We start from the raw sequence: 57,154 nt of genomic DNA on the forward strand, positions 1-57,154 counted from the left end.
GAACCGTCGGCGGCGCCCCGCTCACCGTGGTCAGGCAGTACATCGAGCAGCAGAACCGGCCGGTGTGAGCACAGCCCAGCTCCGCCGGGACCAGCCGTACCTCACCATGACGTACCTCGTGCGGCTGCTGAAGCTGGTGCACGAGGCACACCCTGACGCCTTCGGAGCCGCCTTTCACGCACGCCTGGGCTTCACGTCGGCGTCGGCCCACCGGGCGTCCAAACCCCTCGACGCGTATCCGTTCCCGGTACTCGACGCGTTGGAGACCGCCGCCCGGGACGACGTCGCCCGCGTCCGCGACCGGATCCTGGAGGGCGAGAAGCTGGCGGCTACGGGCCGAGACCCGCACCAACACGGCTGGGACCGGCTGGAGAACGTCCTCTGGTACGTCGCGCACCACGGCCCGCTGACCGCCGACGACGCCTCGTACAAGATCCTTCGCCCCTGGGGCGGCAGAGAGGAGCTCAACGGTCGTCTCCACCTCACCGCAAGGGACCTGGTGCCCTTCCTGCTTCTGCTCGCCTGCCAGACCGGCATGGAACCCGAGTGCATCCGGCAGCTGCGCTCCGACTGCCTGGCGAGTCCGGCACGTGGCTACGTCAGCATCGCCTACGCCAAGAAGCGCGCCCCGGGTTCTACACACAAGACGGTCAGGGTCACCGACGGCGGCTCGCTGCGCTTCCCCGGTGGCGTGATCCGGCTGGCCCTGCGTCTGACGAAACGGACGCGTGCGCTGATCGGCAGCGACGCGCTGTGGTGCGACGTCGGTGGTCACGGGCAGGCCCGGGCATCCTTCGACGGTCCGCAGGGCCGGTCGGCGGTGACGCGGCAGTGGATGTCCGAGCATGGGCTCGACCGCCTCACCGACCGCGACGGTACTCCGGTCGCCCTCGACCTGCGGCGGGTGCGCAAGACCGTCAAGTCCCGTCAGTACCTGCGGGCCGGCGGAGTTCTTGAGGACTTCGCCTCCGGCCACACCCGGCCGGTCGCCGCGCAGCACTACGCGGACATCGGCGCCCACGAAGAGACCCACGACCAGGCGGTGGAGGCGGGCCTTGCACAGGCGCTGGGCGTTGCGCTGGCCCCACCTGTGGTGCTGTCGGACGACGGCGACCGACTCGACGACGGCCAGGCCGCACTGACCGCGCGGGAAATCAAGTCGGCGCTCTCCGGCGAGCAGGACACACCTGCGTGAGCTGCGGAAAGACCGCGGCCGCCGCCCTCGTTGACGACGACGGCGCACTCTGCCACCTCTGCTACAACCGCCATCGCCGGCCACGAAGGCTCTGCGGCAGGTGCGGGCAGCTCAAGCGCATCGCCCGCAACGCGCGAGACGGGCAGCCGGACCTCTGCGACGGCTGCTACCAGGGCCCCGACGCGACCTGTTCGATCTGCAGCAGGGTCCGCCCCTGCGCCAGCCGCGACGAACAGGGCCAGCCGATCTGCGCCACCTGCTATCAGCGTCATCGCACCGGCGAGCCGTGCGCCCGCTGTGGCCGAACCAAGCCGGTCAACACCCGTTGGCCGATCGGGCCGGTCTGCATGACGTGCTACACCGCCGTGCTCCGCTCACCGGCCGAGTGCCCGCGCTGCGGCATGGTCCAGCCGCTGATCGCGCGGGATGACGACGGCGCCGAGATCTGCGGACCATGTGTCGGATTCGCCGACTACATCTGCAAGCGGTGCGGCCGGGCAGGCAATCCTCACAGCCGCGGCCGATGCGCTCACTGCGTCCTCGCCGAGCGGGTCAACGCCCTGCTGGCCGGGCCCGACGGCACGATCAACCCACAGCTGGAACCGCTCGCGGCCGCACTGGCGGACGCTCCCTCACCATTCCCTGCTATCCAGTGGCTCAAGGAGAGCCCGAACACCAAGCTCCTCGCCCGGCTGGCGTCCGAAGGGCACGAGCTCAGCCACGAGCTGCTGGATGAGTTCCCGCCCAGCCGGAACCAGCGATACATCCGTCAACTCCTCGTCCATACTGGTGTGTTGGAGGAACGCAACGAGGACATCGAACGCATCCCGGGCTGGCTGGAGCACGAACTCGCGGACAAGCCGGCCGCGCACGCCAGCCTCGCCCGCCCGTTCCTGCACTGGTTCCTGCTTCGGCGAGCACGCCAGCGGGCCGCCATGCGCCGCCATCCCGCCTCCGCCGACCGTGACCTGCGGCGCCGCGTCAGCGTCGCCCTGGACTTCCTGGCCTGGATGGACCAACGCGACCTGGCCCTCGCCGACCTCGCTCAGGAGCATGTCGACGACTGGATCGCCGGGGCCACCAGCCAGCGGCGCTACCTGATCCGCTACTTCCTGAAATGGACCACGAGCCGCCGGCTCACCTGCGAACTGACCGTCCCCTCCATCCCGAGCCAGGAGCCCCAGAACCTACTCGACGACGAGGCTCGCTGGCGGCTCCTCCAACGCTGCCTGACCGACGATGCCCTGCCGACGGACGTCCGGGCCGGCGGCGCGATCACCCTGCTGTTCGGCCTGTCCACCAAACGTCTTTGCCACCTGACGCCTGAACACCTCAAGTTCGGTGACAAGCACGCCCACCTGGTCCTGGGCCGCCACCCCGTCCTGCTGCCTCCACGGCTCGCCGAGCTCCTTCGACAACTTGCCGAACAGCCCCAACTGCGACCGCAGCTCTCGCGAGCCCACCCAGGCCCTCGCTGGCTCTTCCCTGGCATGGTCCCGGGCAAGCCGATCTCGACGCACGGCATGACCCAGAAACTCAAACGGCACGGCATCCTGGTTCGCACCGCGCGCAACGGGGCACTGGCCGCCCTCGCGGCTGATCTTCCCAGCCCGATCCTCGCCGACGTGACCGGGATGCACCGCCACACCGCGCTCCGCTGGGTCGCCTACGCAAGACGTGACTGGGCCGAATACCTCGCCGCCCGCGCCGAGGAGGTCACCAGCAGCAGATCGCAGCGATCATGAGATCGGCTTCGTGGGGATCTGAGGTGGAGGCATTGGCACCGGATCGGCGCTTGAGAATATGAACTGAATGAGCACGTCAACAGGGAGCCAGGAGGCCGTCTACCAGGGCTCGGAGCCCGTCCAGGTAGGTGTCCTCGGCGGTCAGCGGTGCCCAGTGGTCCGCGACCTGTGCCAAACGGGGTAGCTCGCCCGGGTCGAGATCGGCGAAGACTTGCTCCCGGTAGGTGGGACGGTCATCGTCTGTGCGCCGCCGGGCCGCTGTCACGCGGACCACGATCTCTCCGGCGGTGTAGTACCAGATCGCGCGGTAGCCGTGTACTGCCCGCTCGGGGGACAGGCCGCATTCGACCAGGCCGTCAACGATCTGCTCGACAAACCACAGAGCGGATGTGGCCATCAGGTCGTCGGCGGTCAGCACCTCCACGATCCACGGGCAGGCGGCGAGCGCCTCGTGGATCGTGGCAGCGGCGACGACGATCCGCTCGCGGGGCTGAGCGGGCAGTTCGGGTCGGTGCAGCGTCCGCGTTGCGTAGTCGTCCAGCAACAGGACGAGCAGTTCTTCCTTGTTGCGGACGTGGTGGTAGAGCGCCATCGGCGTACTGCCGATCTCCGTGGCCAGCCGCCGCATGGTCAGCCGGTCCACGCCTTCCGCGTCCACGATCCGACGGGCCGCTGTGACGACCTCCTCGCGGGAGATACGGGGAGGTCGGCCGAGGGTTTTGCGCGGTGCTGGCGGTTGCGGCATGCCCTCATCATCCCCCAGGTGTCGACAACGTCGATCCTCTGACGCTATTTTCCTTACATGTATAAAAACTCGCGAGGGCGACCCGGAATGGTGCTGGCAGCCGTGGCCGTCGCCCAGTTCGCCGTCGCCCTGGACCTGTCTGTGGTCAACGTCGCCCTGCCCGCGATCCGCACCGCGCTGGGGTTCGCACCGCTCGACCTGTCGTGGGTCGTGCACGTCTACGCGCTCACGCTCGGCGGCTTTCTGCTGCTGGGAGGCCGCGCATGCGACCTCTACGGCCGACGACGGCTGTTCGTGCTCGGCTTGGCCGTCTTCGGGCTGTGCTCACTGGCGGGCGGGCTCGCCCAGGCACCCTGGCAACTGATCGCCGCCCGCGCCGGCCAGGGCCTGGGAGCCGCCGCGGCCACGCCGGCCACGCTGGCGATGCTCACCACCACCTTCCCCGAGGGCCCGCAGCGCGTGCGCGCGCTCGGGGTGTGGAGCGGGGTGAACGCCGCAGGCGGAGCGCTGGGCGTGCTGGCGGGTGGGCTGCTGACCCAGTACGCGGGCTGGCGCTGGGTGATGCTGATCAATCTGCCCATCGTCGCGGTGGCTCTCGCGCTGGTCCGCGCAGGCGTGCCCGCCGAAGCACGCCCCGCCCGGCGCGAGAGGCTGGATGTGCTCGGTGCCGTCCTGGCCACCGGTGGAGTCGGACTGCTGGTGACCGGTGTTGTGCGCACCGACGCCCAAGGGTGGGACTCCCCGGCCACATGGACGATGCTCGTCGCCGCAGCCATGCTCCTGGCCGCCTTCGTCGTCACCGAATCCCGGACTTCCGCACCGCTGTTGCGCCTGGGCCTGCTGCGCAGCCGCTGGGTCGCCGGCGCCAACGTGCTGGTGTTCTTCTCCACAGCCGGGCAGTTCGCGGCGTTCTACTTCGTGTCCCTGTACCTGCAGCAGGTTCTGGGCATGGGTGCCGCGGCGACCGGTGCCGCGTTCCTGCCCTTCTCCGCGAGCCTGATCGCGGGCACCCTCATCGCGACCCGCGTCACCGCGGCACGCACCCCCCGTGCGTCCCTGGTGCCCGGCGCCCTGCTGGCCGCCGCAGGCCTGGCCTGGTTCGCCTTCATCAGCCCCGACGGCGGATTCCTCACCGACGTGCTCGGCCCCTGCATCATCACCGGCACCGGCGTCGGACTGGTCATCGCCCCGATCGTCGCCGCCGCAACCACCGGCGTCGCCCCCCACGAGGCCGGCATGGCCTCCGGCCTCATGAACAGCTCCCGCCAACTCGGCGGCTGCATCGGCCTGGCCGCCCTGGCCACCATCGCCGCACACCGCACCGGCACGACAACCGACCCCGCCGCAATCAACGACGGCTACGCCCTGGGTCTTGCCATCGCCGCCGTCCTCTTCGTGATCGCGGCCGTCGTGGCGATCAACGTGCTGCCCCGCCGCCAGGCCGAAACACCCGCCCTGCAACCCGCCACCGCAGAGAACCGACTGGAAGGAACGCCGTCATGACGACAACACCCCTCTCACCCATCGACCTGTTCGCCTCGGCGCTGCACATCCACCCCGACGGCGATGTCCAAGCCGCCGAACGGCAGATGACGAACAGCGACTCCGGCGCCTGGCAGCTCGCGACATTCCACGTGGAGACCGACGCCGACGTACACGCCGACCACTGGGAGATGCACCCGCAGGCCGAGGAGGCGGTGTGCTGCCTGACCGGCGGTGTCCGCCTCTACTTCCGTCCCGCCAGGCCCGACGACACCGAGGACATGGTGCAGTTGCAGCCAGGCACCGCCGTGATCATCCCCCGTGGCCGCTGGCACCGCCTGGAGCTGGACGCCCCCAGCGACCTGATGTCGATCACCCTTCGCCACGGCACGCGCCTCGAAAAACGTACCGACACTCGCTGACAGCGGGGCGACCCGGCCGAGCCTGCCGCCGGGCCACCCAGCGGCAACTGGTCTGGGGAAGGCGGCCGCCGCAGGATGCCTCCTCGTTGATTCGTCCCCTGGGATCCGTCCACCCCTGGTAGAGCCCAGAGCCCCGGGCGTCACATACTCAGTGTCATCAGTCGGGGCGAGCGATATCGGGGAATAGTGCACGGTCGGAATAACCCCCTCCCGCCAGTAGTTCGTGAGCTGGACCGCGACTGCGCCACCACCGAGACCGGAGCCGACGGGCGTCCCCAGTACAAACTCCGTGGCCGGGTCTACAAGGGGAAGGACCGCAAGCTCAGCGGGGACGAAGCCGAGTGAGTCGTCCTGGATGTCGTGCACCGCGCCGTCGCCGTTCTCAAGGAGATCAACGACGACCCCGGCCACCTCTTCGGCTACGACGGCGGCGGCCGCAACGGGTACGTACTCCTCACCAACGTGCCCCGGCGTATCCGAGCCTTCCGCAACCACCTCAACGCGCTCTTCAGCACGGCGGATGAGCTCTACATCCCGCTGACGACGACGTCCCCGAACGGGGACTCCCCGGACGAGGCAGACGAAGCCGAGGAAGACGAAGCCGAGGAAGACGCGCCAGCGCCCACGGCGCTTCCCTGGGCCTTCGACACCAGGCAGTTCCGGCGTACCCTCGCCTGGCACATCGCCCACCAGCCCTTCGGGGTGGTCGCGGGCGCCCGCCAGTACAAGCACACCGCGATCACCATGTTCGAGGGGTACGCGGGGACCTCCGCCTCCGGCTTCGCCGATGAGGTCGCCGCCGAGGAAGCCGTGGCCAAGCTCGACTACGTCGAAGACCTCTACCACGACTGGAACGAGGGCGGACGCTCCGCGGGCGGCGCCGCCCAGCGCATCGAGGCCGAGTTCGACCGCATTCGCAGCGAACTCGGCGACCTGGCGGGCGTGGTGGCCAGCCCCTCCCGCCTGAGGACGCTGCTGCACCACCTGACGAAGACCCTGCACCCCGGCGTGCTGAACGACTGCTTCTATCAGGCTGAGACAGCCGTGTGCCGCAAGCGGGCCAAGCCTCTGGGACGCCCCGTCCCCATGCTCGACATGTGCATGCGCTGCCCCAACTCACGGCGCTCCGCCGTCCACCTGCCCCGCCTGGAACGGGCGCACGACATGGCGCAAGCCGAACTGGGCGAGGCAACCGACCTCCCGCGACTCCAGCAGCTCGCCATCACCGAGCACCTGGCCACGCTCACCCACCTGATCGCCGAGATCGACCACGAGGACACCCGACGATGACCGATGCCATGGACGACACCCTCCGAGTCGTCCGCACCGCCTTCGACCGTCTCGCCCGGGAGAACCCAGGCCTGACTGACATCGACCACAAGATCATGCGCGCCTTCGAGCAGCTCATGCTCGGCCACCCCGAGATCACCGACGGCCGGACTTCGGCGGTGAACATCTGCGCCGAGTCCGGCGTCTCCCGAGCCTCGTACTACCGCTCTCCCGTCGCGGCAGTAATCAAGGGGATTCTCAGCTCTCCCAAGGCCAGGCGTCCGGAGTCCGACGAACTCCGGCAGGAGATCGCGCGCCTGAAGCAGTCCGAGCGGGATCTCCGCCGGGAGAAGGCGGAGGAGATCCGGGAGTTGCGTGCCACCGTCGGGGCGTACGCGAACCAGATCCAGGTGCTCGCACTCAGGAACGCCGAGTTGGAGGCGGACGCTCGCCGACTACAGGCTCAGGTCGCGGGAGGACCAGAGCGGGTTGTCAGGCAACTGAAAGGAACCAGGACGTCTTCCGAGGCGGCTTCGGAACAGACATAACTTCGCAGACCACCTCTACGACCTCCACCCTTGTGCCAGCCACTCATGAGTTCGCCGCGCGCAGCCCATCCAGCTCGTCCCCGATCACCGCGCGCAGCGGCTCATGCTGGGGACCGAGTGCGAATTGCTCGTCCGTCCACCTGTTACGTGCGTAGAGCCAGACCGGCCGTCCCACCACGTCGGCGGGCTCCCAGTTGAATCGTGGCCATATGTGCGCATGCAGGAAGCCATCGGTATTGCCCAGAATCTCCAGATTGACCCGGCGAAACTCCGTGTCCAGACGCCTACAGGCTCGCTCGACCGCCTCTCCGAGCTGGTCCATGTCGGACAAGAACGACAGCCTCTTGGCCCTGGGCAGGTCCGACAGTCTCTCGACCTCCGGATCATCCACGAGAAGCACCGAGTAGCCCGGCAGGAACTGCACATCGCCGATCACTGCGAACCCCGCGGTCAAGCGCCTGAGCACAGTGGGGTTTTGACCGCGCAGAGCGCTCCCGATCCGGTCCATCCGCCAGTCAACAGCCACGGGCCCGAAGTTATCCTGTCGCGATGCCCCAGGTTCGTTCGGCGTACCGGCGACACTCAGCCTCCGCATTGGCGAAGCATCATGCTCTTGTCCGCCACCGTCACAGGAAGGCCATACTTCTCCGCCACCTGCGCGAACCGCACCGAGTACGAGCAGCGAATCGTCTTGTTGGGCGGCAGCCAAGACGCGGGCCCAGAGTCCCTTTTGGCCGAGTTCGTGGAGCCCGAGACGGGCAGGAGGTTCAGCACGTCGTTCGCCAACCGCTGCCGCTTCTGCTTGTCCCAGTGTGCGGCGCCCATCTGCCAGGCGTACGACAACGGCACCACGTGATCTATCTGTACCTCCGCGGCCTTCGTCTTCTTCCAGGCGATGTCCTTGCCCGTGTACGGGTCGTACAGGTTCATCGACACGACCACGCAGTCCGAACCGGCCCGGAACCTGACGTCCTGGCCATCACGTTTCAGCAAATCGTTCCGCGTGTCACAACCATTCCGCGCCAGGGGCACGCCGTCCGCTGTGTCCATCCACGCGTAGCCGAACTTGTCACGGTCGTACCCGGTCTTCGGCCCGCGCCCCTTGGTGGACAGTTTGGAGATGAGTTCACGCGCTGTCGCCCTGTCCTTCTCCGAGGAGATCGCCGCCAGGCCAGGCTTCGTCCCATCCGGATCGGCCAGAGGACTGGCTCCCTGTCCGTTCGAGGCCGACGCTCCGCCCTCGGGTGAACTACTCCCGCCGGAAAGGCCGCTTCCCGTGCAGCCTGTCAGCGCCGCCCCGAGCATCAGCACGGCACAACTGGCGGCCCTGCCCCGAGCAGCAGCCCGGACCGTCGGTCCTGTCACTTCCCCGCCATTCCCCGCACTACTACCGAGTCCGAACACGAGCCGCGTGAGACACGGCCTCGCAGCACGGATGCCCCGATCCTGAGACACATCACTGTGAGACATCTACACAGCCAACACAAGGTCGTTGGCGAGGGCTATCCGCTTACTGGCGTCCCAGTACTTGGCGCCCTTCTGCCAGGCGTCGGACAGGGCGACGACATGGTCGATGTCGACCTTGCTGCTGCCCCGCCGGTACGTCACGTCCTTCCCGGAGTACGGGTCCGACTCCAGGACGCCGTAGGACACCTTGCAGGTACCGCCGGTGTACTTCACCTCCGCCAGGTCCCGCTTGAGTATGTCGTCACGGGTGTCGCAGGAGTTGGAGTCGGTGTCCGCCCAGGCGGAGCCGAACTTGTCCCGCCCGTAGCCGGTCTTGGGGGCCCGCCCCTTCACGGTCAGCGACTCGGCCGCCGCGAGAGCCGCCCCGCCGCTCGCCGACGGCTGCGCCCCGGCCGAACCGGAGCCGGTGGTCTGCTCGGTGCAGCCGGCCGCCGTCGCTGCGCACATCAGTACGACGGCAGCCGCCGCCCCACCCCTCAGACGCTTCACGCGCCCCTCCTCTTTTTTGCCCGCCCGCCGCCACCCCGCCCAGGGCGGATTCCCCCGACGGCGTCTCGCACACACGGTAGCGAGGGGGCGCGCGGAGGCAGCCGGGAGGTCCAGACCACATCTCACTCAAGTGGGCATCTCTCGCATCTCGGGAATATCGTCAGTGGAGAGTCACCCCCGGAAGGAGTTCTGGATGGGCATCTTCGACAGGTTCAAGAGCAACAAGGCGGCACACGGCAAGACCAGGAACATGTCCGACGCCGCGGAGAAGCAGGTCAACGAGAAGACGGGCAACAAGCACGAGTCCCAGGTCGACTCCGCACAGCAGAAGCTGCACGAGCGGCTCGGCATGGACGAGGACCGGCCCGAGAAGCCTTAGGGCCTGTCTGAACTCTCGACTCCACCCGAGGCCACCGGCGGACGGATCGTCCGGCCGGTGGCCTGAGTGCTGTGAGTGCCCTGAGCAGCCTGAACAACCTGAGGAGACGGCCAGAGACGGGCAGGGCCGGTCACGACCCCAGCACCGTCGCCAGGAACTCGCCGACCCAGCCCAGGAGTTCGCGTCCGACCAGCGGCTTGCCGCCGACCCTGGTGGGCTTCGGACGGGGCACGAGGATCTGGTGCGCGGCCGGCTTGATGACCGAACCGGGGTACACCCGCTTGAGGCGCAGCTCCTGCGACTCGCGCAACTCCACCGGCGCGAAGCGGATGTTGGCGCCCTGGAGCACGATCTCGCCGACGCCACACGCGCGTGCCAGCATCCGCAGCCCCGCCACCAGCAGCAGGTTCTCCACCGGTTCCGGCAGCTTGCCGTAGCGGTCGACGAGTTCCTCGCGGACGGCCTTGACGTCGTCCTCCGAGTTGGCGGAGGCGATGGAGCGGTAGGCCTGGAGCCTGAGCCGCTCGCCGGGCGCGTAGTCGTGCGGGACGTGCGCGTCGACCGGCAGCTCGATCTTGACCTCGAGCGGCGGTTCCTCCTCGACCCCGCCGGTCTCCAGCTGACGCCGGTAGTCCGCGACGGCCTCGCCGACCATCCGGACGTACAGGTCGAAGCCGACGCCCGCGATATGGCCGGACTGCTCGCCGCCCAGGAGGTTGCCCGCGCCGCGGATCTCCAGGTCCTTCATCGCCACGTACATGCCCGCGCCCATCTCCGTGTGCTGGGCGATGGTCGCGAGCCGCTCGTGGGCGGTCTCCGTCAGGGGCTTCTCCGGCGGGTAGAGGAAGTACGCGTAACCGCGTTCGCGGCCTCGGCCCACCCGGCCGCGCAGCTGGTGCAGCTGGGACAGGCCGAAGGTGTCTCCGCGCTCCACGATCAGCGTGTTGGCGTTGGAGATGTCGATGCCGGACTCGACGATCGTCGTCGAGACGAGCACGTCGAACTTCTTCTCCCAGAAGTCGACGACGACCTGCTCCAGCGCGGTCTCCGACATCTGGCCGTGGGCGGTGGCGATGCGCGCCTCGGGCACGATCTCGCGCAGTCGCGCGGCCGCGCGGTCGATGGACTCGACCCGGTTGTGGATGTAGAAGACCTGGCCCTCGCGCAGCAGTTCGCGGCGGATGGCGGCGCCGATCTGCTTCTGCTCGTAGGGGCCGACGAAGGTGAGCACCGGGTGGCGCTCCTCCGGGGGCGTGGTGATCGTCGACATCTCGCGGATGCCCGTCACCGCCATCTCCAGGGTGCGCGGGATGGGGGTCGCGGACATCGTCAGGACGTCGACGTTCGCGCGGAGCTTCTTCAGCTGCTCCTTGTGCTCGACGCCGAAGCGCTGCTCCTCGTCGACGATGACCAGGCCGAGGTCCTTGAACTTGGTCTCGGAGGAGAACAGGCGGTGGGTGCCGATGACGACGTCCACGGAGCCCTCGCGCAGGCCCTCCAGGGTCGCCTTCGCCTCCGTGTCGGTCTGGAAGCGGGAGAGGGCCTTCACGTTCACCGGGAACTGCGCGTACCGCTCGCCGAAGGTGCCGAAGTGCTGCTGCACGAGGAGGGTCGTCGGCACGAGGACGGCGACCTGCTTGCCGTCCTGGACGGCCTTGAAGGCGGCGCGGACCGCGATCTCCGTCTTGCCGTAACCGACGTCGCCGCAGATCAGACGGTCCATCGGGACCGTCTTCTCCATGTCGTCCTTGACCTCGGCGATGGTGGTGAGCTGGTCGGGCGTCTCCGCGTAGGGGAAGGCGTCCTCCAGCTCGCGCTGCCAGGGGGTGTCCGTGCCGAAGGCGTGCCCGGGGGCGGCCATCCGGGCCGAGTACAGCTTGATCAGGTCGGCGGCGATCTCCTTGACGGCCTTCTTGGCGCGCGCCTTGGTCTTCGTCCAGTCCGCGCCGCCGAGCCGGTGCAGGGTGGGGGCCTCGCCGCCGACGTACTTGGTGATCTGCTCCAGTTGGTCGGTGGGGATGTAGAGCCGGTCGCCGGGCTGGCCGCGCTTGGCGGGGGCGTACTCCACGACCAGGTACTCGCGCGTGGCGCCCTGGACGGTGCGCTGCACCATCTCGATGTAGCGGCCCACGCCGTGCTGCTCGTGGACGATGTAGTCGCCCGCCTCCAGGGTGAGCGGGTCGATGGTCTTGCGGCGGCGCGCGGGCATGCGCGCGCCGTCCTTGCCGGCCGCCTTCTGGCCGGACAGGTCGGTCTCGGTGAGGACGGCGAGACGCAGCGCCTGGTCGACGAAGCCGTAGTCGATCGAGCCGCAGGAGACGTGCACGAGGGAGGGGCCGAGGTCGGTCAGGTCGGCGTCCAGCCGGGCCGCGACGCCCTCGCCGCCGAGCACCTCGACCGTGCGGGCCGCCGGGCCGTGCGCCTCGGTGACGAAGACGACGCGCCAGCCTTCGGCCAGCCAGCCCTTGGTGTCCGCGAGGGCCTTCGCGGTGTCGCCGCGGTAGGTCTCGGGGGCGTGCATGCCGAGCTTCAGGGTGTCCGCGTCGAGCTCTTCGTCCGCCGCGAACGGCGACACCGACCACCACATCATGTTCAGCTCGCGCGCGTGGTCGCGGACGGCCGCGATGGACCACAGGGAGGCCGCGCCGACGTCGATGGGGGCCTCGCCGCCGCCGGCCGTGGCCGCCCAGGACGCCTGGAGGAACTCCTGCGAGGTCGCGACGAGGTCGGCGGCACGCGTGCGTACCCGCTCGGGGTCGCAGACGACGGCCATCGCGCCCTTGGGCAGGACGTCGATCAGCAGCTCCATGTCGTCGACGAGCACCGGGGCCAGGGACTCCATGCCCTCGACGGCGATGCCCTCGGCGATCTTGCCGAGCAGCTCGCCCAGCTCGGGGTGCTGTTCGGCGAGGGCACGCGCACGCGTGCGCACCTCTTGCGTCAACAGAAGTTCACGGCAGGGCGGGGCCCACAGGCCGTGGTCGGCGACCTCCAGGGAGCGCTGGTCGGCGACCTTGAAGTAGCGGATCTCCTCGACGTCGTCGCCCCAGAACTCGACGCGCAGGGGGTGTTCCTCGGTGGGCGGGAACACGTCCAGGATGCCGCCGCGGACGGCGAACTCGCCGCGCTTCTCGACGAGCTCCACGCGCGCGTAGGCGGCCGCGGCGAGGGCTTCGACGATCGTGTTCAGGTCGGCCGTCTGGCCGGTGCGCAGGGCCACCGGTTCCAGGTCGCCGAGGCCCTTGACCTGCGGCTGGAGCACCGAGCGGACCGGCGCGACGACCACCGAGACCGGGCCGGTCTCCGGGTCGTCGGGGCGCGGGTGGGCGAGGCGGCGCAGGATGGCGAGGCGGCGGCCGACGGTGTCGCTGCGGGGGCTGAGGCGCTCGTGCGGGAGCGTCTCCCAGGAGGGGTACTCCACGACGCCGTCCGGCGGGAGCAGTGAGCGCAGGGCGGCGGCCAGGTCCTCGGCCTCACGGCCGGTGGCGGTGACGGCGAGGACCGTGCGGGCGCTCTCCCGGGCGAGGGCGGCGATTGCGAAGGGGCGGGCCGCCGGGGGGCCGACCAGGTCGACGTGCATGCGGTTGCCGTCTGCGGCCGCGGGGATCGCTTCCGCGAGGGCGGTGTCCTTGACGACGGCGTCGAGCAGACCGTGCAGGCTCATGGAGGGCTGTTCCGTCCGAGGGGTCGGGGGTTTGTGGCTCGCAACGCGAAGGGCCCGACGCGTGTCACGGGCCGGGGGTGTCCAGGGTACGACGGGGCGCTGCGGTTCGCCGGGGGCTGTGGACAACCCTGGGAACGGTGAGGGGTGCGGACCCCCAGAAGACAGACAACAAAGACAGACAACAAAGACAGACGACGAAGACGGACCCGACGAAGACGGACGAAGACAGACGAAAGACTGTCGACGAGAGCGGACAACGAAACCCGGCACCGAGAAGACCCCCGTCCGTCTCGATGCCGGGTCGTTGCCCTGTGGGTTGTGGTCAGTCCGTGGCGATCGCGTTCAGTACGTTCATGCGTCCCGCGCGGAACGCCGGGATCAGTGCCGCGAAGAGGCCCACGAACGCGGAGCCGATGAACACGCCGATGATCGTCGGCCACGGGATGTCGAGGACGTCCAGGCCCTGCAGGGCGAGGAGTTGCTGGGCGGTGGCCCCCCAGCCCATGCCCAGACCGAGGCCCAGCAGGGCGCCGAAGAGAGCGATGACGACCGACTCCATGCGGATCATGCGGCGCAGCTGACGGCGGGACAGGCCGATCGCCCGCATCAGACCGATCTCCCTGGTGCGCTCCACCACCGACAGCGCCAGGGTGTTCACCACACCCAGGACCGCGACGATGATCGCGAGGGCGAGCAGGCCGTAGATCAGGTTCAGCAGCTGGCCGATCTGGTCCTTGAGCTCCTGCTTGTAGTCGGTCTGGTCGCGGACCGTGTACTGCGGGTAGTCGTGCAGCGCGGCCTTGACCGACTTGTACGCGGCGTCCTGCTGCCCCTCCTTCGCGGTCGCGAAGACCAGCTGGTCCAGCGGCAGCTTGTCGGCCGGGACGTACTTCTTGAGGGTGTCGATGGATGTGTACATCGCGCCCTGGTCGATGACGACGTCACTGCTGGTGATCGCGCGGACCGTCAGCCGTGCGGTGGAGCCGTCCCGGAAGGCCACGGAGATCTTGGAGCCGAGGCTGATCTTGTGGTCCTTGGCGAACTTCTCGTGGACGGACATCGAGTCGAGCCGGTAGGCGTCGGCGAGGTTGCCGGCGACCGTCTCGGTGCGCAGGTCGGTCGCGTACGTCGGGTCGGCGGCGGTGATCGCCGTCTTGCCGAGGGTCTTGCCGTCGGGGGTGGTGAAGTCGGCCTGGGTCCACTTGTACTCGGTGACCTGCGCCAGCTCCGGTGTCGCCTTGATGGCCTGCACCGCCTGCGGGGTCATGAGCTGGCCGCTGTCGCTCTGGATGATGAAGTCCGTGCCGACGCTCTTGTCGAGCTCTTCCGTCGCCGAGGCGACCATGGAGGAGCCGACCACCGACAGACACGCGACCAGCGCGAGGCCGATCATCAGGGCCGCGCCCGTGGCGCCGGTCCGGCGCGGGTTGCGCAGCGCGTTGCGCTCCGCCATCCGTCCGACGGGTCCGAAGGCCCGCAGAACGACCGCGCCCAGCACCCGGACCACCGCGCCCGCCAGCAGCGGGCCGATGACGACGAAGCCGATCAGGCTGAGCACCACGCCCAGGCCGAGCCAGAGGGAGCCCTCGGCGGCCTTGTCGGCCGTGGAGGCCAGGTAGAGGCCGAAGCCGCCGCCGGCGGTCAGGAGCAGCCCGATGACGGCCCGTACGGCGCCGGCCTTGGCGTCGGCCGGGGCGCCCGCGTCGCGCAGCGCGGCCATCGGGGAGACCTTGCCGGCCCGGCGGGCGGGGAGGTAGGCCGCCAGCACGGTGACGACGATGCCGAGGATCATGCCGGTCACCGGGGTGGTCCAGGCGACCGTCAGATCGTCCGTGGAGAGGTTCATGCCGGTCAGACTCATGAGCTTCATCAGGCCGATCGCGATGCCGACGCCCGCGCCGACGCCGAGGATCGAGCCGACCACGCCCAGGAGCAGGGCCTCCGCGAGAACCGACCGGTTGACCTGCTTGCGGCTGGAGCCGATGGCCCGCATCAGGCCGATCTCACGGGTGCGCTGAGCGACCAGCATCGAGAAGGTGTTGATGATCAGGAAGATGCCGACGAGGAAGGCGATCCCGGCGAAGCCGAGCATCGCGTACTTCATGACGTCCAGGAAGCCGCCCACGTCCGCGGCGTTGGCGTCGGCGGTCTCCTTGGCGGTCTGCACCTTGTAGTCGGCGCCGATCTCGGCCACGACGTTCTTCTTCAGCTGCGCGTCGCTCACCCCGGACGCGGCCATGACGTTCACGTTCGTGAAGACGCCCGGCTGGCCGACCAGCGCCTCCTGGGCGGTCTTCGTGTCCAGGTAGAAGATCGCGGCGCCGGGGTTGGTGACCTGGAAGGCGGCGATGCCGGAGATCTTCGCGGTGTGCGTGCCGATCGCGCTGATCACGCCGATCTCGTCGCCGAGCTTCAGGTGGTGCTTGTCGGCGGTGTCCTCGTCCACCATGACCTGGTCGGAGCCCTTGGGAGCCGCACCGTCGGTGATCTTCATGGTGCGGGCGTCGTTGCCGTTCCAGCTGCCGACGATGGTGGGCGCGCCGCTGGACGGCGACAGGCTGTCCTTGTCGGCGTCGACGACGGTCACGGAGGTCGAGAAGACGGTCCCCTCCGCAGACTTCACCCCTTGCGCCTTGCGCACCTCGTCGAGCACGGAGGCCTGCATGACCGGCGGCTTGCCGTTCTCGGAGGTCGTCTCACCGGTGTCCGAGGCGCCCTTCGCGCTCACCGTCACATCGGAGGAGGTGGCGGCGAAGAGCTTGTCGAACGTCGTGTTCATCGTGTCGGTGAACACCAGCGTCCCGCAGACGAACGCCACCGACAGCAGGACCGCCACGGCCGACAGGGCCATCCGTCCCTTGTGCGCGAAGAAGTTGCGCATGGAGGTCTTCATGACGGTCATGACGTACGCCCCCGCGCGTCGAAGTCCTTCATCCGGTCGAGGACGGTCTCGGCGGTCGGCTTGAACATCTCGTCGACGATCCGGCCGTCCGCGAGATACAGCACGCGGTCCGCGTAGGAGGCGGCCACCGGGTCGTGCGTGACCATGACGATGGTCTGGCCCAGGTCGTCCACCGAGCGGCGCAGGAAGCCCAGCACCTCGGCGCCCGCGCGCGAGTCGAGGTTTCCGGTCGGCTCGTCCCCGAAGATGATCTCGGGGCGGGCGGCGAGGGCGCGGGCCACGGCGACGCGCTGCTGCTGACCGCCCGAGAGCTGCGTGGGACGGTGCTTGAGCCGGTCGCTCAGCCCGACGGTCTCCACGACCTGGTTCAGCCAGGCCTTGTCCGGCTTACGGCCGGCGATGTCCATGGGCAGCGTGATGTTCTCTATCGCGTTCAGCGTGGGCAGCAGGTTGAACGCCTGGAAGATGAACCCGATCCGGTCCCGGCGCAGCTTCGTGAGCTTCTTGTCCTTCAGCCCGGTGATCTCGGTCTCGTCGAGGTAGATCTCCCCGGACGTGACGGTGTCGAGCCCGGCGAGGCAGTGCATCAGGGTGGACTTGCCGGACCCCGAGGGGCCCATGATCGCGGTGAACTGGCCGCGGGCGATGTCCACGTCGACGTGGTCGAGGGCGACGACGCGGGTCTCGCCGGACCCGTACGCCTTGACGACCTGCCGCGCCCGCGCGGCGACGGCCGTACGCCCTCCAGTGCCCCCGTGCCTGGGAATGGTCACAGCCGAAGTCACGGTAAGTCTCCTCAGTAGAAGGTCAGAAGCTGCATAGCGAGAAGCGCTACGCCGAAGAGTCTGTCGGCAGGAGGGGGTCCCGCGCGCTGGTGCTCGGGCCCGTCTTCCCGGGGGGTTAACCCCACCCCCCGCCGGTGTGCCTGCCGCCCCCCGGCGGCATAAAGCCAGGTTAAGGAGCGACCTGGGGCCTTCTCCTCCTCCGACGGTACGAACCCTCCCCCAGCCGTAGTACGGAGGTACCCCTAAGGGCCGTCCACCGTCAGGTGGAGGAGCTCTCGGGGTTCTCTCCACCCTCCGCCCCGGTCAGGCTCCACCCTCCCGCGACGTGAGGGTCAAGTGGGAAGCTGTGTTCCGGCAGTTGCATGCAAGGGGCACGGAACACGGGACGACAGAACATCCGGGGAGGGACATCCGTGGGGGACACCAGACCCGCGATACGCGGGACCGAGCAGCCGACGCAGACGCGCCGGCGGGGAGCGGTCGTCGCCGCGCTCATGCTCGCCATGGCGCTGGCCGCGCTCGACTCCACCATCGTCTCCACCGCCGTCCCGCAGATCGTCGGCGACCTGGGCGGGTTCTCCGTCTTCTCCTGGCTGTTCTCCGGCTACCTGCTCGCCGTCACCGTCACCCTGCCGGTGTACGGCAAGCTCTCCGACACCTTCGGCCGCAAGCCGGTGCTGGTCGCCGGGGCCGTCCTCTTCCTGCTCGGCTCGCTGCTGTGCGCGCTGGCCTGGAACATGGGGGCGCTCATCGCGTTCCGCATCGTGCAGGGTCTGGGCGGCGGGGCGCTCCAGGGCACCGTGCAGACGCTCGCCGCCGACCTGTACCCGCTGAAGGAGCGTCCGAAGATCCAGGCGAAGCTGTCCACGGTGTGGGCGGTCTCGGCGGTCGCCGGGCCGGGCATCGGCGGGGTGCTGGCCGCCTACGCGGACTGGCGCTGGATCTTCCTGGTCAACCTGCCCATCGGGGCCCTCGCGTTGTGGCTGATCGTCCGTCATCTGCACGAGCCGCAAAGAGAGACAAAGGCGATAGGAGAGACAGAGCAGACAGGGCAGACAGGGCAGAAATCGTCTCCACGCGCGCGTGTCGACTGGGCGGGCGCGCTGGCGGTGTTCGCGTGCGGCGGGGTGCTGCTGACCGCGCTGGTGCAGGGCGGGGTGGCGTGGCCGTGGCTGTCGGGACCGTCGCTCGCGCTGTTCGCCGCGGGTCTGGCGCTGGCCGGCCTCGTCGTCGTCATCGAACGCCGGGCCGCGGAGCCGATCATCCCCGGCTGGGTGTGGCGTCGCCGGACGATCGCCGCGGTCAACCTCGCGCTGGGCGCGCTGGGCCTGCTGATGGTGGCCCCGACGGTGTTCCTGCCGACCTACGCCCAGGCGGTCCTGGGCCTGGGGCCGGTGACCGCCGGCTTCGTCCTGTCCGTGTGGACGCTGAGCTGGCCGCTCTCCGCCGCCCTCAGCCAGCACGTCTACCGGCGCATCGGCTTCCGTGACACCGCGCTGCTCGGCATCGGCACGGCCACGCTGATCCTGCTCGCGTTCCCGCTCCTGCCCTACCCCGGTCAGGCCTGGCAGCCGACCCTGCTGATGCTGCTGCTCGGCGCCGCGCTGGGCCTCTTCCAACTCCCGCTGCTCGTCGGCGTGCAGTCGACGGTGGGATGGTCGGAGCGCGGGACGACGACCGCGTCCGTGCTGTTCTGCCGGCAGACGGGCCAGACGATCGGCGCGTCGGTGTTCGGCGCGGTCGCCAACGGGGTGCTGGCCGCCCGCCTGGGCGGCGCGGGCGACCTGGACTCGCTCGCCCGCGACCTGGACGCCGGCACCGCCACCGAGGCGACCCGCCGGGCGGTCGCCGACGCCGTGCACGCGGTGTACCTGGGCGCGTCGTGCGCGGCGGCCATGGCGTTCGTCGTGCTGCTGCTCCTGGCCCCACGCCGATTCCCGGTCCGAACGGAGTGAGCCACCGGACCGACCGGGCCGACCGGAGCACCGGACCACCGGGCTGACTGGGCCACCGGGCCGACCGGACCACCGGGCCAACCGGACCCACCGGGCCAACCGGACCCACCGGACCACCAGACCCACCGGGCCAACCGGACCCACCGGACCACCAGACCCACCGGGCCAACCGGACCCACCGGACCCACCGGACCACCGGAACCACTGAGGCTCCCGGCTGCTCGACCGCGCGGCTGTTCGAGCGCGTGCCCGGTGTCGGCGCACCCCTCCCGCACCCGCGCGCCGGGCTCACGACGTGCGTCGGGTCCGGGCCGACGGTCGCCGACGGCCCGAGGGCCGGCGCCCGGGGGGTCGACGGCCAGGTGCCCGGCGGGGCGGCCTCCGGCAGGTCGGCGTCGCCGACCGGCTACTCCACCGGCCGGCCCGTGAGTGCCGTCAGGCTGCTGCGTACGTGGTCCATGTGGGCCTGTACGTCGTCCCAGCGCTCGCCGTGCTCGCGCAGCACCCGTTCCGTCTCCCGCGCGGCGTGCTCCTCGCGGGCGCGCGCCTCGGCGAGGATCTCGGCGGCACGCGCGTGTGCGTCCTCCTGGCCCCGGCGGGCCGACTCCTCGGCCTCGGCGAACGCCTGCTTCGCCGCGGACAGCGCCGCCTCGGCCCGGGTCACCGACCGAGCGTGCCGCGCGTCGAGGGCCGCGGCCCGCTCGGCCGCCTCGCGCTCCGCCGCCGTCCATCGCTCGGCATGCTCCTTGTCCTGCTCGGCGAGCATCCCGGTGGTGCGCTGGCGCACCTCGCGCAAGGCGGCCAGCGCCTCACCGCGATACTCCTTCACCTCGCGACGGGCGCCGACCCGGACGTCGTCGGCCTCGGCGCGCGCCGCGAGCAGCCGCTGACGGGCGCGTTCCTCGGCTTCCGCGCGGAGCTCGTCCGCCTCCTCCTGCGCCGCCCGGCGCACGTCGAGGGCGCGCGTCTCGGCCTGCGCGACGTGCTCTCCCGCTTCACCCCGCGCGTTCTCGCGGACGTCCGTCGCCTCTTCGAGCGCGAGCTGGAGAACGCGCCGTGCGCGCTCCCCCAGGCAGTCGTACGTCTGCGGCGCGAGCTGTGTGACGACCTCGCGCAACCGCTCGGCCTCCGCCTCCATCCGCTTGGCGAGGACGGTGAGCCGGGCGGCCCGCTCCCACGCGGCGTCCCGGTCGGCGCAGAGCGCGGCGGTGTACGCCTCGACCTGTTCGGGCCGGTAGCCGCGGCGGCGAACGGTCACGAACCCCGGCGGTGACACCGATGCGCTGCTCATCCTTGAAAACCCCTCGCCACCAGACGGACACGACACGATGATTTCGCGCATATCTTGATGGATCGGGCGTAAGTGTTCATAACGCGACACTCCGCGCATAAGACACGGTCATCCACGAACGCGAAAGGGGCCGGGCCCGATCATCCGACCGGGCCCGGCCCCTTTCATACCTGAGCTGTCTCAGCTGTCTCAGCTGCCTCAGCTGCCTCAGCTGCCTCAGTGACCGTCCGTCACAGCAGTCCGTCCCACATCTGCTCCAGCAGCACGGACCACCAGCTCTCCGGCGAACCGAGCGCCGCCGGGTCGAGCGAGACCAACTGGGCCTGGAAGTCGACGGTCCAGCGGCCCGCCTGCTCCTGGTTCAGACCGAACCGCAGCCGCCACATCCGCCCCAGCAGCGCCAGACAGCGCGCGAACTCCGGCAGCCCCGTGTTCACGAACTGCGGCGGCACGGGCGCACCGCCCGGCCCCGCCTCCACCGGCACGGCGACGATGTTCGCCGTCCCGTACTGCACACAGATCGCCTTGCCGAAGTCACTGCCCATGACGAGGTACGAGCCCGCGTCCGAAGCCGGCTGCACACCCCGCTCCGCCGCCAGCTCGGCCAGCGTCGGCACGGCCCGCCCCGGCTGGGCCTGCGCCCAGAAGAACGGCCCCATGTCCGCGGGCAGACCCGCCATCACCAGCGTGTGCGCCACGACCGGCGGCACCCCCTGCCGGGACACCGCCGCCTGCTCGAACCGGAACACCGACGGCCCGAACACCGCGGCCAGCTCCTGCCCGATCGCCTCCGGCGGAACCGGCGGCGCCGACTGCACCTGCGGCAACGGCGCGCGAATCGGCGCCGGACGCGCCGGCCCGTCCGCCACCTGGTGCAACTCGCCCTGGTGCGCCAGCAACTGGTGCATGCCCTGCTGCCGGCTCGCGTGATCGGTGCCGTACGGCGCGATGCTCGTGATCCGCGCCTGCGGCCACTGCTCCCGGATCATCCGCGCGCAGTACGCGCCCGGCAGCTCACACGACTCCAGCTCCGTGTGCAGCTCCAGCACCTGGTCCGGCGGCACGTTCATCGCCCGCAGCTCGTGGAAGATCTGCCACTCCGGGTGCGGCGTCCCCGGCGCGGAACGCCGGATCAGCTGCTGCTCCGAGCCGTCCTGCGCGCGATAGCGCAGCACGGCCTGATAGCCCGGGCCGACCGTCGGCAAGCCCTGCTGCGGATACCCGTACGCCGGCGGCTGCCCCGGCACGGGCCCACCCGGCGGCATCGGGTGCTGGGGAGCACCGGGGGCCATCCCGGGGGCACCCGGGAAACCAGGAGCACCGGGGCCCTGCGGAGGCGGCGGAGGCGCGCCCGGGCCGCCCGCCGGGGGTCCGGCCAGCATCGTCTGCGCGTGGTGGACGGCCCCCTGCGCGCCCCCCGCCGAGCCGTGCACGCCGGGCGCGCCAGGCCCACCCGGGGCCCCCGGAGCACCAGGGGCACCCGGCGCTTGGGGCGCACCGGGAGCGCCCGGCATCCCCGGAGCGCCCGGTCCTCCCGGTCCGCCCGGTCCGCCCGGTCCCATCCGACCGGGATCGGCAAGCATCGTCGCGGCATGGTGAACCCCACCGGGAGGCGTGCCCCCGGGCGGATTCGGACCGGGAGGCGCACCAGGCCCCGCCGGCCCTGCCGACCCCGTCGGGCCTCCCGGCCCGTCGGGCCCCAGGGACGACACCAGCTGTGTGGGCACGTAACCGCCCGCCGGAGTACCAGGCGCCCCCGGCCCTGAAGACGGCGGCGGAGGCGTCCCGGCCGGTCGCGCACCCGGAGTTCCCGGCGCACCCGGCGGAGGCGGCGGCGCGCCCCCGCCCCCTCGGTTACGACGCGGAGGCGGCGCCGCCTTGCTGGTCGCGGCGTCGGCGATGTCACCGGCGTTCGGCGCGAGCGGCCGAGACGGCGCACCCGGACCGGCCGGAGGCACCGGAGGCGCGGGAGCGGCAGCGCCCTGCGGATAGCCGTACGACGCCCCGGCCCCGGCCCCGGACGGACCGGACGGACCGGACGGCGGCGGAGTCGCAGCAGGAGGCGGAGTCGGCGTGGGCGCAGGCGTGGGCGGCGGAGTCGGCTGAGGCCGTGCCCCGTGCGCGACAGGCGCACCCGTCTCGTCGAGCGCGGGCGCGACCGCGGTCGGCGGAAGCCCGCTGCCGCCGGACATCAGCGCCGTCTTGGCGTCCGGCGGCGCCGTCGGCGGTCCCGACTCGTCGTCGGAGCCGCTCAGCGGCGGCGCGAACACGGTCGCGGGCAGCGGCACGGAACGGTCGTCACCGGAGTCGCCGTTGGTGTCCGTCCCCGCCCACGGGGTCGCCCCCAGCGGCACGGCGGGCGCGGCCGGCACCCCGCCCTGGGTCTCGGGCAACCCGCTCCCCGGCACCCCGGCCTGCGTCCGAGGCAGCGAGGGATCACCACCGGGGACACCCCCACCGGCGGAGGAACCCGAACCGACGCCCGAACCCGCACCCGAAGCCCCGCCCGAGCCCGAAGCCGCCGCCCCGTTCCCCGAACCGGCCCCCCGCCGGCCCTCGATGCCCAGCTTGTCCGCCGCCTCCTGCAACCACTCCGGCGGCGACAACAGGAACGACGTCTGATTCAGATCCACCCGTGCCGCGGGCGCCGGCACCGCGTCGGCAGGGGCGCCCGGACGGCCGTACTCCTCCTCGTACCGGCGGATCACCTCGCCCACCGGCGCCGAAGGCCACAGCGTGGCCTCACCGCTGTCCCGGGCGATCACCAGCCGCTGCGCACCGCCGTCCGAACGCGGCCCCTCCGCACGGTCCTCGGCCCACACCACGAACCCGAGCTCGAACTCCCGTACCCGCACCTCACGATGCTGGTACGCCGGCACATCGCCGTTGATCCACTCTTCGGCGCGCTCCTGCGCCTGCGCGAACGTCACCATCGGTCAGCTCACTCCCCCGCGCCCGCGGACGACCCGGACGACACCGGAACGGACCGCGCGAACCCGCCGTCCACCATCAGATTCGCCACCGTCTCCAACTCCGGCGGATTGCCCGCCAACCGCGACAGGAAGACGTCGAAGTCCTCACCGCACGGCAGCAGCAACCGCTCCATGCGCTCGGCCGGCGACCAGCCCGGGTCCACGTCCCGTACGTCGTCGTACGAGCAGAACCACACCGAGCCGGTCCGCTCGCCGCGCACCTTCACCGCCAGCAGTCCGCCCTGCACGAAGGCGACGCCCAGATAGTCCTTCGTCAGATGGTCGCGCAGGCACTTGTTCACATACACCAGGTCGTTCACCGCGGCCTCGTCGCGCACCGTGAAGAACGGCTGGTCCACCAGCAGCCCCAGCTCCGCGACCAACGCCGCGCCCACCGGCGCACAACCGCCCGCCGCCTTCACGAACGACCGGTACGCGCCCGGCAGCCGGTACCCGAGGTCCTCCTCGACGCCCTGCACCTGCTGCTCCGTCACCGCCACACCCGACTTCGGCAGCCCGAAGTGCGCCGGACGCGTCTCCTGCAACGGCCGCGTCCCGCGCTTCGACTGATCCACCACGGCCGTCGACACGCCACCGTGATGCCGCAGCAACGCCTTGACCTCGACCGGAACCAGCTCCAGCCGCCGCGAACCCGCCACGTGGTGCCACGTCCAGCCGTGCGGAGTCGCCACCGCAGGCACCGTGTCCCAGAGCTCGTGACCCGAAGCCGCGAGCGCCGCGTTCGCCGACACGTAGTCCGTGAGCCGCAGCTCGTCCACGCCGAAGCCCTCCGGCGGATCCGCGATCTCCGCGACCGCCCGCGCGTACGGCGAGAAAACCGGGTAGCCCCGCTCGTCCACCCGCACGCCTCTCGGGTGCCGTGCCGCCCGGACCGGATCCGGGAAATGCACGACCTGCCCGGCGTAGGCCGCGTTCGGCGGCGCGGCCTGTTGCCCGAGCCGACCTGTCGTCATGGCGGTTGCCCCCTGCGGCACTCTGTACGGCCCGCAGCGGCCGGTTCCACTTCCGGTCCCGACCCACCACGCCCGTATCGACTGTCTCCAACAATCTCCAACGCGCGTCAACCGCGCGCTCACGGTGGCGACAGCCTATGCGGTACGACGACGACGGTCACCGGGCCTCCGGTTCCGTGACCAGCCGTCACCCCGCCGTGACAGCCCGCCCAAACACGGGCGTGTCGCAGCGCCCCAGCTTCCGCACCCGCCACGCTGTTTGGCACCCTGTGACCTCCGGGGGATGCACGGGAGGGGAAAACGATCATGAACGCGACGCAGACGGGACCACACACCGGCAGGTCGAACGACCTGCACAACGCCCACACGGGCGACCGGGCCACGGGCGACCACGGCACCGGCGGCCACGGCACCGGCCGGTCCGGCGACCCCCGCATCGGCTGGTCCGCCGCCGAAGCCCCGCACACCCCCACCCTCCGCCACCGCCGCGACGGCATACTGCCCACCGTCGCCGCCGCCCTCTCCGTCCGCGGCGCCACCCTCACCGGCACCGCCGCCCGCGGCGACCAGCCCCCGCCCCTGCACCCCCTCGTCCAGGACTTCCTCGACAGCCTCACCAGCACCCAACGCGACCGCTTCACCGGCCGCTGCGCCGAGGCACTGCTCATCTCCCGCCACATCGCCGCCGCCGACGCCTCCCGCAGCAGACGCGCGGCCCGCCGTCCCATGACCAACGGCGAAGCCCGCAAGACCCTCAAACAAGCCAAACTGACCACCCGCCGCATCCGAGAGGACGGCGACCCGCTCCACGGCAGCTTCGCCACCCCCTGCCGCGCCTGCACCGCCCTCAGCGACCACTTCGGCGTCCGCATCGTCGACCCGGCCACGACAGCCGGCTGACCCACGCGACACACGACACCGGTCACACGCCACCAGGCACGCGCCACCAGGCACGAAGAACGCAGCACACAGCACCAGGCACCAGGCACCAGGCACGCAGCACGACGAACGAAGGGCAGATGCACCCCGACCGCACCTCCTCCACGCGCTTCCCCGTACCCGTCGACGCCGCCCTGCGCGCCGCCGGCTGGCAACCCGGACGCTGGGACATCAAACAAGCCGAGATCTGGGCCGACACCCTCCGGGAACACACCTCACCCGCCGGCCACCGTCACGCCGTCTTCCCCGCCGCCGTCGAGGCCTGGGCCGAATTCGGCGGACTCACCATCATCCCCACCGGCCCCGGCCGCCAGGTCGCCCCCACCGCCGTCCACCTCGACCCCCTCCACGGCCTCCACATGGCCCGCACCCTCGCCGACCTCGGCCGCGCCCTCGACACCGACGTCGCCCCCCTCGGCACCGAGACCGACACCCACTCCCTCCTCGCAGTCGACGCCGAAGGCCGCGTCTACGCCCTCGACCACACCGGCGACTGGTACCTCGGCCCCGACATCGACCAGGCCCTCGGCGCCCTCACCTCCGGCATCGAACCCGTACGCCTCACCGCGGGCTGAACCGGCCACCCCCGCCCGGGCCGCCTACGACGCCGGAATCACCGCCGACACCCGAAAACCCCCCGCCTCCGTCGGACCCGACACGAACACCCCGCCCAACGCCACCACCCGCTCCTTCATCCCCACCAGCCCGTTCCCCCCCGACGGCAACCCGGCCGACGACGCCGACCCCATCTCCGCGGGCGGCCCGTTCTCCACCTGCATGGCGATCTCCCCCACCCGATGCGCCAACCGCACCTGCGTCTTCGCGCCCGCCGCATGCTTGTGGACGTTCGTCAACGCCTCCTGCACCACCCGGTACGCCGTCTGCTCGATCTCCGCCACATACGCCCGCACCTCCCCGTCCACCGACAGCTCCACCACCATCCCCGCGGCCGCCGACTGCCCCACCAGCTCGTCCAGATCCTCCAGACAGGGCCCCTCGCCCTCGTCCACCACCACCGCGGTCACCGCCGCGAACGGCACCGACGCCGCCGCCCGCTCCCGCGGGCCGCCACTGCGCAACACCCCGAGCATCTCCCGCAACTCGGTCAACGCCTGCCGCCCCATGTCCCCCACCAGCGCCGCGTTCCGCACGGCCTTCTCGGGGTCCTTCCGGGCGACAGCCTGCAACGCCGCCGCATGCACCACCATCAGACTCACCCGATGCGCGACGACGTCGTGCATCTCCCGCGCGATCCGCGTCCGCTCCTCGCTCCGCGCCCACTCCGCCCGTTCCTCCGCCCGCTCCGCGAGCAACTGCAACTCCCGCTCCAGGCTGTCCGCCCGCTCCCGCAGACTCTCCATGAGCCGCCGCCGGGCGCCGACATACATCCCGAGCAGCAGCGGCGGCGCGGTGAGCCCCAGCGACGTCGTGATGGCGGCGAACGGCACGAACCAGTCCCCCAGGGTCAACGTCCCCCGGTTCATGCTCTGCCGCACCTGCACGAACGTCACGATCAACGTCCCCACGAGCTGCATCCCCGCCAGCGACGCGATGATCCGCCGCGGCGCCTCGGACGCCGCGAGCGTGTACAGCCCGACGATGCCCATCAGGAACCCCATCTGGGCCGGCGTGATCGCGATCGCCACCAGTACCACGGCGATGGGCCACTGCCGCCGCACCACCAGCACGGAACCGGCGACCGAACCGAACACGACCCCCGCCGCCACCGGCACCCCGGCGTCCCGCGCGAACTCGACCCCCTCCACCGCGCACTCCACGGCGGACACGAGCCCCAGGCTCCAGTCGAACGCCGCGCTGCGCCACCTGGCCCACCACAGCGGCCCTCCCCGGGCCGCGGTGTCCTCTTCCCCCGTCGTGGTCATGCCTCCAGCCTACGGGCGCGAGCCCCGCCTTTTCCGGCGACTTTCGCCGACCACCCCACACCACACCCCGTAACCGAACAGCATCGAAACCCACCGCTATCCCTCGAACTGCCGAACCACGACCGTTCGAGGACGGAATCCCTCATTCCGAACAGGCGGGACGCCCCTGGCCGACCGTTCCCCACAGCGCCGATCTACACCGTCGCGTCGAAGCCTGGTGGTACGGCATAGTAGGAGGTGCCACTCGGCGACTTGGCCGAATATCCGGTTCAGTCGCATTTATTCCCCTGTGGTGTAATTGGCAGCACTGTGGCTTTTGGTGCCATATGTCCGGGTTCGAGTCCTGGCGGGGGAGCAAAGCTCGTTTCGGGCCCTGACAGCACTGTCAGGGCCCGCTCTCATGTCCCCCGGGAAACGCCCCGGTATCCTTCGGATGTCCCCACCTCTCCACAGCCGAAGGGCAACTTCCGTGAGCGCCAATCGCCCGGCAGCCGTCGTCGTACTCGCAGCGGGTGAGGGAACCCGTATGAAGTCGGCCATACCGAAGGTCCTGCACGAGATCTCCGGCCGCTCTCTCGTGGGTCATGTGCTGGCCGCCGCCGGGGAGTTGGACCCCGAGAACCTGGTCGTCGTCGTCGGGCACGCGCGGGAGAAGGTCACCGCGCACCTGAACGAGATCGACCCGCACGTGCGCACCGCCGTGCAGGCGGAGCAGAACGGCACCGGGCACGCCGTCCGGATGGGGCTGGAGCAGCTCGGCGGGGGTGTGGACGGGACCGTGGTCGTCGTGTGCGGCGACACCCCGCTGCTCACCGGCGCGACCCTCGCCCAGCTCGCGGCCACGCATCACACGGACGGCAACGCGGTCACCGTGCTGACCGCCGAGGTGCCGGACGCCACCGGTTACGGCCGGATCGTGCGGGACGGGGCGACCGGCGCCGTGACGGCGATCGTCGAGCACAAGGACGCGACGGACGCCGAGCGGGCGATCCGGGAGATCAACTCCGGGGTGTTCGCGTTCGACGGACAGCTGCTCGCCGACGCGTTGAAAAAGGTGCGGACCGACAACAGCCAGGGCGAGGAGTACCTCACGGACGTGCTCGGCATCCTCCGTGAGGCCGGTCACCGCGTCGGCGCCTCGGTGGCCGCCGACCACCGCGAGATCGCCGGCATCAACAACCGGGTGCAGCTGAGCGAGGCCCGTCGGATCCTCAACGACCGGCTGCTGACGGCGGCCATGCTGTCCGGGGTGACGGTCATCGACCCGGCGACCACGTGGATCGACGTGACGGTCACGTTCGAGCAGGACGCCGTCGTCCACCCGGGCACGCAGCTGCACGGCGCGACGCACCTCGGCGAGGGCGCGGAGGTGGGCCCCAACAGCCGACTGAAGGACACGACGGTCGGTGCGGGCGCCCGGGTCGACAACACGGTTTCGGACAGTGCGCAGATCGGTGCGCACGCGACGGTCGGGCCGTACGCGTATCTGCGTCCCGGCACGCGGCTGGGCGCGAAGGGCAAGATCGGCACGTACGTCGAGACGAAGAACGCCGCCATCGGCGAGGGCACGAAGGTGCCGCATCTCTCCTATGTCGGTGACGCGACGATCGGTGAGTACACCAACATCGGTGCGGCGAGCGTGTTCGTCAACTACGACGGACAGGACAAACACCACACCACCGTCGGGTCGCACTGCCGGACGGGTTCGGACAACATGTTTGTGGCTCCTGTCACGGTCGGGGACGGCGCTTACACCGCCGCCGGGTCCGTGATCACGAAGGATGTGCCGCCCGGTTCGCTGGCCGTGGCCCGTGGTCAGCAGCGGAATATCGAGGGCTGGGTGGCTCGTAAGCGTCCGGGCAGCGCGGCGGCGAAGGCCGCCGAGACGGCCTCCGGCCAGGCGGAAAGCGAAGGCTGACCGAAAACAGGTGCGGCAACGACGGCGTACCGTGATAAGTGCACACCCGCACCCCACCAGCTGAGACGGCCCCGTCGCGCCCAGCGGCGAGCGGTCGCTCGACAGCCGGCTGAGACACCCTCTGAGGAGACAGTGCTGTGACCGGGATCAAGACGACCGGCGAGAAGAAGATGATGTTCTTCTCCGGCCGCGCCCACCCCGAGCTTGCCGAGGAGGTCGCCCACCAGCTGGGTGTCGGGGTCGTCCCGACGAAGGCCTTCGACTTCGCCAACGGTGAGATCTACGTCCGTTACCAGGAGTCGGCGCGCGGTGCGGACTGCTTCGTGATCCAGAGCCACACGGCTCCGATCAATCAGTGGATCATGGAACAGCTGATCATGATCGACGCGCTGAAGCGGGCTTCGGCGCGTTCGATCACGGTGATCGTGCCGTTCTACGGTTATGCGCGCCAGGACAAGAAGCACCGCGGCCGTGAGCCGATCTCGGCGCGGCTGATCGCGGACCTGATGAAGACGGCGGGTGCGCACCGGATCCTGACCGTGGATCTGCACACGGACCAGATCCAGGGTTTCTTCGACGGCCCGGTGGACCACCTGTTCGCGCTGCCGCTGCTGGCGGACTACGTGGGTGCGAAGGTCGACCGGAAGAAGCTGACGGTCGTCTCGCCGGACGCGGGCCGGGTGCGGGTCGCCGACCGCTGGTGCGACCGGCTGGGCGCGCCGCTGGCGATCGTGCACAAGCGGCGTGACAAGGACGTGGCGAACCAGGTGACGGTCCACGAGGTCGTGGGCGAGGTCAAGGGCCGGGTCTGTGTCCTGGTGGACGACATGATCGACACGGGTGGCACGATCTGCGCCGCCGCCGACGCGCTGTTCGCGCACGGTGCGGAGGACGTCATCGTGACGGCGACGCACGGTGTGCTGTCGGGTCCGGCGGCGGACCGGCTGAAGGCGTCGCGGGTGAGCGAGTTCGTGTTCACCAACACGCTGCCCACGCCGGGCGAGCTGGACGTGGACAAGATCACGGTGCTGTCGATCGCGCCGACCATCGCGAACGCGGTGCGCGAGGTGTTCGAGGACGGTTCGGTGACGAGCCTCTTCGACGAGCAGTGACGGTCCTCGTCTAGATCGATTTCCGGTACGGCCTTCCCGCTGCGTAAACTGCCACAGTTGCTCGGCGAGGGAGGCCGTACACGTGTGTGTACGGCGGTCCGTTATCGACGCGCTCTTCGTAGCAGGCCGATCGTTTGGCCGGGTGACCACCTTTCCCCCGTACTACGAGGAGTGAACATGGCCGAGGTCAAGCTCGCAGCCGAGACCCGTACCGAGTTCGGCAAGGGCGCCGCCCGCCGTATCCGCCGCGCCAGCAAGGTGCCCGCCGTGGTCTACGGCCACGGTGTCGACCCCCTGCACATCACGCTGCCGGGCCACGATCTCCAGCTCGCCCTGCGTACCCCGAACGTCCTGCTCAGCCTGGAGATCGAGGGCAAGACCCAGCTGGCCATCCCGAAGGCCGTGCAGCGTGACGCGATCAAGGGCTTCCTGGACCACGTCGACCTGCTCCTCGTCAAGCGTGGCGAGAAGGTCAACGTCGAGGTCTACGTCCACACCGAGGGTGAGCTGGCTCCGGGTGCCTACCTGCTCGAGCACGTGCTGAGCACGCTGACGGTCGAGGCCGAGGCCACTCACATCCCCGAGTCGGTCACCGTGTCGATCGCGGGCCTGGAGGCCGGCGCGGCCATCCTCGCCAAGGACATCCCGCTGCCCGCGGGCACCACGCTGGCGATCGACGAGGACGCGGTCGTGCTCCAGGTCCTGGCCGCTCAGGCGGAGGAGGCTCCGGCCGAGTCCGAGGGCTCCGAGTCCGCCGAGGCCTGAGCCGTACGGTTTTCTCAGCGGTAGATCAGCTCCAGCCGCTGCTCCCCACGGGGGGCAGCGGCTGCTGCATAAGGAGACATGGACGTGACGACCCCCGCCAACGACCCCTGGCTCATCGTCGGCCTCGGCAATCCCGGCCCCGAGTACGCCATGAACCGGCACAACGTCGGTTTCATGGCGGCCGATCTGCTGGCGGAGCGGATGGGGGGGAGGTTCAAGCGGGCGGGGAAGGCGCAGGCGCAGGTCGTCGAGGGGCGGATCGGTCCGCCGGGGACGGGCAGCCGGCGGGTGGTGCTGGCCAAGCCGATGTCGTTCATGAACCTGTCGGGCGGTCCGGTGAACGCGCTGCGCGAGTTCTACAAGGTGCCCGTGGCGAACATCGTGGCGGTGCACGACGAGCTGGACATCGACTACGGGGTGCTGCGGCTGAAGCTGGGCGGCGGGGACAACGGGCACAACGGTCTGAAGTCGATGACGAAGGCGATGGGCGCGGAGTACCACCGGGTGCGGTTCGGGATCGGGCGGCCGCCGGGGCGGATGCAGGTGGCGGACTTCGTGCTGAAGGACTTCGCCTCGGCGGAGCGCAAGGAGCTGGACTACTTCGTGGACCGGGCGGCGGACGCGGCGGAGGCGCTGGTGCTGGAGGGCCTGGAGCGGGCGCAAAGCACGTACAACTCCTGACTTGTCCGCCTGTGCGACCCCGCCGAGGTTGACGGCTCGTTCGGGCATGGCCAATGATCCCGGCCATGCCAGCCACAGCTGTCCGTTCCCACCGCCGCCGGGGAACCTCCCGAAAGGCCTCGGCGAAGGGCTCCCCCGACGCGCCGAAGACGATCAGGGCCAGGGCCAGGGGCAGAGCCAAGGGTTCGGCGTCCGTCGTCGCGTTGCGCTACGGGCGGCTCGCGGCGATGGGCACGGTCGCGGTGCTGATCCTGTTCGCGGGGGTGTGGGGTTCCTGGGGCGCCGCGCAGCACGTGATGCTGACGAAGGGGCGGGAGCAGGGCACGGTCGAGGTGACGCGGTGCGGTGCGGACATGTGCACGGGGCCGTACACGCCGGTGTCGGCGGGGTCGACGGCACGCGCGCGCGTGGAGATCGAGAAGTCGGTGGCGGTGCGCAAGGGCCGGACGTACACGGTGGTCCTGAAGCCGGGCGGCACCGAGGCGGTGCGGTCGGGTCCGGCCGGGGTGCTGTACGCGTGGGTGCCGTTCGGTGGGGCGCTGCTGCTGGCGTCGGTGGTGGCGGCGGGCGGTCTGGGCCGGGTCCGGGTGGGATGGGTGCTGGCGGGGTCGGGGGTCGCGCTGCTGACGGCGGCGTTCCTGGCCGTCTAGCGTCGCTGCGCGACCGAGGGCGCCCCCGGGTTCGTACGAACCCGGGGGCGCCCTCGTGTCACAACCGGTCTCAGCCCGTGTTGCGCAGGCCCGCTGCCACGCCGTTGACGGTGAGGAGGAGGGCGCGGGCGAGGAGGGGGTCGGGTTCGGCGCCGGCGGCGGCCGCGTCGCGCTGGCGCTTGAGGAGGGTGACCTGGAGGTAGGAGATGGGGTCGAGGTAGGCGTCGCGGATGGTGAAGGTCTGCTTGAGGACGGGGGTGGCGTCCAGCAGGTCCTTCTCCCCGGTGATCTTGAGGACCTCGGCGACGGTGAGGGCGTGTTCGGCCTTGATCGCCTCGAAGACGTGCTTGAGGTCGTCGGGGACGAGGGTGTCGACGTAGTGCTGGGCGATCCGCAGGTCCGTCTTGGCGAGGGTCATCTCCACGTTGGAGATGAAGTTGCGGAAGAAGTGCCACTGGCCGTGCATCTCGTCGAGGACGGTGTCCCCTTCCTGCCGCAGGCCTGCCTCACGCAGTGCCTTGAGGCCGGAGCCGACGCCGTACCAGCCGGGGACGATCTGGCGGGACTGGGTCCAGCCGAAGACCCACGGGATGGCGCGCAGCCCGTCGAGACCGGCGCCGGAGTCGGGCCTGCGGGACGGGCGGGAGCCCAGGTGGAGGTCGGCGAGCTGGTCGACGGGGGTGGCGGCGAAGAAGTAGGGCGGGAGGTCGGGGTCCTCGACGAGGGTGCGGTAGGCCGTGTGGGCGGCGTCGGAGACGACCTCCATGGCGGCGTCCCAGCGGGCGAGGGCCTCGTCCGACTGGCGGGGCGCGGTGTGCAGGGCGGAGGCCTGGAGGGTCGCGGCGACCGTGAGTTCCAGGTTCTCCCTGGCCAGGGAGGGGATGAGGTACTTGTCGGAGATGACCTCGCCCTGCTCGGTCACCTTGATCTCGCCCTCCAGGGTGCCCCAGGGCTGCGCGAGGATCGCGTCGTGGGAGGGGCCGCCGCCGCGGCCGACGGTGCCGCCGCGGCCGTGGAAGAGGCGCAGGCGCACGCCGTAGCGGTGGGCGACGTCGCGCAGGCGGCGCTGGGCGCGGTGGATCTCCCACTGGCTGGTGGTGATGCCGCCGAACTTCGAGGAGTCGGAGTAGCCGAGCATGACCTCCTGGACGTCGCCGCGCAGCGCGACGAGGCGCCGGTAGGACGGGTCGGAGAGCATGTCCTCGAGGATGGTGTCGGCGGCCTTGAGCTCGTCGGTGGTCTCCAGGAGCGGGACGATGCCGATCTTGGCCCAGCCGGCGTGCAGGTCGATCAGTCCGGCCTCGCGGGCCAGGACGGCCGCGGCGAAGACGTCGTCGGCGCCCTGGCACATCGAGATGATGTACGACTCGATGACCTCGGGTCCGAAGACGGCGAGGGCCCGCTTGACCGTGCCGAACACGCCGAGGGTCTTCTCGCCGGCCGCGTCGACGGGCGCCGGGGTGGGTGCGAGCGGCCTGCGCGAGCGCAGCTCCTTGGCCAGCAGCTTCGTCCGGTAGTCGCGCGGCATGTCCGCGTACCGCCAGGACTCTTCACCGAGGCGGTCGAACAGCTGACCGAGGGCGTGGTGGTGGGCGTCGGCGTGTTCGCGGACGTCCATCGTGGCGAGCTGGAGGCCGAAGGCGGCGAGGGTGCGCAGGGTGCGGTTCATCCGGCCGTCGACGAAGAGGCCGCCGCGGTGTTCGCGCAGGGAGGTCTGGATGAGCGTGAGGTCCGCCAGCAGCTCGCTCGTGCCGAGGTAGTCGCGGCCGGGCTCGTGCGGGGTGCCCTTGGCGAGGCGCTGCTTGGTGTTCTCCAGCTTCTGCCGGATGCAGGTGGCCTTGAGGCGGTAGGGCTCTTCGGCGTTGAGGCGCTTGTAGCGGGGGCTGATCTCGGGCAGTCGTTCGAGGTCGCCCTTGAGCGAGTCCAGGAGTTCCTCGGTCGCGCCCGTGTAGCGGATCGAGTTGGAGAGGAAGCCGCGCAGCTCGTCGATGGTCTCCAGGGCGTCGTTGATGCCGTGTTCGTGCTGGAGGATGAGGACGTCCCAGGTCACCTGGGGGGTGACGTTGGGGTTGCCGTCGCGGTCGCCGCCGATCCAGGTGCCGAAGGTGAGGGGGCGCGTGTCCTCGGGGAGCTTCACGCCGACGCGCTCCAGTTCGGCGGTGAGGTCCTCCAGGACGTCGCCGACGGCGTTCGCGTGGAGTTCGTCGAGGTAGTAGATGGCGTTGCGGGCCTCGTCGGCGGGCTCGGGACGGACGACGCGGAGTTCGTCCGTCTGCCATACGAGGTCGATGTTCTCCGCCAGGCGGGTGTCGTAGCGGCGGCGGTCGGACTCGATGACCGGGGTCTCCAGAAGCGCGGCGATGCGCCGGAGCTTGTTCAGTACCGACCGGCGCGCGGCTTCGGTGGGGTGCGCCGTGAACACGGGGCGGACGTTGAGGTGGCGGACCGTCTGCTGGACGTGTTCGGGGTCGGCGTCCTTGAGCCGGTCGGCGGTCCGGGCGAGGAGGCCGCCTTCGGCGGCGCGGCGCTCGCGCAGTTCGCGGCCGCGGTGGACCTGTTCGGTGACGTTGGCCAGGTGGAAGTAGGTGGAGAAGGCGCGGACCAGCTTGGCCGCGGTCGTAAGGTCGATGCCGCGCAGCAGCTCGGCGGCGGCTTCGCCGTCCTCTCGGGTCAGGCGGCGGACCTTCTCGACGAGGTCGAGGAGTTCGGGGCCTTCCTGCCGGACCAGGGTCTCGCCGAGAAGGTCACCCAGTCGGCGGATATCGGCGCGCAGCTCCGGGCTGGTCGTCGTGGTGGCCTGGCCATGGTCGTCGGCACTGCTCACAGGTGCGGCTCCTTGCAGTGTTGAAGCTCGTCCGGGAGGGAACTAGAGAGAGCGGACCGCGCTGTCCGACCGTCTCCAAGGATAGGTGTCCGTGGAGACGCGCAGGTTGGCGGGCTCTTGCCGCCAGGCAGCGCACTGCCATACTTACGATGCCGTAGGTTACGGAACCGTAGGAACCTGCCGGAGCCGTACAAGGCTGTACGAGCCGACTTCTCCTCGTCTTCGCCGTGACCCGGCAACCTGACACAAAACCCTCGAACCCCACAGGGGACGCCCCATGACCTCGAGCTCCGACGTGATCGACGATGCCTCGCAGCGAGCCGACGGCTCTTCACTCCCCTCCGCGACCCTCGGTGGCGAACGCAAAGGTTCGCTGGAGCAGCTCACCCTCCTGTTGTTCATCGTCGTCCCGTTCCTGGCCCTGCTCGCGGCGGTGCCGCTGGCCTGGGGATGGGGTGTGAGCTGGCTGGACATCGGCCTCCTGGTGCTCATGTACTACGTCGGCTGTCACGGCGTCACGATCGGTTACCACCGCTATTTCACCCACGGCTCGTTCAAGGCGAAGCGTCCGCTGCGGATCGCGCTGGCGGTCATGGGGTCGCTCGCGGTGGAGGGTCCGCTGGTGCGCTGGGTGGCGGACCATCGCAAGCACCACAAGTTCTCGGACGCGGAGGGCGACCCGCACTCGCCGTGGCGGTACGGGGAGACGGTCCCGGCGCTGATGAAGGGCCTGTGGTGGGCGCACATCGGCTGGATGTTCGACGAGGAGCGGACTCCGCAGGAGAAGTACGCGCCGGACCTGATCAAGGACGGGGCGATCCGGGCGATCTCGCGTCAGTTCATCGCGCTGACGGTGCTCTCGCTGGCCATTCCGCCGCTGGTGGGCGGGCTGGTGACGATGTCCTGGTGGGGTGCGTTCACCGCGTTCTTCTGGGGTTCGCTGGTGCGGGTGGCGTTGCTGCACCACGTGACGTGGTCGATCAACTCGATCTGCCACGCGGTCGGCAAGCGTCCGTTCAAGTCGCGGGACCGGTCCGGCAACGTCTGGTGGCTGGCGGTCCTGTCGTGCGGCGAGTCCTGGCACAACCTGCATCACGCGGACCCGACGTCGGCGCGACACGGCGTGGAGCGGGGTCAGATCGACTCCTCGGCCCGGTTCATCCGGTGGTTCGAGATGCTCGGGTGGGCGTACGACGTGCGCTGGCCGTCACGCTCGCGTATCGATTCACGTCGTATCACCGGTGAGGACGGCTCCCGACAGGGGAAGGCGACCGCCGAGACGGCATGATTGACGGCGTGGCGACCGATCCCAGCACTACCTCCAGTCCCAGCGGTGAAGCGAAGCCGCGGCGCGCGCGACGTACCCGGATGACGGGGGCGGAGCGCCGGCAGCAGCTGCTGGAGATCGGGCGCACCCTGTTCGCGGAGAAGGGCTTCGAAGGCACCTCGGTGGAGGAGATCGCGGCGAAGGCCGGGGTGTCCAAGCCGGTGGTGTACGAGCACTTCGGCGGCAAGGAGGGGCTGTACGCGGTGGTGGTGGACCGGGAGATGCGCCGCCTCCTGGACATGGTCACGTCGTCGCTGACGGCCGGCCACCCCCGCGAGCTCCTCGAACAGGCGGCCTTCGCCCTCCTGGACTACATCGAGGAGTACACGGACGGCTTCCGCATCCTGGTCCGCGACTCGCCCATCCCCCAGTCGACGGGTTCCTTCGCCTCGCTGATCTCGGACATCGCGACCCAGGTGGAGGACATCCTGGGCCGCGAGTTCAAGAACCGCGGCTTCGACCCGAAGCTGGCCCCGCTGTACGCCCAGGCCCTGGTCGGCATGGTCGCCCTGACCGGCCAGTGGTGGCTGGACGTCCGCCGCCCGAAGAAGGCGGAGGTCGCAGCCCACCTGGTCAACCTCTCCTGGCACGGCCTGGACGGGCTGGAGGCGAAGCCTCACCTGATCGGGCGAAGAAAGAGCTGAAGAAACATTCCTCTAGATTAATCTCACGTCATGTCGTGGCACCATGTGCGCATGACTGAGATCACGATCAGCGCTGCCCGTGCCCAGCTCGGCGACCTGGTCCGCAGAGCCGCACACAGCCGCGAGACCATCGCCCTCACCGACCATGGCCATGTGGCCGCGCTGCTTGTCTCACCGCAGGTGATAGAGGATCTCGAAGACGCGCTGGCGGTCTCCGACTACCAGCGGCGCAAGGCGGAGGGCACGCTCGGTCCGGGCATCCCCCATGACGAGGTCGGACGCATCCTCGGGCTACGCCCGTGACCTACCGCATCATCTGGGAACCGTCCGCCACCGAACAGGCCGTTCGGTTCCTCAAAGAAGATCCCACCGGCCTCGCCGCTGTCTACGAGGCGACCGACGGGCTCGCCGAAAACCCGCGCCCCCTCAACTCCGTCGCCTACGGCGTCGACATCCGCCGTCTGCGCGTCGGCGACTATCGCGTCATATACGTGATCGACAACGAGGTCATCCACATCCTCGTCACCCACCTGGGCCGGACGGCGTGACCTCCGGCTCCAGGAACTCCAGCCGGTTGCCCGCCGGGTCCAAGGCGTAGCAGCGGCGGTGGCCCGGCAGGTCGTCGTCCCAGGTCACAGGGGTGCCGTGGGACTGCAGGCGGGCCGCGTACGCCTCGATGTCCGTGACGCGCAGGCCGGGGTGGGCCTTGCGGGACGGGCGGAAGTCGTCCTCGATGCCCAGGTGGAGCTGGACCGCGCCCGCCCGGAACCAGCAGCCTCCGCGGGCCGCGAGCGCCGGCGGCTTGGGGATCTCGGTCATGCCGAGGGCGTCCACGTAGAAGCGGCGCAGCCGGTCCTCGGAACCGGGCGGGGCGGCGAGCTGGACGTGGTCGACGGCCGTGAGCATCACGCCTCCTTCCTGGCCACCGCGAACAGTCGGCGGAACGGCAGGACCGTGCCGTACTCCGTGCTCGGGTAGGCCTCGCGGAGGAGGTCGCGGTAGGCGGTGACGAAGGCGTCGCGGGCTTCGGGGTCGTCCGCGAGGGCGTCGAGGACGGGGCGCAGGCCGGTGCCCTTGACCCAGTCGAGGACGGGATCCTCGCCCGGGAGGACGTGGAGGTACGTGGTCGTCCAGACGTCGGGCGCGCAGCCGAGGCGGGCCAGGCGGTCGAGGTAGACGGCGGGCGCGTGGACGGAGTCCTGACGGCGCAGGACCTCGCCGAGCCGGTCCTTCCAGCGGGGCGTGTTGCCGAGTTCGCGCATCAGGGCGTGCAGGGGCGCGTCGATGTTGTGCGGGACCTGGAAGGCGAGGACGCCACCGGGGGCGAGGCCGTCCAGCCAGGCGGGGAAGGCGTCGAGGTGGCCGGGGACCCACTGGAGGGCGGCGTTGGAGACGATCAGGTCGTAGGTCTGCGCCGTCTCCGCCAGCGTCCAGGTGGTCAGGTCGGCGTACGCGAAGTCGAGGCGTGCGCCCGCGTGCGCGGCCGCGTCGGCGAGCATCTGGGGCGAGTTGTCGTAGCCGGTGACGCGGGCGGTGGGCCAGCGGTCGGCGAGGCCGGCGGTGACGTTGCCGGGGCCGCAGCCGAGGTCGGCGATGCGGGGCGGGTCGCCCGGCAGCGCGGGGACGCGGGCGAGGAGGTCGGCGAAGGGGCGGGCGCGGTGGCCGGCGTGCCGCAGGTACTGGGCGGGGTCCCAGGAGGGGTTCGTCGTCATGTCTCCCTACTCTCCCCCTCAATATCTCTTGACGTCAAGAGACTCGACATCAAGAGACTTCACATCGACACAACCATTACACTGATCGTCATGGAGGACGAGGTCGATCGGCTGGTCGCAGCGTGGCGCCGGGAGCGCCCGGACCTCGACGTGGAGCCGCTGGAAGTACTCAGCCGGGTGAGCAGACTGGCCCGGCACCTGGACCGGGCACGCCGACTGGCGTTCTCCGAACACCAGCTGGAGCCCTGGGAGTTCGACGTCCTGACGGCGCTGCGGCGCGCGGGCGGGCCCTACCAGCTCTCGCCGGGGCAGTTGCTGACGCAGACGCTGGTGACGTCGGGCACGATGACGAACCGCATCGACCGGCTCACGAAGAAGGGTCTGGTGGAGCGGCTGCCGGACCCGAACGACCGGCGCGGTGTGCTGGTCCGCCTCACGGACGACGGCAAGGACCGCGCCGACCAGGCGCTCGCCGGGCTGCTCGACCAGGAGCGGGCGATCCTGGCCGAGCTCTCCAGCTCCCAACGCGGCGACCTGGCAGGCCTGCTGCGCCAGCTGACCGCCCCGTTCGACAACATCCCCGGCTGACCCCGGCTGAGGGCCTGCCGGGCGGACCAGGCCGGAGACGCGGGGTGTGGCACGCTCCCCCAGAGGGGGACCCCCATCACCCCGCTCACGGTGCCGATCAGGCGCTGTTGGTCTCCTCCGGCCTGATCCGCCCGGCAGGCCCCAGATCGACGGGTCCGACCCCCGCGCGCCGCGCGAGGGCGACAGCGGCGAGGGTGGAGTGGACGCCCAGTTTGCCGAGGACGTTCTGCATATGGGTGCGGACGGTGTGCGGTGAGAGGAACAGCCGGTCGGCGACCGCCTTGCGGCCGAGCCCCGCGACCATGCAGCGCAGCACCTCCCGCTCCCTCGGCGTGAGGGACTCCACCAGCCGTTCGCTCTCGGTGCGGTGCTTGCGCGCGGCCGTCAGCTCCCGCAGGACGCCCGTGAGCAGGGCCGGAGGCAGATGGGTCTCCTCGCGCAGCACCCCGCGGATGACGGTCAGCAGCCGGGACAGCGAGCAGTCCTTCGCCACCCAGCCGGACGCCCCGGCCTGCAGGGCGAGAGCCGCGCGGCGCGGGTCGTCCTTCTCGGCGAGGACGACCGTGCGGACATGGGGCTGCGTGCCGCGGACGCCCGCGACCAGCGAGATCCCGTCGACGAGGCCGTCCTCCCTCACCTCCTGCACGGGAACGGCCGGCCGTATGTCCGGCAGGCTGCCGCCCAGGTCGGCGTCCACGAGCAGCACGTCGTACCGGCGCCCCTCGGCGACCGCGCGCTCCAGACTGCGCAGCGCCGCCGGGCCGCTGCCGGCCGCGGACACGTCGACGTCGGGCTCGGCTGCCAGCGCCGCGGCGAGCGACTCGGCGAAGATACGGTGATCGTCGACGACCAGAACTCGGATGCGAACCACGAAACCCCCTTCCCCAAGCTCCTTGACAGAGCAGGGGATACCCCAAGGTCCGGAGACGGAGAACGACGACCGGCGCGGGTACGACGCCCAAAGGGGGGGTGCCATGACCGCACGGCCGCCGCCGTGCTGTGACTGCTACCCCCACCGCGGGCGTCGTACCCGACTGTCTCGCCCCCTGATCAGCACCGGCCCCCACCGGTGCTGCTCATCAGCGTAGGGCTGCGGGCCGGCAGCGGAAGGAAAATTGCAGAACTGGTTGGCCAGCGCGTTTATGGTGTGCCGCATGTTTCGTCTTGAGACAGAAGTCGACAGGACTCGACGCGATCTTCTTCGTTCGCGGCTCCTGGCCACCAACACCGAGGCGTCGCCGGTGCTGCGCGCCCTGCGCGGCACCCCCGCCGAACGCGAACACCCGCTGCACGTCTGGGCCTCGGACCAGGCGGGCGAGCTGGCCGGCGGCCTGGTGGGGCACACCTGGACGACCTGGCTGCACGTCACCTACCTGTGGGTCGACGCCCGCCACCGGGGCGCCGGCCTGGGCGCCAGCCTCCTCGCGCGGGCCGAGCGCGTCGCCCGCGACGAACGGGCCTGCGACCGCGTCCGCCTGGAGACCTGGGACTTCCAGGCCCCGGAGTTCTACCGGCGGCAGGGCTACGACGTGGCGTGCGTGATCGAGGACTACCCGCCGGGTCTCACGGAGTACACGCTGACGAAGCGGCTGGGCTGAGCCGCCTCGTCAGCTGCACGTGCTCCGAGACGCTCAGCTCACCCGGCGCGCGCCCGCCGCGGGCACCGCCTCGAACACCCGCGGGGCCTTGAATCCGGCCGCGGCGAAGGCGTTCTCGACCGCCTTGGTGATCGTCTCCACGTCGGACTCCTCGACCAGCACGATCGCCGAGCCGCCGAAGCCGCCGCCGGTCATGCGGGCGCCGAGGGCGCCGCCGGCGAGAGCCGTGTCGACGACGAGGTCCAGCTCGGTGCAGGAGACCCGGAAGTCGTCCCGCAGGGAGGCGTGGCCCTCGGTCAGGATCGGGCCGACGGCGCGGGTGTCGCCGCCCGCCTCCAGGAGGGAGACGACGCGCTCGACGCGCTGGTCCTCCGTCACCACGTGCCGGACCAGGCGGCGGACCTCCTCCTCGTCGCCGAGCCGGGCCAGGGCCGCGTCCAGGTCGCCGTAGGGGATGTCCCGCAGGGCGTCCACGCCGAGCAGCGCGGCGCCCTTCTCGCAGCCCGCGCGGCGCTTGCCGTACTCGCCGCCGCTGTGCGCGTGCGTGACCTGGGTGTCGACGACCAGCAGGCGCAGGCCCTCGGCGGCCAGGTCCAGCGGGATCTGCTTCTGGGACAGGTCGCGGGTGTCGAGGAACAGCGCGTGACCGGCCTCGCAGCACGCGGACGCCGTCTGGTCCATGATCCCGGTGGGCGCGCCGACGTAGACGTTCTCGGCGCGCTGGCACAGGCGGGCCAGCTGCCAGGGCTGGAGACCGAGCTCGAACAGGTCGCCCAGCGCGAGCGCCACGACGACCTCCAGGGCCGCCGAGGACGACAGGCCGCCGCCCGACGGGACCGTCGAGGCGAGGTGGACGTCGGCGCCGGTGACCTGGTGACCGGCCTCGCGCAGCGCCCACACGACGCCGGCCGGGTACGCCGTCCAGTTCCTGTCGGACTCGGGGGCCAGCTCGTCCAGCCGAAGCTCGGCGACGCCGGCGTCGAGGTCGGCCGAGTGCAGCCGCAGCACGCCGTCCGCGCGCCGTGACACGGCCGCGACGGCGGTGTGCGGCAGCGCGAAGGGCATCACGAAGCCGTCGTTGTAGTCGGTGTGCTCGCCGATGAGGTTGACGCGGCCGGGGGCCGCCCAGACGCCCTCGGGCTGCGCGCCGTAGAGCGCGGCGAACCCGTCGCGCACTTCCTGTGCCCCCATTTACCGCTCCCTTGCGATGTGCTGCGCGAACTCCCACGCGTCCGCGACGATACCCGCGAGATCCGCGCGGGACGGATTCCAGCCGAGCCGCTCGCGGGCGGTGGCGGCGGAGGCCACCAGGACCGCGGGGTCGCCGCCGCGGCGCGGGGCCGCGACCTCGGGGATCGGATGCCCGGTGACCTGGCGGACGGTCTCGACGACCTCGCGGACGGAGAAGCCGTTGCCGTTGCCGAGGTTGCAGATGAGGTGCTCGCCGGGCTGCGCGGCGGCGACGGCGAGGAGGTGCGCCTCGGCGAGGTCGGCGACGTGGATGTAGTCGCGGATGCAGGTGCCGTCCGGGGTCGGGTAGTCGTCGCCGAAGACGGAGACGGCCTCGCGGCGGCCCTGCGCGACCTGGAGGACGAGCGGGATCAGGTGCGACTCGGGGTCGTGCCGCTCGCCCTGCTCGCCGTACGCGCCGGCCACGTTGAAGTAGCGCAGCGAGACGGCGCCGAGCCCGTGGGCGGCGGCCTCGCCGGTGATCATGTGGTCGACGGCGAGCTTGGACGCGCCGTAGGGGTTGGTCGGCTGCGTGGGCGCGGTCTCGACGATCGGGACCTCCCGCGGCTCGCCGTAGGTCGCGGCGGTGGACGAGAAGACGAGCTTGCGCACGCCCGCCTCGCGCATGGCGCCGAGCAGCGCCATGGTGCCGCCGACGTTGTTGTCCCAGTACTTCTCCGGCTTGACGACGGACTCGCCGACCTGCGAGAACGCGGCGAAGTGAAGCACCGCGTCGAAGGAGGCGTCGAGGTGCTTGGCGGCGTCGCGGATGTCGCCCTCGATGAAGGCGGCGCCCGCGGGGACGCCCTCGCGGAAGCCGGTGGAGAGGTTGTCGAGGACGACGACCTCGTGCCCCGCCTCCAGCAGATGCTGGGCGACGACGCTGCCGACGTACCCGGCACCGCCGGTGACCAGGTACTTCCCGCTGCTGCCGGCGCTGCTGCCGCTGCTGCTGCTCATGAACTCGCTGCCTCTCGGAGTCGCTCGGCCGCGCGCTCCGGCGGCACGTCGTTGATGAACACGTTCATGCCCGATTCGGAGCCCGCGAGGAACTTCAGCTTGCCGGACGTACGGCGGATGGTGAAAAGCTCGAGGTGGAGCGCGAAGTCGTCCCGGTTGACGCCCTCGAACTCCTCCAGCCCGCCGAACGGCGCCTGGTGCCAGGCGGAGATGTACGGCGTCGGAGGCTCGCCCTCCCCGAAGATCCGGTCGAAGCGCCTCAAGAGTTCCAGATACACCTTGGGGAACTCTGTGCGCGCGTCCTCCTCGAGCCCGAGCAGGTCGGGGACCCGCTTCTTCGGATACAGGTGCACCTCGTAGGGCCAGTGCGCCGCGTACGGCACGAACGCGACCCAGTGCTCACTCTCCAGGACGACGCGCTCGTCGGCGAGTTCCCGCTCCAGGACGGCGTCGAAGAGGTTCTCCCCGCCGGTCGCTTCTTTGTGCGCCGCGACCGAACGCAGCATCAGCGCGGTGCGGGGCGTGGTGAACGGGTAGGCGTAGATCTGCCCGTGCGGGTGACCCAGCGTCACACCGATCTCGGCGCCGCGGTTCTCGAAGCAGAACACCTGTTCCACGGAGGGCAGATGCGACAGCTCGGACGTCCGGTCCGTCCACGCATCCAGGACGAGCCGTGCCTGCTCCTCGGTGAGGTCGGCGAAGGACGCGTTGTGGTCGGAGGTGAAGCAGACCACCTCGCAGCGCCCGGAGTCGCCGGCCAGCGAGGGGAAACGATTCTCGAACACGACGGCGTCGTACCAGGAGTCCGGGATCTCGCTGAGCCGGTCGCCCTGCGAGGGGCAGAGCGGGCACTCGTCGGCCGGCGGGTGGTAGATCCGCCCCTGCCGGTGCGAGGCGACGGCGACGGAATCGCCGAGGAGCGGGTCGCGCCGTACCTCCGAAGTGGTGACGGTGCGGTCCAGCGGGCGCTTGTCCACCGCGTCGCGCACGGAGTCGTCCCGCAGGTCGTAGTAGATCAGCTCACGACCGTCGGCGAGTCGGGTCGAGGTCTTCTTCACCGCGGAACTCCATCCGTGCACCAAGCGAAACGTCAAACAGAACCGAACACATAAAACCATAAACCCCCACGCGAGTCACCCTCACAACCGAACAAAGAACACCAAACGAAGTGAGCAGTGCATGCGAACCCCCACATACCTGGCGGCTGAGCTACGGCTGCCGACGAACTGGCTCGACTACACGATCCTCGGCATCTACTTCGTCGTGGTCCTGGGCATCGGCTTCGCCGCCCGCCGCTCGGTGAAGACCAGCCTCGACTTCTTCCTCTCCGGCCGCTCGCTGCCCGCCTGGATCACGGGCCTCGCGTTCATCTCGGCCAACCTCGCCGCCACCGAGATCCTCGGCATGGCGGCGAACAGCGCGCAGTACGGCGCGTACACCGTCCACTGGTACTGGATCGGCGCGATCCCGGCCATGGTGTTCCTGGGCCTGGTGATGATGCCGTTCTACTACGGCAGCAAGGTCCGCTCGGTGCCGGAGTTCCTGCTGCTGCGCTTCGACAAGGGAGCGCACCTGCTGAGCTCGGCCCTGTTCGCCTTCGCGGCGATCCTGATCGCGGGCGTGAACCTGTACGCGCTGGCGATCGTGGTCGAGGCGCTGCTCGGCTGGCCGCAGTGGGTGGCGATCGTCGTCGCCGGCGCCTTCGTGCTCGCCTACATCACCCTCGGCGGTCTCTCCTCGGCGATCTACAACGAGGTGCTCCAGTTCTTCGTGATCCTCGCGGCCCTCATCCCGCTGTCGGTGCTGGGCCTGAAGAGTGTCGGCGGCTGGGACGGTCTGACCGACTCCCTGACCGAGACCCACGGGGACGACTTCGTCTCCGCCTGGGGCGGCACGGGCATCGGCAGCGACAACCCGCTGGGCGCGAACTGGCTGACGATCGTGCTGGGCCTGGGCTTCGTCCTGTCCTTCGGCTACTGGACGACGAACTTCGCGGAGGTGCAGCGAGCCCTCTCGGCGAAGAACCTGTCGGCGGCCCAGCGCACCCCGCTCATCGCCGCCTACCCGAAGGTCTTCATGGTGTTCCTGGTCATGATCCCGGGCCTGGTGGCGGCGGTCCTGGTCCCGAACATCGGCACGGCGGACTCCGACCTCCAGTACAACGACGCGATCCCCTACCTGATGGAACAGCTCCTGCCGAACGGCGTGCTGGGCATCGCGGTGACGGGCCTGCTGGCGGCGTTCATGGCGGGCATGGCGGCGAACATCTCGTCGTTCAACACCGTGTTCACGACGGACATCTGGGCGAAGTACGTGGTGCGGGGGCGCGAGGACACGTACTACGTCGGCTTCGGCCGTCTGATCACGGCGATCGGGGTGGCGGCCTCGGTGGGAACGGCGTTCCTGGCCTCGTCCTTCTCGAACATCATGAGCTACCTGCAGACCCTGTTCAGCTTCTTCAACGTCCCGATGTTCGTGGTCTTCATCGTGGGGATGTTCTGGAAGCGGGCGTCGAGGAAATCGGGGTTCTGGGGCCTGCTGGCCGGCACGACGGCGGCGATGATCAACTACTTCGTCCTCTACAAGCAGGACATCATCGGCATCCCCACCGACCAGGGCGCGAACTTCGTGTCGGCGATCGCGGGGTTCGTGGCGGGCGCGGTGGTGATGTTCGCGGTGTCCCTCTTCACCGCCCCGAAGCGGGACGAGGAACTCCAGGGCCTGGTCTACGGCACCGTCTCCCCCGGCATGGCCGAGCCGCCCGCCGCGGGCGACGACGCGTGGTACCGCCGTCCGGCACTGCTGGGCTGGGGCGCGGTGATCCTCGCGGCGGTCTGCTACATCCCGTTCTCGTTCTGAGCCCGGTCGCGAATACCGCGGGAGACTGGAGAGACCATGTCCGAGCAATTCGAACCGTCTGAGCGCGCCGAGGCTGCCGAGCGGCTGCGGCGGGCGGGGTACTCCGAGGCGGACGTCCAGCGCGAGGTCACGGAGCTGGAGCAGAAGTCCGCGACGGCGGCCCGCATCTTCGACCTGCGCCGGATCATCGGCGGCCTGTTCGTCGTCTACGGCGTGATCGTCACGATCGCCGGGATCACGGACAGCGACGCGGAGATCGACAAGGCCCAGGGGATCAACATCAACCTGTGGACCGGCCTGGGCATGCTGGCCCTGGGCATCTTCTTCCTGGCCTGGCTGAAGCTACGGCCCACCGCGCCGGTCACCCCGACGCTGCCGCCGGAGGCGCTGGGCGGGGAGCCCCCGCAGGGCAAGTAGCGGCGCAGGCCGCGGCGTGAGCCGGCTCCGGGATCCGAGGCATCGGATCCCGGGGCGGGGGGGGGGTGGGGGGGCGGGCGGGCGGGGGGGCGTAGGGGTTTAGGGGGGGGGACGGGGGTAGGGGGCCGCGGGGGGGGGGGGGGGGGGAGCCCCCGCGGGGCACGTGGGGGCGCTGGCGGCGGGGTCCGCCGCCGCCGGCCCCCGATGCCTCGGATCCCGGAGCCGGCTCAGTTCGGCTACTCGTCCCGGCTGGCGACGTTCGCGTTGATGGCGTCGTCCCCGTTGTTGCAGATCTGCTGGGTCGCGTTCTGGTCCGACGAGAGGCCGAGCAGCGGGAGGTTCAGGTTCGGGATGTCGATGAGATCGAACGAGATGTTCTGGACGTGGTTGGCGCACTCCCGGGAGTCCCCGTCCGAGCCGTGGGGGGCGGCGGTGGCGAATCCGGCACCGGCCATGCCGAAGCTTGCGACCATGGCGGCGACGAGAGCGGCGTTGCGAAGCTTGCGCATTACATTCCCTTTTCGTCTGAGCGGCATGTTCCGTTACTGAACGAAACCGTACGATTACACACCGTATGTTGCGATCATCCGTCGCGCACCTTCGCCACGCGCTCGCCTACGCCACCGCCAGCTCGCACCACACGAGCTTGCCCCGGCGCCCCATCCGGGACAGCGGCTGCCAGTGCCAGAGATCCGAGCAGGCCCGCACCAGCCCCATGCCCCGGCCGCGTTCCGCGTCCGCGAGCTCCGCCAGCCCGCGGGGCGGGTCCGGCGGCTCGGGGTCCGCGTCCCACGCGCCGATCTGCAGGACGCCGTCCCGGAAGCGGAGGCGCAGGCAGGCGGGGCCCTTGGTGTGCAGGACGGCGTTGGACATCAGCTCCGAGGCGAGCAGCTCGGCGGTGTCGACGAGGTGGGCGAGGCCGTGCAGGGTGAGGATCAGACGGAGGGTGCGACGGCAGACGGTGACGGCGCGGGGGTCGGCGGGGATGTAGAGGGAGTACTCCCAGGGGGCGACTTCGGGCATGGGTCGGCTCCAAGCGGGTGGGTTATGGGGCGCGGTGGCATTGCCGCGGCCGTCATGGCAGGACGGGGCGGTGCGCTTCCGCAGCGTGCGCGGCGCGTCACCGACGGTATTTCCTAACATTAGGAAGACGCAAGCGGCTGGCCTATCCTGACCCTCGAACGAGGTACGTCCCCAGGGCAGTTGAGACAAGGAGGTGCGCAGCTTGCCGCCCAAGAGGCATCTCACGGCCCGCAGGGTGCGGCTGGGCGCTGAACTGCGCAAACTCCGCGAGGCAACGGGCATGAAGGCCCGGGAGGCCGCGGCCCTGCTCGGTGCCGACGCGGTCCAGATGAGCCAGATCGAGTCCGGCGTCGCGGGCGTCAGCGCGGAGCGCGTCCGCCGCCTGGCGGCCCACTACGCCTGCGCGGACGAGGCGTTGATCGAGGCTCTGATGGCGATGGCTACCGATCGGACACGCGGCTGGTGGGAGGAGTACCGGGGTGTCCTGCCACCTGTTTTCCTGGACACCGCAGAGGTCGAGCACCACGCGGAGTTCCTCCGGGAGATCGTGATCACGCACGTTCCCGGGCTACTGCAAACTGCCGACTACGCCCACGCCGTCTACGCCTACATGATGCCCGGCCTGCCCGAGAGCGAGCTGACACCTCGCGTCGAGCACCGGCTGCGACGACGGTCCGTGATCGAAGGCGACAACCCCACCCCATACGAGACGATCGTCCACGAGTTCGCCCTACGTATCCGGGTGGCGGACCGCAGGGCCTCGCACGCTCAACTCCTGCGCATCCTCGATCAGATCGAGCAAGGGCACGCTGCTGTGCGCGTCATCCCCGCCGATCAGGACGGTTTCGCAGGTGCCGGAGCCTCGATGATGTACACCGGCGGTCCCGTATCCCCGCTGGACACAGGTCTGCGCGACGCCCCCACCGGAACTGCGTTCATCGACGCGGAACCTCAACTGGCCCAGCTCCGAACACTCTTCCGTAGGGTGGAGAAGGCGACGTTGGCACCGGAAGCGTCGCGGGACTTCATCCACCGCCTGACGAAGGAACTGTGAGGCACCCATGGACCACACCCTGCACTGGCAGAAGTCCACCTTCTCAGACGGCGGAAACGGCAACACCTGCGTCGAACTCGCCGCCTCCGCCCAAGGAACGCATCTCCGTGAGAGCGACACCCCGGCCACCGCTCTCACCACCACCCCCGCCGCCCTCGCCCACCTCCTGGCAGGCATACGTCACGAAGACAGTTTGACCAGTTGGGCGTCCAGGACCGCAGTCGGGATCGACGGTGTGCCGCTGAGGTAGGCGACCGTGTTGCCCGAGCGGAGGATCACGGCCTTCGTCGGGGCTTTGCCGCCGGGTCCTTCCACCGTCGCGGCCAGCGCCATCGCCTGGTCCGTGCCCTCGGGGGCGAGTTCCGGGGCGACCTTGCCGGCCGTCCGCTCCTCGCCGTCCACGGTCGCGGTGAAACCGTCGCCGCACTCGTCGAGGGCGGTGGCGATCGCGTCCATCGCCGTCTGGGCCTCGTCGCCCTCGTATGCGGCCAGGATCACCGTGACCGTCGCGCCCTCGCCGGTCGCCTCGCGGACCGTCGTGGACGTCGGTTTGCCCACCGTCGCGCCGGACAGGGCATGGGCCAGTGGGGCGCAGGCGTTCCGGTCGACCCGCACCTTGCGGGAGCCGGCCGGTGTGGACACCGTGAAGCCGTCCACGCTGCCCATGCCCAGGGCCCCGGCCTTCGTCGTGGCCCCCGGCTGGGCGGTGGGTTTCAGCAATCCGTCAGTACTGCTGCCACCGCCGCCGCTCGCCACCTCGCACGCCGACAGCAGCGCGCACAGGACGGCTGCGGTGGCCGAGCCGAACGCGACCCTGCCGCTTGTGCCAACCCGTTTCACTTCCGTTCCCCCCGTCCCTCGCTCTCAGGGAGCGAGCAGTTCCGAGACTTTCCGCAGATCCGCCGGACCGAGTGCGCTCACCGACTCCGGGTTGCGCGGGCTGGACTCCGCGTCACACACCGTCACCCCGTCCTGGACGGACCAAGCGGCCGGCTCCCACTGGAGGTTCTCCGAGGCGATCAGCCCCGCGAGGTCGTCCACGTCCTCGTCGGCACCGGTGGCCCGCAGCGCCTCGGCGAGGGCCTCGAGGCCGTCGTCGGTCTCGGCCTCGGCGTCGCCCAGCATCGGGCTCAGCAGCACCAGGGTCGCGGCCCGGCGGGCGGGGTCCTGCACCCGCCCGGCCACGGCCAGGAGTTCCGGCCAGGAGATGCCCGGCCCCTCGTACTCCCCTTCGAGCGTGGCGATCCTTATGCAGTCCACTCCCGGACCGGGGACGAGGAGGTAGTCCACGCCCGCGTCGTCCTCGAAGTTCCGGTACACCACGGCCAGGTTCGCGCCGCCGCCGAGGTCGACGGTGAACGCCGGCCACGCCGTCGGGAGGTTCAGCAGGTCCTGCGCCTCCCGGACGACGGCCCGGTCCACTCCCCAGACCCGCGTGACGAGTTCCTCGTCCTCGACGGACTGGTTGAGGAAATGCGCGGCCCAGAATCCGGGGCGCTCCACGAGGGGCCACCCGTCGTACACCGCCCCGTCCACGTCTTCGGAGTCCGGGAAATACCTCGCATAACCACTGATGAGCATCGTCCAAAACTCCCTAGTACCGCCAGGTGCGCCAGAACATTCGGTGCGCAGTCTTGAAATCGTCGCCCCGGAATACCGGTCCGCCCAGCCTCATGCCCCAGTTCCGGACGAAGGGCAGGCACTCCTTGAAGCAGACGTTTCTCGAGGTGCCACCGTAGATGACCTCCTCGTTGTCGGCCAAGCCGCGGAATATGGTGGATTCGGCGTGGCCCTTGCCGCGCACCCATTCCTCGCCCGCTCCGAGAATGAACTTCGGCATCTTTCGGGGGCCGTTCACCGCAATGCGGTTGACGATGGCGCCGGTTTCGATATTGCGGACGCCGATCACGGAGACGGTACCACCGTTATATCCGGTGGCGGCCGTCCACTGGTCCTTCAGGGACTTGGCCCTCGCCTGGGCGTCGGACGCCTCCTGCTGATATCCACAGTTGTGGACGAGGAGCGATGCGGCCCCCGCGAGCACGTAGTACGTGTGCAGGTCGCTGACGGTGAGGTTGTGGACCGTGGCCCGCTGGGTGGTCCAGCGTTCGACCGCCGTGATCTGGACGTACGTGCCGGCGCTCGTGCGCAGCCACTCGCCCGGACTCAGGTCCTTGGCGTCGATCCACTCGCCCAGCTCCGGGACCCAGAACGGGTGTCCCTCGGTCGCCGTGACCTGGGCGCTCCGCTCGCCGTCGCCGAGCGCGACGCTCACCTTGACCAGGTGCTTGACGCCCTCGCCGACGATCTCGGCGGTGACCGTCTCCACGGCGGTCTCGCCGGTCTCCGGGTCGGTCGCCAGGACCTTGTCACCGTTCTCGACGTCCTCGATCGGCTTGGTGCCGCCACCGGCCATCAGGACGAGGGTGCCGGGGACGAAGCTGTTGGACTCCTCCTTCGAGCAGCTGCCGCCGCCCCCTGACGACTCCTCCTTGGCCGCCCTCGCCTGCCGCGGCTTCGGCTCCGACTTCTTCGCCGCCGCCTTTCGCGCCTTCTGGATCGCGTTGCCGGTCTTCTGCGCGGCCTTCTTGGCCTGCCGGGTCGCCGCTTCCTTGGCCTTCTTCTTCAACTGCGCCGCCAGCGCGGCGGCCTTCTTTTTCGCCGCGGCTGCCTTGCGGGCCAGTTCACGGGCCTTGCGGGCCAGCTCGATGATCTTGCGGGCCTTCTCCTTGGCCTTCATCAGCGCGTTGATCGCCTTCGCGATCCGGTACGCGGCCTTGGCGATCCCGAACGCCTTGTACGCCTTCGTCCAGGGGATGGCGTTGAGGAACAGCTCACCGCACGCCCAGACGTCGCCGCGGGAGAAGCAGCCCACCACGCTGTCCCAGCCGACGAACTCCTTGATCGCAGCCCAGCCGATCGAAAGGATCACGTCCGACACCGAGGTGTTCAGCGTCTTCTTCGCCGACGCCTCTTCCGATGCCGACGGGCCGCCGTACTCCGAGCTGCCGCCCTCCGACGCCAGACCCGAGGGGTCGGCGAAGGTGACCGGGTTGTTCTCGCAGTAGACGTAGCCGTTCATCTGGACCGGGTCGGCCAGGTCCAGGACCGGGTCGACGGAGAGGAAGCGGCCCGTCGACGGGTCGTACTCGCGGGCGCCCAGGTGGACCAGGCCGCTGCTCGCGTCGTCGTCGCCGCCGACGTAGCTCTGGTGCGAACGCCATGTCGTCGACTCGGACCGCTCCACGCCGAACGGGTCCGTCCTGGAGAACTTGACCTTGTTGCCCGACGTCAGCGCCACGTTGACGTACGACGTGCCGTTCTGGTCGGCGATCTGGGCGGAGAGTTCCGCCGTGCCCGTGCCCTGTGCGTGGCGCATCACCGTCGGCGCGCCGGGCTGGGAGTAGTAGCGCTCGGTGTAGGCGGGGCCCGCGGCCGCGTCGACCGAGATCGTCGACTCGCCGAGGTACAGGGTGCGTTCGGTCGCGGAGATCGCCATCAGGCGCTCGCCGTCACCGCCGTAGACGTACTTCGTCTCCTTGTCCGGCACCCAGGACTGGGCCGTCGTGCTGTTGCAGGTGTACAGCTGGAGGTCGGTGCTGTCGGCCGAGTTGGAGCTCGGGACGTCCAGGCACTTGCCCGACGAGACGTGCTTCAGGGTGCCGGTGGCCGTCGCCGTCCACTGCTGGCCCGCCGCGCCGGTGCAGTCGGCGATGACGACCAGCGTGCCGTTGGCCGTGCCGGCGTCCTTCGGGACCACGCACTTGCCCAGGATCTTCAGGGCGCCCGTCGACGGATCCGTGGCGGACGCCGAGTCGATGCGGAACTTCTGCGCCTTGGAGCCGTTGCAGGTGTACAGCTGGATCGGCGTGCCGGCCGTCGTCAACGCGCCTGCCAGGTCCAGGCACTTGTTCGCCAGGCCCTTCCACGCGCCGGAGCCGTTCTCGCCGAAGCCGGTGACCGTCTCGACCTGGCCGTCCCAGGTCCACGACAACGCCTGCTCGGAGCCGTCGTAGGTGCGCGTGAGCGTGTTGCCCGCGTCGTCGTACGTCAGCGCCGTCGCCTTCGTCACCTGCGCGCCGGAGTCCGCCTTGTAGGCGGAGGACATGCCGGTCAGGGTGTGCGGCTGGGTGCCGTCCGTCTTGCCGTAGGTGTAGTCGGTGGTGGCGTCCTTGGTGGTATCCAGGCCCGGGTCGTGTTCGACGAGCTTCTTGCGGTTGCCCAGCGCGTCGTACGTGTACGACTGCCAGTAGCCGCTGTTCGCCGCCGTGACGTTGGTCGTGCCGTCCGAGTACTTCGGGGCAGCCGTGGTCTTGCCGGTGGCCGTGCAGGACGTGGGAGCCGTCCACGCCTCGCTCAGCTGGCCCAGCGCGTCGTAGGCGAAGCACTGGCGGTCGGTCACCGAGTTCGAGGTGTCCGCGATCGAGGTGACGTTGCCGGCCGGGTCGTAGGCGTAGCTGCGGGCGTTGACGCGGTGGCCGGTGACGGCCGTGGTGTCGCTGGTCGACTCGCGGTCGACGATGCTCTGGGTCAGCTCGCCCGTCGCCTCGTCGAACAGGTTGGTCGTCCAGACGCGGTTGGGGTTCTCGCCGGTGGCCGTGCGCAGGACCTGGCCGTACGGGGAGTACGAGGTCTGCGCGGTGTACCAGGCAAGGCCCGAGGTGGAGACCGGCAGACCGTCCTCGTTGTAGCGGACGACCACCTTCTCGGCGGGCAGGGTGCCCACGGAGGGCAGATTGACCGCCTCCATCAGGCCCGACGCCGAGTACTCGTAGCTGTAGACGTACTCCTTCTGCAGGCCGTAGGCGAGCGCCACCGACTCGGGGATCGAGATCTTCTGGCCGGCCGGCTGGTAGTCGGTCGTGTAGCCGGTCACCGCGGTGGTGTAGGCGAGCCCGTCCGTGTAGCGGGTCTGCGAGGTCGGCAGGCCCGCGCCGCCGATCAGCGTGTCGTACGTGGTCTTCGCCAGCAGGGTGCCCGTGGCGGAGTCCGCGTGCTGCTCGATCGGGCGGGACAGTTCGTCGTAGACCGTGTAGACGGACGCGTTCTCGTCCGTGACCAGCTCGGGCCGGTCCAGGACGTCGTACCGGGTCGTGGTCGTGCCCGTGTCCGGGTCGACCGCCTCGATCTCACGGCCCCGCGCGTCGTACGTCCAGGTCCAGAGGTTGCCCTCCGAGTCCTTGGCCTCGACACGGTCGCCGCGCTGGTCGTACGTGTACGTCGTCGAGCGGTACGCGGCGCGCAGCGCGTCCGTGTACGTGTCCACACGGGTCGTGCGGCCCATGGTGTCCGACCAGGTGCGCTGGGCGGTGGCGCCCGTCGGGTTGATCACCGTCGAGTTGTCGAGGCCGTACTCGTAGCGGGTCGCCTTGGCCGGGACCTCCGTGCCGTTGAGGTACGGCGTCTCGGTGAGCGTGCGGCCCAGGCCGTCGTAGGCGTAGAGCGTGGCGTTGGGGACCTGGTAGTCCGAGTCCAGCTCGAACAGGACGGTGGAGGGGTCTTCCTTGTCGTAGTACGCGTTATTGGTCTGCTTGATGGTGGCGTTGGCGCTGTACAGGGTGTCCGTGATGAGGCGTCCGCCGCCGACCGCCGGTTCCTGCTTCTGGCGTTCGCGGCCGAGGCCGTCGTAGATGACGGTGGAGGCGGCGTAGTCGCCGTCGTCGGTGAGGGACTCGGTGGTGATCGAGACCGGCTGGCCGATCGTGGTGTCGTACGTGATCTTCGCCGACGGCGTCTCGGACGTGGCGCGGTTCGGGTTCCACACCTGGGTGGCGCGGCCGAGCGCGTCGTACGTGTAGGTGGTGACGCGGCCGTTGACGTCCTCGTCGGTCAGGGCCACCCCGCGACCGGGTTCCAGCGTGCTGGTCTCGCTCTGGTCCAGCACGTTGGTGGTCGTGACCTGGAAGACCTGCCCGGTGTTCGGCGTGTAGGTCGTGACGTCCTTGAGGTCCTCGCTGTTCGCGATCGCCAGCGCGTCCTTCGTGGACGTCGTCCGGCCGTAGTCGTCGTAGGTGACCTCGCCGTCCTTCACCCAGCCGCCGCCGGCGCCGGTGATCGCCCAGGTGGCGGTGGCGTTGCCGGTGGTCGGGGCGGCGTCGTAAGCCAGGCCGTCGTAGGCGACGCGGGAGCCGTCGATCCAGTCGGCGGCGGTGGCCGTCTCCGTGCAGGCGCCGGCCGTCACGAGGGTCTGCTTGGCCAGGCCGATGAGGTGCTTGGCCGTGTTGTGGACGTACGACATGACCGTGCAGGTGTCGTCGTCCGCGTTGTTCGCGGCGGTGTCGGAGGACCAGTCGTTGTACTCGGTGACCTGCGTGGGCAGGCCGTACGTGTCCTCGTACTCCGTCACCGTGCGCAGGACGCGCAGCTCCCGGTCGTCGTCGCCGTCGCCGGAGGAACGGGTGTAGGTGAGGGACTCGGGGGTGAGGATCCGCCAGGCCTTGAGGTCCGGGATGCCGCCGGAGCGGCTGCGGGCGGCCAGCTTCACGGCCTTCGGCTTGTCGACGGTCCTGGTCAGCCAGGTGTCCGCGGTGGCGGAGGCGTAGGTGAGGGACTCGGCGACGCGGCCGGCGAAGGGCTCCTCGTCCGTGGCGATCGTGACGCCCGCGGAGTCCTTGACCGTGACCGAGCGGGTGCCGCCGCCGGGCAGCGGATCGCCGTCCATGCCGCGGAAGTAGCGGGTCTCGGTCATGCCCTTCTGCGTGGACATGTACGCGGTGGAGCTGTCGTCGCCGGTGTAGGTGCGCACCCGGGCGAAGCCGCGCCACTGGTCGTAGGTGCGGGTCTTCTTCTTGGAGAACTCTGCCTGGTTCAGAGCCCAGGCCCCGTCACCGAGGTAGTCGTACGTCGTGGTGATCGGGTCGAGGCCGGTGAGCGCCGGGAGTTCCTGGACATTGGCGACGACGTACTTGTGGAACCAGTCGATCGTCTCCTTGTCCGGGTCCGGGTTCCAGTACGCCGGGAAGCACAGCCCGACGTTCTCGGCCGGTGCGGGGAACGCGCCGTCCACCTTGCAGGCGTCGGTCTTGTAGGTCACGACGGTCTCGCCGCCGTACTCGCTGACGACGCGGGCGATGCGCAGCCGGTCGAACGCCGGGTTCGGGTCGCTGGAGCTGCGCTTGACGCGGTTGGGCATCGAGACGCTGTTGGCGAGGAACGCCACCGGGTTGAGGGCGATGGCCTCGCCGTCGGTGCCGTAGCCGGTGCGGGTGATCGACTCCAGCCACAGGGCCGTGCCCTCGTCGGTGAGGTCGGCGGGCAGGGACTGCTGGAGGGTCCAGCTGTCCACCTTGGACAGCTCGGTGGAGCCCTGGGTGCGCTGCGTCCACGTCGTCACCTGCGCGAGGCGCTTGCGCGACCAGAAGGTGGGGACGGGGACGTAGCACTCCTTGCCGGAGGCGCAGTACAGGTCGGCCGGGGTGTCGTACCAGATGCGGTTCTTCGCGAAGTCGCCGGAGGCGAAGTTGTCGTTGTCGTCGCCCTCGACGGTGCAGGCGAGCTCGCCCTCCTTGAAGCAGCGCTCGTCGACGTCGAAGGTGACCTTGGAGATCGGGGTGGCGTACGGGTCGGCCGAGGTCAGGCCGTACTCGATGCGCTTGAGCCAGCCGCCGCGGTCGTAGGCGACCGGCGTCTTGTACTTGTTGTTCCTGGCGTAGTGGTTGGTCTCCTTCGCCCAGTACAGCGTCATCGCGTTGCCGTTGCCGTCGACGACGTAGTCGAGGTTCCAGCGCCAGGCCTGGTCGCAGAAGGAGCCGGCGAAGTCGCCCGACTTGTAGCAGGGCTCGCCGCTCTGGTTGCCGGCGACGGGCGCGGTGAAGACCGAGTTCGTGACCGGGTCGCCGCTCGCCCAGTCGGCGGCCAGCTTGTGCTTGCCGAAGTAGTACTGGGTGCCGTCGCGGGTGGTGACGCGCCAGTACTCGCCGTCGGCGTCGCCGTTGCCGAGGCTCGTGTTCTTGAGCAGTTCGACGCGGGAGCCGTCGCCGTTGGCGGTGACCCAGTCGTCGCCGAAGGGGTCGGTCTCGTCCGGCAGGACCAGCTCGGTCGTCGTCCCGCCGAGCGTGAGCGTGGCGTTGTACGAGCCGAAGCAGAGGTCGCTGGTCTTCTTGGTGTTGTTGCCGTTCGTCTGGTCGTCGCGGCAGGAGGTGTACGTCCGGGTGATGGAGCCCGCGTTGTACTCCCAGCCGTCGCCGATCCAGGAGGGCTGGTTGTTGGAGGCGGACGTCCGGCCGTCCACGCCTTGCGAGTTGTAGCCGAAGGACACCGACGGCGAGGGGCCGCCGGGGACGCTCGGGGCCTGGAGGGTGTACGAGTACGTGAAGCCGCCGGAGTTGCCGCCGGCGGACCAGGAACCGGCGCTGACCAGCGGCGTCGCGCCGAAGTCGCCCTTGGATCCGGAGCCGGAGTCGGTGGCGAGCAGGACGGAGGAGCCGGAGCCGTCGGCCGAGGCGGCGGTGGTCGCGGCGGCCAGGGTGGCCAGTCGTGCCTTCGGTTCCTCGCGGTAGACCGCGTCGGTGACCGTGCCCTCGCCCGAGGCCGCGGCGGTGGACGCGGCGGCGTCGCTGGTGCCGCCCGCCGCCAGGTCCTCCGTCGCGACGGTCGCCAGGACGCGGCGCTCGTAGACCGCCTTGCCGTCGGCGTCGGTGCCGGTCTGCGCGACCACGTTGTCGGTGGAGACCTCGGTCGGCTCCGA

At 70.3% G+C, this 57,154-nt stretch carries 47 protein-coding genes, 1 tRNA gene and 1 pseudogene (1 of these 49 cut by a window edge); 26 read left to right on the plus strand and 23 right to left on the minus strand.

What is annotated here, in order from left to right; all coding sequences use genetic code 11:
- Nucleotides 1-64: 64 nt before the first annotated feature.
- Nucleotides 65-1,195, plus strand: a complete 1,131-nt coding sequence (locus AB0J04_RS00915; RefSeq protein ID WP_363166215.1) for a hypothetical protein — start codon at nucleotides 65-67, stop codon at nucleotides 1,193-1,195.
- A complete protein-coding gene (locus AB0J04_RS00920; RefSeq protein ID WP_363166216.1) occupies nucleotides 1,192-2,940 on the plus strand; it encodes an XRE family transcriptional regulator in 1,749 nt (582 codons plus the stop codon). The genes AB0J04_RS00915 and AB0J04_RS00920 overlap by 4 nt, the downstream gene beginning before the upstream one ends.
- Nucleotides 2,941-3,016: 76 nt before the next feature.
- On the opposite strand, the gene AB0J04_RS00925 is transcribed toward AB0J04_RS00920, so the two are convergent.
- The gene (locus AB0J04_RS00925; protein ID WP_363166217.1) at nucleotides 3,017-3,685 is read right to left on the minus strand and encodes a TetR/AcrR family transcriptional regulator; all 669 of its coding nucleotides are present in this window, start codon (nucleotides 3,683-3,685) and stop codon (nucleotides 3,017-3,019) included.
- 87 nt (nucleotides 3,686-3,772) lie between these two features.
- Between AB0J04_RS00925 and AB0J04_RS00930 the strand changes: the two genes are divergently transcribed.
- The 4 genes from AB0J04_RS00930 to AB0J04_RS00945 all read left to right on the plus strand — a co-directional run bounded on the left by AB0J04_RS00930 (nucleotide 3,773) and on the right by AB0J04_RS00945 (nucleotide 7,406).
- On the plus strand, nucleotides 3,773-5,188 hold the full coding sequence (locus AB0J04_RS00930) for an MFS transporter (RefSeq protein ID WP_363166218.1): 1,416 nt from the start codon (nucleotides 3,773-3,775) through the stop codon (nucleotides 5,186-5,188).
- Complete coding sequence (locus tag AB0J04_RS00935; protein ID WP_363166219.1) at nucleotides 5,185-5,589, plus strand: cupin; 405 nt, start codon at nucleotides 5,185-5,187, stop codon at nucleotides 5,587-5,589. The genes AB0J04_RS00930 and AB0J04_RS00935 overlap by 4 nt, the downstream gene beginning before the upstream one ends.
- A gap of 360 nt (nucleotides 5,590-5,949) precedes the next feature.
- Entirely contained in the window at nucleotides 5,950-6,879 is a 930-nt protein-coding gene (locus AB0J04_RS00940; protein ID WP_363166220.1) for a hypothetical protein, read from the plus strand.
- A complete protein-coding gene (locus AB0J04_RS00945; protein ID WP_363166221.1) occupies nucleotides 6,876-7,406 on the plus strand; it encodes a hypothetical protein in 531 nt (176 codons plus the stop codon). The genes AB0J04_RS00940 and AB0J04_RS00945 overlap by 4 nt, the downstream gene beginning before the upstream one ends.
- Before the next feature lie 43 nt (nucleotides 7,407-7,449).
- Here the strand turns inward: AB0J04_RS00945 and AB0J04_RS00950 are convergent, their stop codons facing one another.
- The 3 genes and pseudogenes from AB0J04_RS00950 to AB0J04_RS00960 all read right to left on the minus strand — a co-directional run.
- On the minus strand, nucleotides 7,450-7,932 hold the full coding sequence (locus AB0J04_RS00950) for a diadenosine tetraphosphate hydrolase (protein WP_363166222.1): 483 nt from the start codon (nucleotides 7,930-7,932) through the stop codon (nucleotides 7,450-7,452).
- Nucleotides 7,933-7,988: 56 nt separating this feature from the next.
- On the minus strand, nucleotides 7,989-8,711 hold the full coding sequence (locus AB0J04_RS00955; protein WP_363166355.1) for an HNH endonuclease family protein: 723 nt from the start codon (nucleotides 8,709-8,711) through the stop codon (nucleotides 7,989-7,991).
- Nucleotides 8,712-8,894: 183 nt separating this feature from the next.
- Nucleotides 8,895-9,362 (minus strand): annotated as a pseudogene (locus AB0J04_RS00960) (HNH endonuclease family protein); the annotation flags it as partial.
- Between the two features lie 193 nt (nucleotides 9,363-9,555).
- On the opposite strand from AB0J04_RS00960, the gene AB0J04_RS00965 reads away from it, so the two are divergent.
- Nucleotides 9,556-9,741 carry an antitoxin gene (locus AB0J04_RS00965; protein ID WP_363166223.1) on the plus strand — a complete coding sequence of 62 codons (186 nt, stop codon included), beginning with the start codon at nucleotides 9,556-9,558 and terminating at the stop codon, nucleotides 9,739-9,741.
- A 130-nt stretch (nucleotides 9,742-9,871) separates the two neighbouring features.
- On the opposite strand, the gene mfd is transcribed toward AB0J04_RS00965, so the two are convergent.
- From mfd to AB0J04_RS00980, 3 genes are all read right to left on the minus strand, one after another.
- On the minus strand, nucleotides 9,872-13,405 hold the full coding sequence (mfd, locus tag AB0J04_RS00970) for a transcription-repair coupling factor (RefSeq protein ID WP_363166224.1): 3,534 nt from the start codon (nucleotides 13,403-13,405) through the stop codon (nucleotides 9,872-9,874).
- 322 nt (nucleotides 13,406-13,727) lie between these two features.
- Entirely contained in the window at nucleotides 13,728-16,307 is a 2,580-nt protein-coding gene (locus tag AB0J04_RS00975) for an FtsX-like permease family protein (protein ID WP_363166225.1), read from the minus strand.
- Nucleotides 16,304-17,092 (minus strand): ABC transporter ATP-binding protein, encoded by a 789-nt coding sequence (locus AB0J04_RS00980; RefSeq protein WP_363166226.1) that lies wholly within the window; start codon nucleotides 17,090-17,092, stop codon nucleotides 16,304-16,306. The genes AB0J04_RS00975 and AB0J04_RS00980 overlap by 4 nt, the downstream gene beginning before the upstream one ends.
- Nucleotides 17,093-17,454: 362 nt before the next feature.
- Here AB0J04_RS00980 and AB0J04_RS00985 point away from each other — a divergent pair, with 362 nt between their 5' ends.
- On the plus strand, nucleotides 17,455-19,047 hold the full coding sequence (locus AB0J04_RS00985) for an MFS transporter (protein ID WP_363166227.1): 1,593 nt from the start codon (nucleotides 17,455-17,457) through the stop codon (nucleotides 19,045-19,047).
- A gap of 406 nt (nucleotides 19,048-19,453) precedes the next feature.
- Here the strand turns inward: AB0J04_RS00985 and AB0J04_RS00990 are convergent, their stop codons facing one another.
- From AB0J04_RS00990 to AB0J04_RS01000, 3 genes are all read right to left on the minus strand, one after another.
- Entirely contained in the window at nucleotides 19,454-20,338 is an 885-nt protein-coding gene (locus AB0J04_RS00990; RefSeq protein ID WP_363166228.1) for a cellulose-binding protein, read from the minus strand.
- Between the two features lie 230 nt (nucleotides 20,339-20,568).
- On the minus strand, nucleotides 20,569-23,271 hold the full coding sequence (locus tag AB0J04_RS00995; protein WP_363166229.1) for an SUKH-4 family immunity protein: 2,703 nt from the start codon (nucleotides 23,269-23,271) through the stop codon (nucleotides 20,569-20,571).
- A gap of 8 nt (nucleotides 23,272-23,279) precedes the next feature.
- On the minus strand, nucleotides 23,280-24,284 hold the full coding sequence (locus AB0J04_RS01000) for an SMI1/KNR4 family protein (protein ID WP_363166230.1): 1,005 nt from the start codon (nucleotides 24,282-24,284) through the stop codon (nucleotides 23,280-23,282).
- Nucleotides 24,285-24,590: 306 nt separating this feature from the next.
- Here AB0J04_RS01000 and AB0J04_RS01005 point away from each other — a divergent pair, with 306 nt between their 5' ends.
- Together AB0J04_RS01005 and AB0J04_RS01010 are read left to right on the plus strand one after the other, a co-directional pair.
- Entirely contained in the window at nucleotides 24,591-25,184 is a 594-nt protein-coding gene (locus AB0J04_RS01005; RefSeq protein ID WP_363166231.1) for a YwqJ-related putative deaminase, read from the plus strand.
- A 119-nt stretch (nucleotides 25,185-25,303) separates the two neighbouring features.
- Nucleotides 25,304-25,798: an SUKH-3 domain-containing protein gene (locus tag AB0J04_RS01010; RefSeq protein WP_363166232.1), complete on the plus strand. Its 495-nt coding sequence runs from the start codon at nucleotides 25,304-25,306 to the stop codon at nucleotides 25,796-25,798.
- A 24-nt stretch (nucleotides 25,799-25,822) separates the two neighbouring features.
- On the opposite strand, the gene AB0J04_RS01015 is transcribed toward AB0J04_RS01010, so the two are convergent.
- Entirely contained in the window at nucleotides 25,823-27,106 is a 1,284-nt protein-coding gene (locus AB0J04_RS01015) for a histidine kinase (RefSeq protein WP_363166234.1), read from the minus strand.
- 283 nt (nucleotides 27,107-27,389) lie between these two features.
- Here AB0J04_RS01015 and AB0J04_RS01020 point away from each other — a divergent pair.
- From AB0J04_RS01020 to AB0J04_RS01045, 6 genes are all read left to right on the plus strand, one after another.
- Nucleotides 27,390-27,461, plus strand: a tRNA-Gln gene (locus AB0J04_RS01020).
- A 114-nt stretch (nucleotides 27,462-27,575) separates the two neighbouring features.
- Nucleotides 27,576-29,024, plus strand: coding sequence for a bifunctional UDP-N-acetylglucosamine diphosphorylase/glucosamine-1-phosphate N-acetyltransferase GlmU (glmU, locus tag AB0J04_RS01025; protein WP_363166235.1), 1,449 nt, complete (start codon nucleotides 27,576-27,578; stop codon nucleotides 29,022-29,024).
- A 137-nt stretch (nucleotides 29,025-29,161) separates the two neighbouring features.
- Complete coding sequence (locus AB0J04_RS01030; protein ID WP_363166236.1) at nucleotides 29,162-30,136, plus strand: ribose-phosphate diphosphokinase; 975 nt, start codon at nucleotides 29,162-29,164, stop codon at nucleotides 30,134-30,136.
- Between the two features lie 177 nt (nucleotides 30,137-30,313).
- Entirely contained in the window at nucleotides 30,314-30,901 is a 588-nt protein-coding gene (locus tag AB0J04_RS01035; RefSeq protein ID WP_363166237.1) for a 50S ribosomal protein L25/general stress protein Ctc, read from the plus strand.
- A gap of 78 nt (nucleotides 30,902-30,979) precedes the next feature.
- A complete protein-coding gene (gene pth / locus AB0J04_RS01040) occupies nucleotides 30,980-31,582 on the plus strand; it encodes an aminoacyl-tRNA hydrolase (protein WP_363166238.1) in 603 nt (200 codons plus the stop codon).
- Nucleotides 31,583-31,647: 65 nt separating this feature from the next.
- A complete protein-coding gene (locus AB0J04_RS01045) occupies nucleotides 31,648-32,232 on the plus strand; it encodes a hypothetical protein (protein ID WP_363166239.1) in 585 nt (194 codons plus the stop codon).
- 70 nt (nucleotides 32,233-32,302) lie between these two features.
- Here the strand turns inward: AB0J04_RS01045 and ppc are convergent, their stop codons facing one another.
- Complete coding sequence (gene ppc / locus AB0J04_RS01050) at nucleotides 32,303-35,056, minus strand: phosphoenolpyruvate carboxylase (protein WP_363166240.1); 2,754 nt, start codon at nucleotides 35,054-35,056, stop codon at nucleotides 32,303-32,305.
- Nucleotides 35,057-35,333: 277 nt separating this feature from the next.
- Here ppc and AB0J04_RS01055 point away from each other — a divergent pair, with 277 nt between their 5' ends.
- From AB0J04_RS01055 to AB0J04_RS01070, 4 genes are read left to right on the plus strand one after another with little or no spacing between them, the layout of a single operon-like run.
- Nucleotides 35,334-36,344 carry a fatty acid desaturase gene (locus AB0J04_RS01055; protein WP_363166241.1) on the plus strand — a complete coding sequence of 337 codons (1,011 nt, stop codon included), beginning with the start codon at nucleotides 35,334-35,336 and terminating at the stop codon, nucleotides 36,342-36,344.
- Entirely contained in the window at nucleotides 36,341-37,027 is a 687-nt protein-coding gene (locus AB0J04_RS01060) for a TetR/AcrR family transcriptional regulator (RefSeq protein ID WP_363166242.1), read from the plus strand. The genes AB0J04_RS01055 and AB0J04_RS01060 overlap by 4 nt, the downstream gene beginning before the upstream one ends.
- A gap of 51 nt (nucleotides 37,028-37,078) precedes the next feature.
- A complete protein-coding gene (locus tag AB0J04_RS01065) occupies nucleotides 37,079-37,330 on the plus strand; it encodes a type II toxin-antitoxin system Phd/YefM family antitoxin (protein WP_363166243.1) in 252 nt (83 codons plus the stop codon).
- Nucleotides 37,327-37,575 carry a type II toxin-antitoxin system RelE/ParE family toxin gene (locus AB0J04_RS01070; protein WP_363166244.1) on the plus strand — a complete coding sequence of 83 codons (249 nt, stop codon included), beginning with the start codon at nucleotides 37,327-37,329 and terminating at the stop codon, nucleotides 37,573-37,575. Before AB0J04_RS01065 ends, AB0J04_RS01070 begins: the two co-directional genes overlap by 4 nt.
- Here AB0J04_RS01070 and AB0J04_RS01075 read toward each other — a convergent pair.
- Both AB0J04_RS01075 and AB0J04_RS01080 read right to left on the minus strand, forming a co-directional pair.
- Nucleotides 37,550-37,933: a VOC family protein gene (locus AB0J04_RS01075; protein ID WP_363166245.1), complete on the minus strand. Its 384-nt coding sequence runs from the start codon at nucleotides 37,931-37,933 to the stop codon at nucleotides 37,550-37,552. The two genes, AB0J04_RS01070 and AB0J04_RS01075, sit on opposite strands and share 26 nt — an antisense overlap.
- Nucleotides 37,933-38,739: a trans-aconitate 2-methyltransferase gene (locus AB0J04_RS01080; RefSeq protein WP_363166246.1), complete on the minus strand. Its 807-nt coding sequence runs from the start codon at nucleotides 38,737-38,739 to the stop codon at nucleotides 37,933-37,935. The genes AB0J04_RS01075 and AB0J04_RS01080 overlap by 1 nt, the downstream gene beginning before the upstream one ends.
- Nucleotides 38,740-38,829: 90 nt before the next feature.
- Between AB0J04_RS01080 and AB0J04_RS01085 the strand changes: the two genes are divergently transcribed.
- Nucleotides 38,830-39,327, plus strand: a complete 498-nt coding sequence (locus tag AB0J04_RS01085) for a MarR family transcriptional regulator (protein WP_363166247.1) — start codon at nucleotides 38,830-38,832, stop codon at nucleotides 39,325-39,327.
- Between the two features lie 97 nt (nucleotides 39,328-39,424).
- On the opposite strand, the gene AB0J04_RS01090 is transcribed toward AB0J04_RS01085, so the two are convergent.
- Nucleotides 39,425-40,198, minus strand: coding sequence for a response regulator transcription factor (locus tag AB0J04_RS01090; protein ID WP_363166248.1), 774 nt, complete (start codon nucleotides 40,196-40,198; stop codon nucleotides 39,425-39,427).
- Between the two features lie 271 nt (nucleotides 40,199-40,469).
- Here AB0J04_RS01090 and AB0J04_RS01095 point away from each other — a divergent pair, with 271 nt between their 5' ends.
- Entirely contained in the window at nucleotides 40,470-40,925 is a 456-nt protein-coding gene (locus tag AB0J04_RS01095; RefSeq protein WP_363166356.1) for a GNAT family N-acetyltransferase, read from the plus strand.
- 33 nt (nucleotides 40,926-40,958) lie between these two features.
- Here the strand turns inward: AB0J04_RS01095 and galK are convergent, their stop codons facing one another.
- From galK to galT, 3 genes are read right to left on the minus strand one after another with little or no spacing between them, the layout of a single operon-like run.
- Nucleotides 40,959-42,116: a galactokinase gene (galK, locus tag AB0J04_RS01100; protein WP_363166249.1), complete on the minus strand. Its 1,158-nt coding sequence runs from the start codon at nucleotides 42,114-42,116 to the stop codon at nucleotides 40,959-40,961.
- Nucleotides 42,117-43,115 (minus strand): UDP-glucose 4-epimerase GalE, encoded by a 999-nt coding sequence (galE, locus tag AB0J04_RS01105; protein WP_363166250.1) that lies wholly within the window; start codon nucleotides 43,113-43,115, stop codon nucleotides 42,117-42,119.
- On the minus strand, nucleotides 43,112-44,173 hold the full coding sequence (gene galT, locus AB0J04_RS01110) for a galactose-1-phosphate uridylyltransferase (RefSeq protein WP_363166251.1): 1,062 nt from the start codon (nucleotides 44,171-44,173) through the stop codon (nucleotides 43,112-43,114). The genes galE and galT overlap by 4 nt, the downstream gene beginning before the upstream one ends.
- 121 nt (nucleotides 44,174-44,294) lie before the next feature.
- On the opposite strand from galT, the gene AB0J04_RS01115 reads away from it, so the two are divergent.
- Nucleotides 44,295-45,974, plus strand: a complete 1,680-nt coding sequence (locus AB0J04_RS01115) for a sodium:solute symporter family protein (protein ID WP_363166252.1) — start codon at nucleotides 44,295-44,297, stop codon at nucleotides 45,972-45,974.
- Between the two features lie 36 nt (nucleotides 45,975-46,010).
- On the plus strand, nucleotides 46,011-46,391 hold the full coding sequence (locus AB0J04_RS01120; protein WP_363166253.1) for a hypothetical protein: 381 nt from the start codon (nucleotides 46,011-46,013) through the stop codon (nucleotides 46,389-46,391).
- Nucleotides 46,392-46,627: 236 nt separating this feature from the next.
- Here the strand turns inward: AB0J04_RS01120 and AB0J04_RS01125 are convergent, their stop codons facing one another.
- Nucleotides 46,628-46,900 carry a hypothetical protein gene (locus AB0J04_RS01125; protein ID WP_363166254.1) on the minus strand — a complete coding sequence of 91 codons (273 nt, stop codon included), beginning with the start codon at nucleotides 46,898-46,900 and terminating at the stop codon, nucleotides 46,628-46,630.
- Between the two features lie 106 nt (nucleotides 46,901-47,006).
- Nucleotides 47,007-47,414, minus strand: a complete 408-nt coding sequence (locus AB0J04_RS01130) for an ATP-binding protein (RefSeq protein WP_363166255.1) — start codon at nucleotides 47,412-47,414, stop codon at nucleotides 47,007-47,009.
- Nucleotides 47,415-47,616: 202 nt separating this feature from the next.
- Between AB0J04_RS01130 and AB0J04_RS01135 the strand changes: the two genes are divergently transcribed.
- Both AB0J04_RS01135 and AB0J04_RS01140 read left to right on the plus strand, forming a co-directional pair.
- Complete coding sequence (locus AB0J04_RS01135; protein ID WP_363166256.1) at nucleotides 47,617-48,468, plus strand: helix-turn-helix transcriptional regulator; 852 nt, start codon at nucleotides 47,617-47,619, stop codon at nucleotides 48,466-48,468.
- A 7-nt stretch (nucleotides 48,469-48,475) separates the two neighbouring features.
- Entirely contained in the window at nucleotides 48,476-48,718 is a 243-nt protein-coding gene (locus tag AB0J04_RS01140) for a DUF397 domain-containing protein (protein ID WP_363166257.1), read from the plus strand.
- Here the strand turns inward: AB0J04_RS01140 and AB0J04_RS01145 are convergent.
- The 3 genes in view from AB0J04_RS01145 to AB0J04_RS01155 are tightly spaced (at most 24 nt apart) and all read right to left on the minus strand, a layout consistent with a single transcriptional unit that may run on beyond the window.
- Nucleotides 48,649-49,308, minus strand: coding sequence for a hypothetical protein (locus tag AB0J04_RS01145; protein ID WP_363166258.1), 660 nt, complete (start codon nucleotides 49,306-49,308; stop codon nucleotides 48,649-48,651). The genes AB0J04_RS01140 and AB0J04_RS01145 overlap by 70 nt on opposite strands.
- A gap of 24 nt (nucleotides 49,309-49,332) precedes the next feature.
- Nucleotides 49,333-50,049: a hypothetical protein gene (locus AB0J04_RS01150; protein ID WP_363166259.1), complete on the minus strand. Its 717-nt coding sequence runs from the start codon at nucleotides 50,047-50,049 to the stop codon at nucleotides 49,333-49,335.
- Between the two features lie 13 nt (nucleotides 50,050-50,062).
- Nucleotides 50,063-57,154, minus strand: partial view of a ricin-type beta-trefoil lectin domain protein gene (locus AB0J04_RS01155; protein ID WP_363166260.1) — the 3' portion only. Its footprint extends 621 nt past the window's final position; only the last 7,092 of its 7,713 coding nucleotides appear in the window; the start codon falls outside the window, past its right edge; it ends in the stop codon at nucleotides 50,063-50,065.

This window comes from Streptomyces sp. NPDC050263 (genome assembly GCF_040655955.1).
Taxonomy (GTDB): domain Bacteria; phylum Actinomycetota; class Actinomycetes; order Streptomycetales; family Streptomycetaceae; genus Streptomyces.

Bases quoted from the DNA above. Each gene is read 5' to 3' on its own strand.
- AB0J04_RS00925 (WP_363166217.1), bottom strand. From the start codon at position 3,685: ATGCCGCAACCGCCAGCACCGCGCAAAACCCTCGGCCGACCTCCCCGT.
- AB0J04_RS00930 (WP_363166218.1), top strand. From the start codon at position 3,773: ATGGTGCTGGCAGCCGTGGCCGTCGCCCAGTTCGCCGTCGCCCTGGAC.
- AB0J04_RS00935 (WP_363166219.1), top strand. From the start codon at position 5,185: ATGACGACAACACCCCTCTCACCCATCGACCTGTTCGCCTCGGCGCTG.
- AB0J04_RS00945 (WP_363166221.1), top strand. From the start codon at position 6,876: ATGACCGATGCCATGGACGACACCCTCCGAGTCGTCCGCACCGCCTTC.
- AB0J04_RS00955 (WP_363166355.1), bottom strand. From the start codon at position 8,711: ATGCTCGGGGCGGCGCTGACAGGCTGCACGGGAAGCGGCCTTTCCGGC.
- AB0J04_RS00965 (WP_363166223.1), top strand. From the start codon at position 9,556: ATGGGCATCTTCGACAGGTTCAAGAGCAACAAGGCGGCACACGGCAAG.
- mfd (WP_363166224.1), bottom strand. From the start codon at position 13,405: ATGAGCCTGCACGGTCTGCTCGACGCCGTCGTCAAGGACACCGCCCTC.
- AB0J04_RS00975 (WP_363166225.1), bottom strand. From the start codon at position 16,307: ATGACCGTCATGAAGACCTCCATGCGCAACTTCTTCGCGCACAAGGGA.
- AB0J04_RS00985 (WP_363166227.1), top strand. From the start codon at position 17,455: ATGCAAGGGGCACGGAACACGGGACGACAGAACATCCGGGGAGGGACA.
- AB0J04_RS00990 (WP_363166228.1), bottom strand. From the start codon at position 20,338: ATGAGCAGCGCATCGGTGTCACCGCCGGGGTTCGTGACCGTTCGCCGC.
- AB0J04_RS00995 (WP_363166229.1), bottom strand. From the start codon at position 23,271: ATGGTGACGTTCGCGCAGGCGCAGGAGCGCGCCGAAGAGTGGATCAAC.
- AB0J04_RS01000 (WP_363166230.1), bottom strand. From the start codon at position 24,284: ATGACGACAGGTCGGCTCGGGCAACAGGCCGCGCCGCCGAACGCGGCC.
- AB0J04_RS01005 (WP_363166231.1), top strand. From the start codon at position 24,591: ATGAACGCGACGCAGACGGGACCACACACCGGCAGGTCGAACGACCTG.
- AB0J04_RS01010 (WP_363166232.1), top strand. From the start codon at position 25,304: ATGCACCCCGACCGCACCTCCTCCACGCGCTTCCCCGTACCCGTCGAC.
- AB0J04_RS01015 (WP_363166234.1), bottom strand. From the start codon at position 27,106: ATGACCACGACGGGGGAAGAGGACACCGCGGCCCGGGGAGGGCCGCTG.
- AB0J04_RS01035 (WP_363166237.1), top strand. From the start codon at position 30,314: ATGGCCGAGGTCAAGCTCGCAGCCGAGACCCGTACCGAGTTCGGCAAG.
- pth (WP_363166238.1), top strand. From the start codon at position 30,980: ATGGACGTGACGACCCCCGCCAACGACCCCTGGCTCATCGTCGGCCTC.
- AB0J04_RS01045 (WP_363166239.1), top strand. From the start codon at position 31,648: ATGCCAGCCACAGCTGTCCGTTCCCACCGCCGCCGGGGAACCTCCCGA.
- AB0J04_RS01055 (WP_363166241.1), top strand. From the start codon at position 35,334: ATGACCTCGAGCTCCGACGTGATCGACGATGCCTCGCAGCGAGCCGAC.
- AB0J04_RS01060 (WP_363166242.1), top strand. From the start codon at position 36,341: ATGATTGACGGCGTGGCGACCGATCCCAGCACTACCTCCAGTCCCAGC.
- AB0J04_RS01065 (WP_363166243.1), top strand. From the start codon at position 37,079: ATGACTGAGATCACGATCAGCGCTGCCCGTGCCCAGCTCGGCGACCTG.
- AB0J04_RS01075 (WP_363166245.1), bottom strand. From the start codon at position 37,933: ATGCTCACGGCCGTCGACCACGTCCAGCTCGCCGCCCCGCCCGGTTCC.
- AB0J04_RS01080 (WP_363166246.1), bottom strand. From the start codon at position 38,739: ATGACGACGAACCCCTCCTGGGACCCCGCCCAGTACCTGCGGCACGCC.
- AB0J04_RS01085 (WP_363166247.1), top strand. From the start codon at position 38,830: ATGGAGGACGAGGTCGATCGGCTGGTCGCAGCGTGGCGCCGGGAGCGC.
- AB0J04_RS01095 (WP_363166356.1), top strand. From the start codon at position 40,470: ATGGTGTGCCGCATGTTTCGTCTTGAGACAGAAGTCGACAGGACTCGA.
- galK (WP_363166249.1), bottom strand. From the start codon at position 42,116: ATGGGGGCACAGGAAGTGCGCGACGGGTTCGCCGCGCTCTACGGCGCG.
- galE (WP_363166250.1), bottom strand. From the start codon at position 43,115: ATGAGCAGCAGCAGCGGCAGCAGCGCCGGCAGCAGCGGGAAGTACCTG.
- AB0J04_RS01115 (WP_363166252.1), top strand. From the start codon at position 44,295: ATGCGAACCCCCACATACCTGGCGGCTGAGCTACGGCTGCCGACGAAC.
- AB0J04_RS01120 (WP_363166253.1), top strand. From the start codon at position 46,011: ATGTCCGAGCAATTCGAACCGTCTGAGCGCGCCGAGGCTGCCGAGCGG.
- AB0J04_RS01125 (WP_363166254.1), bottom strand. From the start codon at position 46,900: ATGCGCAAGCTTCGCAACGCCGCTCTCGTCGCCGCCATGGTCGCAAGC.
- AB0J04_RS01130 (WP_363166255.1), bottom strand. From the start codon at position 47,414: ATGCCCGAAGTCGCCCCCTGGGAGTACTCCCTCTACATCCCCGCCGAC.
- AB0J04_RS01140 (WP_363166257.1), top strand. From the start codon at position 48,476: ATGGACCACACCCTGCACTGGCAGAAGTCCACCTTCTCAGACGGCGGA.
- AB0J04_RS01150 (WP_363166259.1), bottom strand. From the start codon at position 50,049: ATGCTCATCAGTGGTTATGCGAGGTATTTCCCGGACTCCGAAGACGTG.